This window comes from Massilia norwichensis, from assembly GCF_024753245.1.
Classification (GTDB): Bacteria; Pseudomonadota; Gammaproteobacteria; order Burkholderiales; family Burkholderiaceae_D; genus Telluria; species Telluria norwichensis.
Map to the genome: position 1 here is coordinate 1 of NZ_JANUGX010000026.1, position 57,671 is coordinate 57,671.

52 protein-coding genes and 1 tRNA gene (1 of these 53 running past the window's edge) are annotated in these 57,671 nt (G+C 61.4%); 27 read left to right on the top strand and 26 right to left on the bottom strand.

Going from position 1 to position 57,671, the window contains the following annotated elements:
• Positions 1 to 780: hypothetical protein (locus NX782_RS19320; RefSeq protein WP_258847114.1), on the bottom strand; the 780-nt coding region annotated here is incomplete at its 3' end.
• 21 nt (positions 781 to 801) lie between these two features.
• Positions 802 to 3,075, bottom strand: a complete 2,274-nt coding sequence (locus NX782_RS19325) for an nSTAND3 domain-containing NTPase (protein WP_258847115.1) — start codon at positions 3,073 to 3,075, stop codon at positions 802 to 804.
• Between the two features lie 731 nt (positions 3,076 to 3,806).
• Here NX782_RS19325 and NX782_RS19330 point away from each other — a divergent pair.
• From NX782_RS19330 to NX782_RS19340, 3 genes are read left to right on the top strand one after another with little or no spacing between them, the layout of a single operon-like run.
• Positions 3,807 to 5,039: an ABC-three component system protein gene (locus NX782_RS19330; protein WP_258847116.1), complete on the top strand. Its 1,233-nt coding sequence runs from the start codon at positions 3,807 to 3,809 to the stop codon at positions 5,037 to 5,039.
• Complete coding sequence (locus tag NX782_RS19335; protein ID WP_258847117.1) at positions 5,029 to 5,694, top strand: ABC-three component system middle component 1; 666 nt, start codon at positions 5,029 to 5,031, stop codon at positions 5,692 to 5,694. Before NX782_RS19330 ends, NX782_RS19335 begins: the two co-directional genes overlap by 11 nt.
• On the top strand, positions 5,669 to 7,996 hold the full coding sequence (locus NX782_RS19340) for an AAA family ATPase (RefSeq protein WP_258847118.1): 2,328 nt from the start codon (positions 5,669 to 5,671) through the stop codon (positions 7,994 to 7,996). Before NX782_RS19335 ends, NX782_RS19340 begins: the two co-directional genes overlap by 26 nt.
• A 271-nt stretch (positions 7,997 to 8,267) precedes the next feature.
• Here the strand turns inward: NX782_RS19340 and NX782_RS19345 are convergent, their stop codons facing one another.
• The 6 genes from NX782_RS19345 to NX782_RS19370 all read right to left on the bottom strand — a co-directional run bounded on the left by NX782_RS19345 (position 8,268) and on the right by NX782_RS19370 (position 16,631).
• On the bottom strand, positions 8,268 to 9,044 hold the full coding sequence (locus NX782_RS19345; RefSeq protein WP_258847119.1) for a hypothetical protein: 777 nt from the start codon (positions 9,042 to 9,044) through the stop codon (positions 8,268 to 8,270).
• Between the two features lie 326 nt (positions 9,045 to 9,370).
• On the bottom strand, positions 9,371 to 10,204 hold the full coding sequence (locus NX782_RS19350) for a hypothetical protein (protein ID WP_258847120.1): 834 nt from the start codon (positions 10,202 to 10,204) through the stop codon (positions 9,371 to 9,373).
• Between the two features lie 43 nt (positions 10,205 to 10,247).
• Positions 10,248 to 11,105 (bottom strand): DUF7281 domain-containing protein, encoded by an 858-nt coding sequence (locus tag NX782_RS19355; RefSeq protein ID WP_258847121.1) that lies wholly within the window; start codon positions 11,103 to 11,105, stop codon positions 10,248 to 10,250.
• Complete coding sequence (locus NX782_RS19360; protein ID WP_258847122.1) at positions 11,105 to 12,337, bottom strand: hypothetical protein; 1,233 nt, start codon at positions 12,335 to 12,337, stop codon at positions 11,105 to 11,107. The genes NX782_RS19355 and NX782_RS19360 overlap by 1 nt, the downstream gene beginning before the upstream one ends.
• Positions 12,338 to 12,343: 6 nt before the next feature.
• Positions 12,344 to 12,967, bottom strand: coding sequence for a condensin complex protein MksE (locus NX782_RS19365; RefSeq protein WP_258847123.1), 624 nt, complete (start codon positions 12,965 to 12,967; stop codon positions 12,344 to 12,346).
• Between the two features lie 10 nt (positions 12,968 to 12,977).
• Entirely contained in the window at positions 12,978 to 16,631 is a 3,654-nt protein-coding gene (locus tag NX782_RS19370) for an ATP-binding protein (RefSeq protein ID WP_258847124.1), read from the bottom strand.
• 135 nt (positions 16,632 to 16,766) lie between these two features.
• Between NX782_RS19370 and NX782_RS19375 the strand changes: the two genes are divergently transcribed.
• The 6 genes from NX782_RS19375 to NX782_RS19400 all read left to right on the top strand — a co-directional run bounded on the left by NX782_RS19375 (position 16,767) and on the right by NX782_RS19400 (position 21,775).
• Positions 16,767 to 17,594, top strand: coding sequence for a helix-turn-helix transcriptional regulator (locus NX782_RS19375; protein ID WP_258847125.1), 828 nt, complete (start codon positions 16,767 to 16,769; stop codon positions 17,592 to 17,594).
• 275 nt (positions 17,595 to 17,869) lie between these two features.
• Positions 17,870 to 18,487: a hypothetical protein gene (locus NX782_RS19380; RefSeq protein ID WP_258847126.1), complete on the top strand. Its 618-nt coding sequence runs from the start codon at positions 17,870 to 17,872 to the stop codon at positions 18,485 to 18,487.
• A gap of 107 nt (positions 18,488 to 18,594) precedes the next feature.
• Complete coding sequence (locus NX782_RS19385; RefSeq protein ID WP_258847127.1) at positions 18,595 to 19,065, top strand: hypothetical protein; 471 nt, start codon at positions 18,595 to 18,597, stop codon at positions 19,063 to 19,065.
• Positions 19,065 to 19,982 (top strand): DUF2145 domain-containing protein, encoded by a 918-nt coding sequence (locus tag NX782_RS19390; RefSeq protein ID WP_258847128.1) that lies wholly within the window; start codon positions 19,065 to 19,067, stop codon positions 19,980 to 19,982. Before NX782_RS19385 ends, NX782_RS19390 begins: the two co-directional genes overlap by 1 nt.
• 32 nt (positions 19,983 to 20,014) lie before the next feature.
• Complete coding sequence (locus NX782_RS19395; RefSeq protein ID WP_258847129.1) at positions 20,015 to 21,373, top strand: serine hydrolase domain-containing protein; 1,359 nt, start codon at positions 20,015 to 20,017, stop codon at positions 21,371 to 21,373.
• Positions 21,374 to 21,421: 48 nt separating this feature from the next.
• On the top strand, positions 21,422 to 21,775 hold the full coding sequence (locus NX782_RS19400; protein ID WP_258847130.1) for a hypothetical protein: 354 nt from the start codon (positions 21,422 to 21,424) through the stop codon (positions 21,773 to 21,775).
• Between the two features lie 13 nt (positions 21,776 to 21,788).
• On the opposite strand, the gene fdhD is transcribed toward NX782_RS19400, so the two are convergent.
• A complete protein-coding gene (gene fdhD / locus NX782_RS19405; RefSeq protein WP_258847131.1) occupies positions 21,789 to 22,646 on the bottom strand; it encodes a formate dehydrogenase accessory sulfurtransferase FdhD in 858 nt (285 codons plus the stop codon).
• 174 nt (positions 22,647 to 22,820) lie between these two features.
• On the opposite strand from fdhD, the gene fdnG reads away from it, so the two are divergent.
• The 7 genes from fdnG to NX782_RS19440 all read left to right on the top strand — a co-directional run bounded on the left by fdnG (position 22,821) and on the right by NX782_RS19440 (position 32,076).
• On the top strand, positions 22,821 to 25,892 hold the full coding sequence (gene fdnG, locus NX782_RS19410) for a formate dehydrogenase-N subunit alpha (RefSeq protein WP_258847132.1): 3,072 nt from the start codon (positions 22,821 to 22,823) through the stop codon (positions 25,890 to 25,892).
• Positions 25,893 to 25,908: 16 nt separating this feature from the next.
• Positions 25,909 to 26,841, top strand: coding sequence for a formate dehydrogenase subunit beta (fdxH, locus tag NX782_RS19415; protein ID WP_258847133.1), 933 nt, complete (start codon positions 25,909 to 25,911; stop codon positions 26,839 to 26,841).
• Complete coding sequence (locus tag NX782_RS19420; RefSeq protein ID WP_258847134.1) at positions 26,834 to 27,514, top strand: formate dehydrogenase subunit gamma; 681 nt, start codon at positions 26,834 to 26,836, stop codon at positions 27,512 to 27,514. Before fdxH ends, NX782_RS19420 begins: the two co-directional genes overlap by 8 nt.
• A 92-nt stretch (positions 27,515 to 27,606) precedes the next feature.
• A complete protein-coding gene (fdhE, locus tag NX782_RS19425) occupies positions 27,607 to 28,635 on the top strand; it encodes a formate dehydrogenase accessory protein FdhE (protein WP_258847135.1) in 1,029 nt (342 codons plus the stop codon).
• Positions 28,632 to 30,077 (top strand): L-seryl-tRNA(Sec) selenium transferase, encoded by a 1,446-nt coding sequence (gene selA / locus NX782_RS19430; RefSeq protein ID WP_258847136.1) that lies wholly within the window; start codon positions 28,632 to 28,634, stop codon positions 30,075 to 30,077. The genes fdhE and selA overlap by 4 nt, the downstream gene beginning before the upstream one ends.
• Positions 30,074 to 31,963: a selenocysteine-specific translation elongation factor gene (gene selB, locus NX782_RS19435; RefSeq protein WP_258847137.1), complete on the top strand. Its 1,890-nt coding sequence runs from the start codon at positions 30,074 to 30,076 to the stop codon at positions 31,961 to 31,963. Before selA ends, selB begins: the two co-directional genes overlap by 4 nt.
• Before the next feature lie 17 nt (positions 31,964 to 31,980).
• Positions 31,981 to 32,076 (top strand) — tRNA-Sec (locus NX782_RS19440).
• 6 nt (positions 32,077 to 32,082) lie between these two features.
• Here the strand turns inward: NX782_RS19440 and NX782_RS19445 are convergent.
• Both NX782_RS19445 and NX782_RS19450 read right to left on the bottom strand, forming a co-directional pair.
• Positions 32,083 to 32,511, bottom strand: a complete 429-nt coding sequence (locus tag NX782_RS19445) for a hypothetical protein (RefSeq protein ID WP_258847138.1) — start codon at positions 32,509 to 32,511, stop codon at positions 32,083 to 32,085.
• Positions 32,508 to 33,623 (bottom strand): catalase family protein, encoded by a 1,116-nt coding sequence (locus NX782_RS19450; RefSeq protein WP_258847139.1) that lies wholly within the window; start codon positions 33,621 to 33,623, stop codon positions 32,508 to 32,510. The genes NX782_RS19445 and NX782_RS19450 overlap by 4 nt, the downstream gene beginning before the upstream one ends.
• Before the next feature lie 205 nt (positions 33,624 to 33,828).
• Between NX782_RS19450 and NX782_RS19455 the strand changes: the two genes are divergently transcribed.
• From NX782_RS19455 to NX782_RS19465, 3 genes are read left to right on the top strand one after another with little or no spacing between them, the layout of a single operon-like run.
• Complete coding sequence (locus tag NX782_RS19455; protein ID WP_258847140.1) at positions 33,829 to 36,111, top strand: FdhF/YdeP family oxidoreductase; 2,283 nt, start codon at positions 33,829 to 33,831, stop codon at positions 36,109 to 36,111.
• 11 nt (positions 36,112 to 36,122) lie between these two features.
• Positions 36,123 to 36,263: a hypothetical protein gene (locus NX782_RS19460; protein ID WP_258847141.1), complete on the top strand. Its 141-nt coding sequence runs from the start codon at positions 36,123 to 36,125 to the stop codon at positions 36,261 to 36,263.
• Positions 36,260 to 36,496: a DUF6582 domain-containing protein gene (locus NX782_RS19465; RefSeq protein WP_258847142.1), complete on the top strand. Its 237-nt coding sequence runs from the start codon at positions 36,260 to 36,262 to the stop codon at positions 36,494 to 36,496. Before NX782_RS19460 ends, NX782_RS19465 begins: the two co-directional genes overlap by 4 nt.
• Positions 36,497 to 36,511: 15 nt before the next feature.
• Here the strand turns inward: NX782_RS19465 and NX782_RS19470 are convergent, their stop codons facing one another.
• Positions 36,512 to 37,135 (bottom strand): hypothetical protein, encoded by a 624-nt coding sequence (locus tag NX782_RS19470; RefSeq protein ID WP_258847143.1) that lies wholly within the window; start codon positions 37,133 to 37,135, stop codon positions 36,512 to 36,514.
• Positions 37,136 to 37,310: 175 nt separating this feature from the next.
• Between NX782_RS19470 and NX782_RS19475 the strand changes: the two genes are divergently transcribed.
• The 6 genes from NX782_RS19475 (at position 37,311) to NX782_RS19500 (ending at position 45,850) form a co-directional block, all read left to right on the top strand.
• A complete protein-coding gene (locus NX782_RS19475) occupies positions 37,311 to 39,281 on the top strand; it encodes a peptidase U32 family protein (RefSeq protein WP_258847144.1) in 1,971 nt (656 codons plus the stop codon).
• A gap of 424 nt (positions 39,282 to 39,705) precedes the next feature.
• Positions 39,706 to 41,037 carry a sigma-54 dependent transcriptional regulator gene (locus tag NX782_RS19480; RefSeq protein WP_258847145.1) on the top strand — a complete coding sequence of 444 codons (1,332 nt, stop codon included), beginning with the start codon at positions 39,706 to 39,708 and terminating at the stop codon, positions 41,035 to 41,037.
• A 284-nt stretch (positions 41,038 to 41,321) separates the two neighbouring features.
• The gene (locus NX782_RS19485; RefSeq protein WP_258847146.1) at positions 41,322 to 43,730 is read left to right on the top strand and encodes a hypothetical protein; all 2,409 of its coding nucleotides are present in this window, start codon (positions 41,322 to 41,324) and stop codon (positions 43,728 to 43,730) included.
• An 82-nt stretch (positions 43,731 to 43,812) separates the two neighbouring features.
• Positions 43,813 to 44,244 (top strand): hypothetical protein, encoded by a 432-nt coding sequence (locus NX782_RS19490; RefSeq protein ID WP_258847147.1) that lies wholly within the window; start codon positions 43,813 to 43,815, stop codon positions 44,242 to 44,244.
• Positions 44,241 to 44,456 carry a hypothetical protein gene (locus NX782_RS19495; protein ID WP_370661813.1) on the top strand — a complete coding sequence of 72 codons (216 nt, stop codon included), beginning with the start codon at positions 44,241 to 44,243 and terminating at the stop codon, positions 44,454 to 44,456. The genes NX782_RS19490 and NX782_RS19495 overlap by 4 nt, the downstream gene beginning before the upstream one ends.
• A 59-nt stretch (positions 44,457 to 44,515) precedes the next feature.
• Positions 44,516 to 45,850, top strand: a complete 1,335-nt coding sequence (locus tag NX782_RS19500; protein WP_308633040.1) for an acetate kinase — start codon at positions 44,516 to 44,518, stop codon at positions 45,848 to 45,850.
• Positions 45,851 to 45,919: 69 nt separating this feature from the next.
• Here NX782_RS19500 and lpxO read toward each other — a convergent pair whose 3' ends face one another.
• The 7 genes from lpxO to NX782_RS19535 form a co-directional block, all read right to left on the bottom strand.
• On the bottom strand, positions 45,920 to 46,816 hold the full coding sequence (gene lpxO, locus NX782_RS19505; protein ID WP_258847149.1) for a lipid A hydroxylase LpxO: 897 nt from the start codon (positions 46,814 to 46,816) through the stop codon (positions 45,920 to 45,922).
• Positions 46,817 to 46,941: 125 nt separating this feature from the next.
• Positions 46,942 to 47,169 carry a DUF6139 family protein gene (locus NX782_RS19510; protein ID WP_258847150.1) on the bottom strand — a complete coding sequence of 76 codons (228 nt, stop codon included), beginning with the start codon at positions 47,167 to 47,169 and terminating at the stop codon, positions 46,942 to 46,944.
• A gap of 114 nt (positions 47,170 to 47,283) precedes the next feature.
• Positions 47,284 to 47,484 (bottom strand): hypothetical protein, encoded by a 201-nt coding sequence (locus NX782_RS19515; protein WP_258847203.1) that lies wholly within the window; start codon positions 47,482 to 47,484, stop codon positions 47,284 to 47,286.
• A gap of 143 nt (positions 47,485 to 47,627) precedes the next feature.
• Positions 47,628 to 48,554: a helix-turn-helix transcriptional regulator gene (locus NX782_RS19520; RefSeq protein WP_258847151.1), complete on the bottom strand. Its 927-nt coding sequence runs from the start codon at positions 48,552 to 48,554 to the stop codon at positions 47,628 to 47,630.
• Positions 48,555 to 48,715: 161 nt separating this feature from the next.
• On the bottom strand, positions 48,716 to 49,621 hold the full coding sequence (locus tag NX782_RS19525) for a hypothetical protein (RefSeq protein WP_258847152.1): 906 nt from the start codon (positions 49,619 to 49,621) through the stop codon (positions 48,716 to 48,718).
• Between the two features lie 17 nt (positions 49,622 to 49,638).
• Positions 49,639 to 50,349: a zinc metalloprotease gene (locus NX782_RS19530; protein WP_258847153.1), complete on the bottom strand. Its 711-nt coding sequence runs from the start codon at positions 50,347 to 50,349 to the stop codon at positions 49,639 to 49,641.
• Between the two features lie 337 nt (positions 50,350 to 50,686).
• Positions 50,687 to 51,625 (bottom strand): class I SAM-dependent methyltransferase, encoded by a 939-nt coding sequence (locus NX782_RS19535; protein WP_258847154.1) that lies wholly within the window; start codon positions 51,623 to 51,625, stop codon positions 50,687 to 50,689.
• A 207-nt stretch (positions 51,626 to 51,832) separates the two neighbouring features.
• Between NX782_RS19535 and NX782_RS19540 the strand changes: the two genes are divergently transcribed.
• Entirely contained in the window at positions 51,833 to 53,152 is a 1,320-nt protein-coding gene (locus NX782_RS19540; protein WP_258847155.1) for a GGDEF domain-containing protein, read from the top strand.
• Positions 53,153 to 53,173: 21 nt separating this feature from the next.
• Here NX782_RS19540 and NX782_RS19545 read toward each other — a convergent pair whose 3' ends face one another.
• From NX782_RS19545 to NX782_RS19555, 3 genes are read right to left on the bottom strand one after another with little or no spacing between them, the layout of a single operon-like run.
• Entirely contained in the window at positions 53,174 to 53,827 is a 654-nt protein-coding gene (locus tag NX782_RS19545) for an ankyrin repeat domain-containing protein (protein WP_258847156.1), read from the bottom strand.
• 2 nt (positions 53,828 to 53,829) lie between these two features.
• Positions 53,830 to 54,612: a TatD family hydrolase gene (locus tag NX782_RS19550; RefSeq protein WP_258847157.1), complete on the bottom strand. Its 783-nt coding sequence runs from the start codon at positions 54,610 to 54,612 to the stop codon at positions 53,830 to 53,832.
• 14 nt (positions 54,613 to 54,626) lie between these two features.
• Positions 54,627 to 54,875, bottom strand: coding sequence for a hypothetical protein (locus NX782_RS19555; protein WP_258847158.1), 249 nt, complete (start codon positions 54,873 to 54,875; stop codon positions 54,627 to 54,629).
• A gap of 153 nt (positions 54,876 to 55,028) precedes the next feature.
• Here NX782_RS19555 and NX782_RS19560 point away from each other — a divergent pair, with 153 nt between their 5' ends.
• On the top strand, positions 55,029 to 55,235 hold the full coding sequence (locus tag NX782_RS19560; protein ID WP_258847159.1) for a hypothetical protein: 207 nt from the start codon (positions 55,029 to 55,031) through the stop codon (positions 55,233 to 55,235).
• On the opposite strand, the gene NX782_RS19565 is transcribed toward NX782_RS19560, so the two are convergent.
• The 4 genes in view from NX782_RS19565 to NX782_RS19580 are tightly spaced (at most 12 nt apart) and all read right to left on the bottom strand, a layout consistent with a single transcriptional unit that may run on beyond the window.
• Positions 55,232 to 55,738: a hypothetical protein gene (locus tag NX782_RS19565; protein WP_258847160.1), complete on the bottom strand. Its 507-nt coding sequence runs from the start codon at positions 55,736 to 55,738 to the stop codon at positions 55,232 to 55,234. The genes NX782_RS19560 and NX782_RS19565 overlap by 4 nt on opposite strands.
• Positions 55,739 to 55,741: 3 nt before the next feature.
• The gene (locus NX782_RS19570; RefSeq protein WP_258847161.1) at positions 55,742 to 56,263 is read right to left on the bottom strand and encodes a GNAT family N-acetyltransferase; all 522 of its coding nucleotides are present in this window, start codon (positions 56,261 to 56,263) and stop codon (positions 55,742 to 55,744) included.
• 12 nt (positions 56,264 to 56,275) lie between these two features.
• Positions 56,276 to 56,662 (bottom strand): PilZ domain-containing protein, encoded by a 387-nt coding sequence (locus NX782_RS19575; protein WP_258847162.1) that lies wholly within the window; start codon positions 56,660 to 56,662, stop codon positions 56,276 to 56,278.
• Positions 56,663 to 56,674: 12 nt separating this feature from the next.
• Positions 56,675 to 57,671, bottom strand: the 3' portion of a protein-coding gene (locus NX782_RS19580) for a DNA polymerase III subunit delta' (RefSeq protein ID WP_258847163.1). The gene runs 47 nt beyond the window's last position; only the last 997 of its 1,044 coding nucleotides appear in the window; the start codon falls outside the window, past its right edge — the gene reads right to left on this strand; the stop codon is at positions 56,675 to 56,677.

Consider the following 57,671-nt stretch of genomic DNA (forward strand, 5'->3'; position numbering starts at 1 on the left):
GCTAACTACCTCGGCCCATACGGCACGGAGGTAATTATTGTTCTCCTCCACGAGTTCCAAGTATGCCTGCCTCAGGCCATCAGTCTTCACCGATCGTAAATTCCGTTGTTTCCAGGTCGCTCGCAATCTTTCGACATGTTCACGCATTTCGCTGCTCGTTAGAGCCCAAGAAATGCGCAACCCATTGTGTACGGTTACCAGTAGCCATATGATGTCTGGAAAACCCTGCAGCATGTCCTCCAACGCCATGGTTTTCCCTTTGGATAAATCCCATTGGTTTAGCGTCGAGATGGTCGTCCATCCGTTCCTCCCACGTCGAAGAGGATCGCTTAGGATGGCGAGCAGCCAGTCGTACATGTTTTCATGGTCAGCAATAGATGGGCGTGGCCCAGGAAGATCCGCGGGCTTGGAGACGTTGGTTCCTTCCAAGAGCGGAATGAACTCATCGGAGTTGTATAACTGATTTAGTTGAATCCCATCCAAAACGTTATAGGCATAATAAAGGGGTAGAGCCATTGAGGAGCCGCCCGTTAGCCCAACGTAGGTCTCGTGCTGCCCCTTGTGCCAGCTAGGAAATCGGCCATATTCACAAATCTTGAACTCGATGCCGACCAAATGTGCGTCGTCGAGAAGTATTCCCACGTCGTAAGGACGCCCGTTTCCATCGACGGGGCTTTGCTCGTTCGCAGACGATACGTGCATCGTCATCTTCTTGTTGAGTTCGGAACACACGAACTTCATCGAGTGCGTGGCGAATGCCTGGAAAGTTGCTTCGTTCATTGTCTGGACTGCTCCAATATTTCAGCCGTCATCGTCGGCGATATCATCGAAGATGCTTCGATTACCACGCCTTTCTTCGACAGGTTCCACTGCCCCCAGAGCCCGAGGGCTCACGTTCGGCTCTGGCGGTTCTGTCTCGGCGACCCACTCGTCGGCAAGGCACGTTTCCCGCTCAATAACGTTTACGACGCTGTCGTCGTTGCTGAAGCGCCTTTTGAGCGTGCTCAGCGATTCGAGAAAGTCTTGCATGTGCTCGTCCGGAGGCACGTCCGGCCGATGCCTGCTTTGTGTGCTCATACGTACCTCCGCCAGCTTGGGTATCAGGTCCCTGCGAACGCTTTCGACAAGCGCGTCAAACTCCTCTTCCGTGAATACGCTTCGTATTCCGGGATCGTCCAGTGCGTGCATGTCGCGGCCTTCGATGGCATAGCTGCTGACTGCTTCGGTGAACTCCTTCCGATTTGTTTCTGGAAGGAGCCCGAAGCCGTGCAGGCGAACTGCAAGGTCGACTTCGGCAACTACGCTGAGGCTGAGTCCCGGTTTGGATACTCGCGCCAGGATCTCCGGGTCCTGTGCGATATACAATTCAAGAAACTCCTTGGAGCAGCGGCTGGCAAGGAACAGGTACAGTGCGCGCCGTGCGCCCCAAGACGACATCCACCCGACCTTGTACTCGTCGCTGGCTGAAAACTCCTTTAGGCGCGTGCACATCGCTGGGAAGAGCGTCCTCGGGACCACTACCGCCTTTTCGACACCGACGTTGCCGCAAGTGACTTGCGAAATCAGGTTCTGGGTAGAGCTGCCACTTAGGAAAATGCCGAGTAGGTCCGGACTGAAGGCCAGAGTGGCAGCATAAGCGTCGCCGATAGTCGGGTGCTTGAAGCGCCAGACATTCTGGTCATCAATCTGCAAGTGCGCGACCAAGCTGCCGTTGAGCGCGTTCAAAGCGGCAATGCAATCCCCGAGCGTGCTACCGAAACGTTCCAGCGCTTCGGGTTCCGCGCCCCCAAGTGTAACGGGGCTCTCGAGATTGTCCTTCCTCATATATATCAAACCCAGCGCGGCCTTGCTACTCGCGTCCAAGCCTTGAATTACTTCCAGTAGAAGTTGCTCGCGCTTTTCCACGAACTGCCCTAGGTGGTATTCACTGAGGTAGAGCTCCTTGGTAAATAGGGGATCAGAGATGCGGCGCGCCGTTTCCGGAATGAAGCGCGCATGCGCCGCCATGTATTCCAGATGGGGCTCAATGGCGGACCGGAACGAGGTCGGCTGTCTTCCGAGTTTTAAATGGTTGTAAAGGATCTGCTGTTTTTCGATCTCGGACAGGTCGTGGACATCGATCACGACTTGGCTTTCGCTTAAGAGGGGAAATGCGCTTTCCTTGAGATCCTGGCGGGCGCGATTGTAAATATAATCCCTTGACGTCATGACTATCTTCGCGCCTTTGCGCAGCATCGCCCGTACCTGGGCAAGCGAATGGTTCCAGCCGTGAACCAATGGAGATTCGTACTGGGTGACGCCGAACGCGTCGTCAATCCAGAAAAACTGCGATGGCTCATTTACGTTCCAGCGTTCCACAACTTTCCCCGGATCGGCGAGCTTGAGCACTGACGACTTCCACTTGTCGGCAGCCGCCATCGCCAACATTGAAGCAATGGTCGTTTTCCCCGCCGCAGGTTCCCCGATAAGTAGCACAAAGCCGTGTTCATCCAAGGCACTAACGGCCTTCCGGTACGATTCAGTGATTACGACCTTGGCAAGGTCCTCCCTCAAGGACTCCAGAACCGCGCGCGCCTGGGCGTAGGCGCGCTCATCGAGGATCTGGCTCAGGTCTCCCAAGCCGTACAGCCGCGGCACGAGCATCCTGAGCCGGGTGTTTTCTCTGATCTGATCCTCCATCCATGTCTGACCAAATATCAGGACGTGCTTGGCCCCCGCCCCGATCAGGGCAGATTTGATTGTTGCCTCCCGCTTCCCCGAAACGCCGGCGTTTGACATCAGCACGTAGACGTCGCAGAGTCCAGCTGCCACAAGCCTCCTCACTTTTGGCAGCTCGTCGGCAATGTCAGAACTGGAAAGGAGATGGCCGGCCTTACCCGAGAACTTACATTGGATCACGAAGTTCCCGCAGATATGCTGCCCGGGCGCGGGCGCCCAATGCCCTGCGAAGGCACCGTCACGCCCCGCGTCGTTCGAATCCAGAAAAGACTGTACAGTCTGGCCGAGGATTTCTCGAGCTATGGTGAGGCAAAGCTGTTGGAAGCTGTTCCATCCGATGCGGTGCAATTCGTACATGTCGAACCGGTATAAGAAAATAAATTCTGCAGCAGACGTCGTTCCCCGTCCATACGGGATATTTCCAACTCGGCATTAATGTTACCGTAAATTCTTTTCTGATCGAGCGGATCATGGAAAAAATGCCCGACGTAGCCCCGAGCTGAACGCGAAACAAGGCGGTCATCTTTGCGACAAGTCGGGCTCGCGTCACTCATCTAGTGGGAAGGCGACAACCTGCGGAGACCACGTAAAGACTCAATTTTGGGACGGAGTTTCCCGGTCGTGCAGGGCTCAGGGCTAGCTGCAGCCGCTCTCGCGTGACAATGCGTGAGAATGTTGCCCTTGGTTTTCGATAGTATGTAGGACTTGTCTTACGCGCGATAATTCGTTGCGCAATTCCGGCGACTGTAGCGTACGGTGTACCGCCCAGCGGTACTCTCGAGGGCGTAGTTGGTCACCAGTCGCCATGTGAATGAGGTGCGATATAGGCAACGAGGTGCCGGTTCGGACGATCCTTTGCTGCCGGGCCGGATGCCACCTCTCGCACGACGAAACCGCTCATCTCTTCTCGTCAGGTGCGCTGCAATGGAACGGATGACAAATTCAGCAGTAGGCAACCGCAATGGCCATCAGCGGAAGCTTGCTTGGTCGACGCCAATGTCTGATGAAGGCTGATTGCAGAATTTCGAGCTGCGCCCGTGTTCGCCGTTGCAATTTAACTGAAGTATACGATTCTTGACGGGAGCAAAGTGAGTAACGACGAGGATGAAAATTATCCAGCCACCGCCGTGTCAACGTGGAGCGGTTACGTGTACCAGGGCAAAATTGCGCTTTACCATTCTCTCAAGCTGATAAATCAAGGGGACAAGGATTTCGAGCTCCAATTAGACAGCACTGATGATTTCGCTATTTATAAGAACGGTGCTGTGCTTAGCGCCCATCAAGTGAAAGCCAAAATTAGCGGATATCGCAATGGGTACATTGAAGCTCTAGAAAAATCATCTGCTATCGAGTTTGACAGAACCAAGGGCATTTCGCGTTACTTTCATGTATCAGTTCAACTTAACGATACTGACGATTACACCGGAAAAAACGGAGAGCTCGTCCGGTTCTACGCCTACGGCAATAATAAATATTGCGGATTGGGCGAAATCGAAGTACTGACAAAAGAGGTCATCAGGAAGATCTGCGCTAGCCGTTCTATTACGATGACCGAGGATCTGTTGCATTATAACTATTGCCTACTTTCCGAAAAGATAAGTACCAAAGCAGTAGCAATACATCGCTTGGTGCAGGACGATCGAGAAAAAGCGAACAAAGCCGCTTACGAAAATCGAATTGCGGCTCAAAGCTTGCTAGACGACATTCTGACCAAGAACCCTTATAACAGTACTGCGTACTACGCTGTGGAGTTGAAGGCTAAGCTATACAGTCATCTTGAAGATAGGCTCGATCAAGCATTACCCGGTATGAGTGATGCAGCATACGCGAGAGCACGCAGACTCTTTGAACACATTCGCGTTGCAGATGCTAATGAAATGAAAACGCTCTGTCAGCTAATGAAGCCGTCGGAGCGTTTTTCAAGTATACAAAAAGCAGATATTAGAAGTTATTCTGGACTGATTGAGGCCATGAGTATTGATCCAATACTTAAACAATTCCCTCACTACGTTGACGCCAAAAAGCGCTTCTACCTGCCGACCGCTCTTGATCTGCCCTTTCTTGATGACCAAGAAGGCTGCACCTCGGACTTGCTCGGAGAAATGGAAAGCAATGGGGATCTACTTAGGCTTCTATTCGAATATAACCATCTCATTGCGTGTAGATCCACAACGTCTTTCGTTATCAGCACCAAATACACCCATTCCGACGACATGACCGATCAGGAAGTTAAAGACCGCACCGACAGCAATATCACTAAATCATTTTACTTAAGCATAGTTACCAAAGAAGACGCAGAGGCTCGACTGAATGATAAATAAGATTATTGATGAGGCGCTCGTCGCTCATGGCTTCATAAAGGAGCATGCGACCGATCTCACCGGCTTCTACATCCGTGAATCAGGTTCAGCGATTAGGTTTGCGATCCTGCATAAGTTGGACCAGCTATCCAGCGCGACTGAACTCAACGCTGCCATTAATCAGTTGGCACCTGACTCGTTCCTCAGTCACCCAACGTTCAAAAAGAACTGCGATCTGATCTGCATTCATCACCTGAATAAACTGGCCGAGTTCAAAGATCACGAAGAGCAGATATTCGCGATCGAGGAGGATCCTCACTTCTTCAAGAAATATATTCTGTACTATAGCGACACCGAAGAGAGCGCGATCCAAGATTATTCATTTGATAAGCTCAGGGCCACTATCTCGGACAAGAGCCAGTTCAGCAACTACAAGAGCGATCCACTCGCTGCCACGCAGTACAGCGTGGCAGCAAAAATCTTCATCAAACTTCCATTCCTTGAGCTCCCATTCACCCGCAGAGAACTGGTGTCCTTGCGGCTGCAGGCAGCCGAAGCAGTTGCTGAAGCGGAACTCGATGCAACATACAAAACCATTCAGAAACTCACAGCAAACAACGTAGACGAATTGATTAAGGAGCTGATCGACAATGAGCTGGAAAATAGCGCGAATTGAAGTTTCTAGCTTCAAAGCTTTCAAGCACATCGATTTGAATTTAGGTACTTCATCCCTGCTGACTCTCGACGGGCCGAACGGGTATGGAAAGACCAGTATCTTCGATGCCGTTGAGCTTCTACTTACAGGTCAGATCAAGAGGATCTTTAATCTCTTTACGACCTTAATGACAAGAAACAAAAGCAATTATGATGACAACCTGTTTTGGAACACTCGCTCCGGCAAAAAAGACTTGTCAATCAAGATTGAGTTCATTGACGGTGATCGAAGACTCGTTTTAGCCAGGCATGCACCTGTAAAATCGTTCGAAACCAAAGCGAACAACCGAGCCGATAAGTTCAAGCACTTCGCTCTCTATGAGCTACCCGCTTTCGACTCTACAGACTATACTCCCGCCAATTTACGCAAGGACGAATACCTCGATCAGGTCTTTGGCAAAAACTTCAGAGAGAATTTTGCGTTCCTTAACTACTTGGAGCAAGGACAAAATAAACTGCTCCACACCCGCGTGGACGAGCGTAAAGACGCGCTTGGGAACTTGTTCGACATTAACGACGTCGCCGCAGAGATTGAAAACTGCCGGTCGATCACAGGCAAACTCACCAAATACTTGAGTGACGAGAATCGCAGAGCTGAGGAGCAGCGACTTAATAGCGAGTGCATTGCCCTACGTGAAATGGTTCAGGCCGACTTGGGTAGCGTTGAATACAAAAAACTGTCGACCGTTAAGCCCGAGCCAGGTTGGGACAAGGAAGAACTATTCCTCACGTATGCCCAAGATGTTCATGCCCAGTTCCTGGAGTCGATCCGTAAACTGAACGACCTGCTTCCATTGAAAGCAGCGATTCGCATCAGAGCTGAAAATGAAGCCATCGAAGCTGACATCAAACTGCATGCACAGTCGCTGAACAGCCTGGCGCAACTGGGCACTGACTTAAACAAGCTGGATGAACTAGACGCAACCAAAAAAGAGATCGACCAGCTCACGAGAGCCACCACCATCATTAAAAAAGGGGCGTCGGTTATCACAGCAGAGCAGGCCCGAACGCTTCCAGGCTGGACGACTGGTCGGCTGGGTTGGTTTGAAGAGCAGATTACAACACGCAATGATTTACAGAGGAAAAATACCGCCAACGAGAGCTCTGCAGCCGAACTAGTTCGCTTGAAGCAACAACTGCTTGATGAGCACGCCAAGCTTTACCCGAACGACAGTCTTTGCCCGCTGTGCGGCAATGACTGGAAAGCTCATGCATCGATGCTTAAAGCCGTTGAGGAAAGAGCCCAGAAGATCGCGGACGTCTTAGGCAAGGATGGTAAAGCCCTCGTCGCATTAATCACCTCGATGACCACCGAACTTGCCACCATTGAGGCATATATTCAGGCGCGCGAGGCAATCCTGAAGCCTGGATATAACGACGCATTGCATAAAGCGCTGACGGGAGCAAAAAACCGTCTCCCCGCAATCGAGCAGATGGCTGAACGGCTCAGGGCTGAAGGTATCCGAATCACCTTCCCGTTCAACGAAGACGAAATGGTGGTAGCCACCCGCCTTGAAGAGCTACGCAATTTGATGCGCGCCAAGAAAACGGACGAGACCGTAATACCACCAGAAGACTGGCGCCAAATTATCGATGCGGTGTTCAAGGACTTGCAGGACTTCTATATTTTGGATCCTCAAGATCTAAAAAACAAAGAACTCTACATTAAGATTAAGGCTAACGAAGCCCAGAGCAGCAGGCTTCAGAAATGCATCAAAGAGCTTGAAAAGATTCAACGCGACAACGATGCCGCTAACAAAGCCAAAGAGAAAGTCAACAAGCTACGTTTAACTTTGGAGAAAGCGGAACAAAAGTACGCTGATCAAACCATCTCGGAAATTGAACTCATTTTTCACATCTACAGTGGTCGGCTCATTCAGAACTACCAACGCGGCCTCGGGCTATTCATCGAGAGCCGGGATGGAAAGCAACTGAGGTTCCTGACGGCAGAAAAGTCCGACCATGATGCGGTAATGTCCATGAGCACAGGCCAGGTGTCAGCCCTCAGCCTCGCCTTCTTCCTGTCGCTCAACAAGGTCTATGCCGATGTCCCGCTCATCCTCATCGACGACCCGTCTCAGTCCTTGGATGAGGTGAACGTCGCGTCTCTGACCGACCTGCTCCGCTGTGAGCTTAAGCATTGCCAGCTCATTGTATCGTCGCATGAAGAAGATATCTCGACATACATGCGATACCGCTTCAACCGGGCTGGATTGACGACGAGCTCGCTCAACATGCAACGCTTGGCTAAAGAAGCGGCGTAAGGCTGTGCGGTAGCCAGCCAGGGCTTAGGTGGCTACCGTTTTGCCCCACCTATTGCCCTTTTCCGTTAGTTCGACCGCAGAGGCGAGATAGTTTTTCGAGGGTCGGGTCGGCGGCAGGCGTCCAGGTGAACTGCGCGGAGCTCTCGTTGTACTGGCTGACGAACCCGCGAACTTATGCGTCAGCTGCTTGACTCTTGGTCGCCGGCGTTTGCGTTTACACTCGGCACCCTACGCTATACCGCCTCGAGAATTTACTATGAACAATACAGATCTAAGGGTTTCCATCAGCAACTGTTAATGTAATGCCAATCGCTTCCTCCACCGGTCGGATACGAGCGACGTTCGCGAGCCGCTGTGCGGCGTCTGCAACTTCGATACTGCCGAGTGTGTCTCGTCTTGGACCCAAGGCGGAAGGTGCTATTGATGGCTCATTACCAGATGTACAAATTACCATTCTGTAGAGCATCTCACCAGCGTCGCTGAAATGCGTTGTCCGGACCGTATTACCGTTTAATCTTCGAGTCGCCTCAGCGATTTCAATGCAATAGGCTCCCTGATCTGTATACACGAGCAAAAAACCGTCATTAGGCGATACTCGCTGTATCTGTGCAATCTGCCCCGGCAGATGCTGGTCAGAGGCCGACAGCTCACCTTTTGCGTTGAGCTTCCCAACCTTCGCTTGAATAAGCAATGTCTTGGATAGTATAGGAATATAGGCTCCTGACTGCGGCAAGACCTCTAGAAAAATTGCAATGTCGGCGCCAGTAGGGCCTTCCTGAGTTTTCGGGTTCATCGCCGCAACCGCAACTTTGAACTCGAACACATGGCCCGCAGCTAACACCGCCCTCGAACTGTTCTTTCCAGCGGTCCGCATGATCAAGACGGACATACCATTCGTTTCCGGCTCCAGACCTTTTGCAGCTTGCTCGTCGAGTTGCTCATTCAGCCCTTGGGTAACCAAGCGGCGCAATCCCATTGCGATACCAACTCGTGCCTCTTCGAACGCCCTCTCTGGCTCGTTCTCCTGTTCAAACTCCAACTCAGACATTTTTTTCTTCTGATGAATAAATTGACATCTATGCTACCAAAACAGGCGAAAAACAGCCATTAGGCAATCGCGAAGTATGGCAATGTCGGGCCAACTTGGTGATCGAACTGTCGTTCTTACCATGCAGAGCATTAGTCCCAGAACCTAAATCGCGATGCAGTGCGCCTACACCAGCAGCACCGCAGATGCCTGCGACGCACTTCGAGATCGATAATCAACTATTAGTCATCCGTCTATTCGTGAGCCGAACTTAAAGTCCTCCGACTCTCCCAGCATGCAGTAGCTATTGCTGATCACTACAATTCGCACATAAATTTGATTAATATTTACGCGTCTTTCCTTCGATAAAAATAATTTATGAATGAAGCAGCCATTTCATTGATCAGCAGCGCTTCGCTTTCTGTGATATCCGAAGAAGCTACGCTTCCATGGCCAATATTCGGTGTCCGATTTCTATATATGTAAAACTGATGCAGAGACTCAGTAATGTTGGAGTCAGCAAGCTTTTTGTTCTTAATTTCTTTGATTGCTTCGCCTAAGGTCGCAGCCGAAATCCCCTTTTTGTTAAGCCATTCTTTTAGATAGCCTTCAATCGCTTTCATCGAATTAGAAACTGACGTCTCAATATTGATATGCTTCGGATCGGCAAGTGCATCCCTAGCGCCAGCGATTAAGGCAGAGATAACCGGGTATTCTTTAGTTGCGACTTCTGTATCGGTCATTTCTGCGATTACCGCCTCGTACTTGACTTCGACTCTCAATATTCCATCCTGATCACTTTTTACGATTTCATATCCAACGTTGTGGTAATCGAAGAGTTTATTAATCTTCTTCCATGGAACGAATCGCTGATTTACCACCTCTTCAATGATGCTTAGCACTTCATGCCATTGAGCGCTTCGTATGAGATCGATCAGTAAATCACTACTATAGCCCTCATAAATATCATCCTCGCCATAAAGGGACACGTGATCCTTGTTGATCGAAACCGACAGATTGCGATAAAGCGCATATTCACGAAGAACGGAGGCCTCTGCTTCTTCAATTTTCTCGTACAACAATTTGAGAAGGTCATATCGGAAGGCAGATGGAATATACTTGTATCGAAGCTCGCATGGCTCGTAGTCGAGCTTATTTCGACGCGTAAAATTGAGTAGCATCTTAACGTAAAACTCCTAATATATTGAGTGTGCAGAAAATAAACTACGTGCCCATTGGCGACCTGTTGATGCACAGGCGCTCTTGTGGAAGCGCGTTGCGGCTTGTCTTTACTATGGCCCACAGCTTTCGGATATCTGGTTGTTTAGCCTGATCTAACGTTGCCTGCGCACCGGGCAACTGAGCCTCGTACCGTCCTTGTAGTTTAGATTTACCTAACAGGTCGCGCAGCACATCGTCTGGTGGTGCCAACACTCCTTCAAGATGGGGCAGGCGTGATGCGATGGCCAAGCCTTCCGGATCGTAATCGGGAGCAGACCACACCGCGCGGCCATATTCGATGAGAAAATTAAGCGACGCGCCGACCGAAGTGTGAACGCTCCCCCGCCACAATACCAGTGGATTTTCGCCGGCTGGCTGGAAATCGAGTTTGAGATCGTCAATGCGCTCAAAAACCTCCCAGTTCTCCACCACGATCACCGAATCGTGTCGTACGCCTTCGAGCGCGTCGTGCACATCACACTCCAGATTCGCCCTGGGAGGTAGATAGATCGCCTCCCCTTCCAATTGCAGTGGCCGGCCCCGAAGCGCCTTTAGCGCAATCCGATTTGCGCGTACGGATAAACCTGCCCATTTTTCGTCAGGCCCCAGCTCCAGCGCCGCAGCCCGATTTACATCAGCCCAAGCATCTGGCGAAGTCGCTGGATCGATGTTTTCGGCGCGAAGCCACTCGCAAATGCGTCGCTTGTGGGCGGCGCTAAACATGATTTGCTTACCTTGCACGATGCCGATTCCGATTTCTTCGACGAATGCGGTCAGCGTCTTGGAGGCTTGAAATTGCACTCGCTCAGCCGGGCTTTGTAGAACTCGCAACAAACTTTGGGCCAGTATTTTTTTGTTCATCAGCGCGCTCTGGACAACAACAGATCGGTCACATAAACGTTCCCGCATAATGGCTCGGCATCCATGATAACGGGCTCGAAGGTCACGTCGGCGCTGCGCCGGCGGCTCAAGGAACCTTCGTGTAACAAGCACAGCAACCAGATATCGTCCTCTAGATGCACAAGATCAGGGTTCTGCATTTTCCATGTGAGCGCAGACACAGGCTTCTCGTCAAGCTCGGCAAGCAGATTCGCCAGTGCATCCTGCCACGGTTTGGTACTCGGCAAGTCTTCGTCTGTTGTTTGTGCCTCATCGGAGAGCAGCGTCCCGATCCGGGGAGGCAATTCAGTAGCCGCCTTGACACTGGGGACCGTCATCGCGATATCGTAAAGCACTTCCTCGTGGACGGGATTTTGAATACATGGGTGCGTCACCAGAGAATAGCCGGGCGCCCGCCGTAACCAGGCCGGCGCGTCATCGAATATTTCGATGTCTCGGGGAGCGTAGGATGGCGTCTGCTTTAAATGGAGCTCGAAGGCCCGCATGCGTTTTGCAAGTAGCTCGATCTGCCGAGTGCGGTAAAGATAGTCCCGTAAAATCTCAGTGATGTCGAGTAATTGGGCGCGCCACTGCGGAAGATGATTGGCGATCTGGGAGCGATACACGTCATACATCCGGTCCCCCTCGGGTATGTTCTCCAACCTGTGAAGCAAGTCGCTGGACTGGATCACGCCCAGCGCGTGACTGATACGCCCAACACGCTCCAGATAAAATTCATTCTGTGCGCGCTTTTCTGCGTATGTCGGCACATCGGCGAAGCGGTTATCGGCCAGGATGCGCAGGAACCGCAGGGCGATTGTCACGCTATCGGACAAGGCGAATACCGCACGGTCAAATTCTTCGCTGTAACGATCCGCATCGTCCAGGCGCCCATCGAAGACGGCATTGGCAACAAGGTCGGCGATCTCCGGCAGTCGCCGGTCCAGATCTGCCACATCGGCGCCCACCATTGAATACAGCCTGTCAACGTGCAGCGCCTCCTCAAAATGCTTGGCCAGCGAGCTGGCCAGGCGATACGTACCTTCCCGGAGCGGGATCAGAATGCGGGCCTGATTCAGCTTAAGCAGGCCTCTCCCTCCTTCCGGATCGTCGGTGTGGTCCACTTCGCCGCGGTTGAACGCGGCGGCAATGAGCTGTCGGTGCTTGTACAGCTCGCTCAGATGGGCAATTACAAGGTCAGGATGGTCGGGCATCGTAGGCTATAACAAACGCGGTGTCGGGGCCTGCTCTTCTTCAATGTCGTCGCCGATATTCTCGGCCGTCATAAGGAATTGCACGATTTCGGTGAGATATTCGATCTTGCCTGTAACTTGGTAAATCTCGCGCTCGGCATTGACACGAATGAGAAAACCATCGTCCACCAGCAATTTCAAATGACGGTCCAAGGCGCCCTTGAGCTTGCCGTCGGTGGCACCACCTCGTCCCACACTGCCCAGTGCCTGGAACTCCGCACGCAAGCCAGGGTTGCCATCGATCGCAGCCATGAGCGCATGTGCTTCGATCTTGTCCCCCCTGGAGTAGAAGATTTCCATCCCGCTAGCACGCATCACCTTGACAAAAAAGTCGACCAGAAAACGGATCTTCAGCTTGATGCGTGTGAATTCTTCTTTGATGGCATGCTTTTCATTAGGGCCAATTCGCTCATAGGCAGCGTACCAAGCGCCGCTTTGCTCGGTCATGACCAGGGAGCGGCCGATGCGCGTCAGGTAGGCGTTAGCGTCCTTCTGATTAGACTCGGTGGCAAGAAACCGATATGCGTCCGGATAGCGCACTTCACAGATAAACTCGCCGCTTAACAGTAGCGGCATGACTTGTTCAAACATGCTTCGCTCCTCATTGTGGGCTATCGTGACCGCCGCTAAGTGCGACAGCGGTCGGGTCATAAATGCATCGGTCTGATTTGATGGAGCGCCGGTTGCAAAACAGCGCGAGCACATCAGGATCAGGATCCGGACAGGCCGAGACAAGCGTAATATTGTTTCGATTGAGGATGTCCATCAACAACTCGACATTGCCCAGATCGAGGTCCTTGATTTCATCCAAGGCCCAGACCACGTTGACCGGCGCACTGCCGCGAACGCGGTTGATGAAGGCCACGAAGATGAGGACGATCACGATATAGGACAGACCGTTCGAAGAAATGCTCTCTAAGTCCTCCGCCTTCCTGAACGGACGGCGGTTGCCATTTTCGACGACCTCGCCCTGGATGCGAACCAGGTTGGTCAGTTCGGCCTGAATGCCCTCCTTCAAGTGCCAGTGGTCGAGGAGTTCGCGTAGTGCTGTGGCGAACGCCGGCGGTGGCAAGTCGACCAACTCGCCAGCCTGCCAGTCATTGCGCGCATCAATGACCTTTTCGATGGTGCTCCAGTATTCCAGTTCGCGAATCGACGATACGATCTCCACACTCAGTTGGCCAATACTTTCAAAGCCCTGATTGGCATTTAAGCTGTCCTGCAGCTCCCTGTTAAATTGCAATACCTTGCGATGAAAGGTGTCCATGCGATTACGAAAATCGCCGACCGCTTCTGCAATGGTACGGGCCTCCACCCGCAGCAGATTCTGGTAAATCAAATGCTCGCTCGAGTACCACGCCTTGAAGGCGGGAACCCATTCTCGGGCTTGCGTTGCGCGGTCCGGACCGATACTCTGCCGATGCGTCTCATAGTATTGATCCGGCGGCGACATTCGATGCGCCGTGAATGCTTTTTTGATGCCGTCGATATCCCGCATTAGGCGTTCCTCGCTCTTCTTTAACTCCCCCATCTGTAGCCCATACTGCCCAATGAGCGCCACCGACTGCCAGGCCGGATCGAACGCAGGTACGGCATGCACCGAAACAGCGTAGGGTTCCAGCAGTTCCAGATACCTCTGCACTTTATGTTGCTCTCCAGCGATTTCCTCGAGCTTTTTTGCTAACTGCTGGAGCGCACTGCGGCGCGTCGATTTATCGTCGTTCCATACCTTCATGCAGCTCTCTTTTGCCTGCTCTTCCTTCGCCTTATCCTTTCTTGCGGTTGCGAGCGCGTCTTGAAAAGAGTCGCGCTGACTCCATTCAGACGTCTGCCAGATGCGCCACTGCATAACGTGGTTACGTTCGTCAGCGATCACGTTAAGCTGAGACCGCGTTGTGTTGATCTGCACATCAAGCTGTGCCAGAGCAGTAGTGTCTACCCCACTCGCTCTGAGCTTGGCGATCCGATCATCTTCGATCTGGCCACGGCTAATCTGGTAGCGTTTTTCGACGCCATCGGCCACGCTGCCGATATCGGCGAGCGTCTGGTCCAGCGCGCGCTGGACATCTTGCTTGCGTGCGGCGCGCTGTGTCACCAGCTGCGCGATGGCGGCCTCAGTCAACGCACGGTGTTCTGCGAGTCGCTTCTTCGCGTCCCTGCACATGCGGTCGGCGTCGGCATGAGCTTGTTGTGCTTGCGCCTTTGCCGCATCGCGGCTGTGTTGCACATTAGTGCGGGCTCCCTTGAGTAATTTTTCCGCGGAGGCCAGGGCTGCTTTCGCGCTGGCCGCCTCCACCGAACGCATATCTGCGACGCGTTGCGCTTCAAGCCGCTGGGAGCCAAGCAAAGTCAGATTTGTCTCATGCTGGATGATCCGATCCTTGGCCGCGCGCATGTCGTCACGCGTCGCCTCGATCTTCTGCTGCAGGGTCTGTTCGTCGGCCATCAGTGGCGCTTCGACCCCATCCAGATTGATCCGCAAGCCATAGATGCTGTCCGTCAGCTCGCCCATGACTGGTGCCAGGTCGGTGCGGGTCAGCAAATCTTCGCGCAGCACTTTAGCGATGTCCTGTGTCCAACCCGGGTGCTGGGCGCGCAACGCATATAAGACGCTGTCCTGGTCCGGTGTGGCGTGCATCAAGAGTGTATTGAGGCGACGCTCCCCCTGAGCGACATCCGTTTTGAGCACCTGCAGCTGCATTTCTGCCTGGTCAAATGCATGTCGGGCCTTCTCATGGGCTTTGCTCGCCAGCGTATCTTGCGAAGAGTATTCGTCGTATTTCTCGCGCGCCTGGCCGACCTTGACCTCTTGCTGCTCCGCGATTTCGACCAGTTTGGGATCAGGTTGAGGATGTTGCAACTGTGCTTGCGCCAGTCCCAGCGCCACATTTGCCGCTTCCAGCGCCGCTTGCAGTTGATTCTCTTCAGGCACAGCCTGATGGCGCGTCAGTATTTCCTGTTCGTCGAACTCGCGCGCCACCGCGTCCATGCGCAGTTGATGGTCCTCCCGTGCGCTGGTGCGCTGTCGTTCGAACGCATTGACACGCTGGCTGTGTTCGAGCTCGAGACTCTTGACGAGTTTGTCGTACTCTTCCTCAATATTGGATTGCTTATTCAGCAGCAGGCCTTTGCGCTCTTCCAGGCGGGCCCTTGCCTGGAGAAGCTCAGCTTCCTGATCTACGAGGGCAGCCTTCTGCTCGATGCCCTCCTGCTGATACTTTTCCTTCTGTTGGGCGAGGTGGTTCAACTTGCGCTGTGCGTCTTCGATCGAACGTCCAACCTGATCAATACGCTCCAGGATGGCACTGCGCAGTTGAGAAAAGCGCTGGTCAGATGCATCCCGTTCTTCCTGTGCCGTGTTGAGCGCCCGCTGCTGGTTCGTTTCCTGACCCCTGAGGTTATCGTCGAGTGCCTGGAACTGGCCATGCAGGTTGCGCAGTTCCTGTTCTGCTGCTAATGCTGCCAGATAGGCTGCCTCCACTTCTTCCATGCGGGTCGCCTGTGTCATCACGGCAGAATAGCTGTGATAGGCGTCCGGCCAGCCTTCCACTTTCTTGCGCTCCGCGCCGAGCGAGATCTGGCCGGCCGCGTCCGTCACGGTGGCAACGATCATCCGTTGCAAATCAGCGAAATTCGTTTTCCGCGTAAACATACCGAATACGATACGTTCGATGTGCGGAAGCGGCTGACCAGGTGGGCAAAAAGCGTAGGAGTGGAGGTCGCGACGATGCTGTTTTGGGTCACTGCCGTGCGTACGCTTGCCCTGGATGACGGCACGGTATTGGTCGAGATGCATTTTCCGGCTGCAAGTGACGCCCTTCAGCTTGAAGCGTTCGAGCAAATTTGTGTTCGCTACCAACGATTTCCCGTCATCGTGCACGAACCAATCGCGCTGAAATGCCGCATTGACAAAGCGGTACTCCACGGCATCGCCAGTCACGTCCGAGCAGAGGATGGCGCAACACGTCACGCCGTCACGGTCATATTCGTAGATGATGTACGACGTCGACCTGGGCAGATAGTACCTGGCAAAGTTTTGCTGATTGCTGACGGGACGGACAATCCGGTCTGGACGCTCGCCAAAGAACGCAGGGATCAGCTTCAACAGTGACGTCTTCCCCCTGCCATTGCGCCCAGTGATCGCAGTACCGCCCTGCAGAGGAAGCTCAGTGATGCGGCCGGTGGTATAGGAGTCCACCATGACTAGCTTGTTCAACGCAAAGCGACCGACCAGAGGCGAGCTGTCAACGATCATTAATGAAGCTCCTTATTGGTAGAAAGGAAACGAATAGAGGTAAAGACTATTTACCGATAAAATTATTTAACGTATCCAAACTTAACTGTTCGTGATAGCATTTGTCAATGCTGTACAAAATCACAGGACTCTTACGTGACCACCTCCCCTATCGCTTCCTCATCGCCTGCCGAGCCGGCGTCGCTGCCGACCAGTATTCGCCAGCGGCTGATGCATATTGAGCGTTGCCTCTTCTGGAAGGGAGAGGTGCAACGTGCCGACCTGATCGACACCTTTGAAATCACCACGGTTCAAGCTGCCAAGGACTTTCGTCTGTACATGGATAGCTTTCCGGGGAACATGGCGTACAACCAGTCACGCCGCAGATATATCCCGCAGGGCCGTTTCACTCCGGCGTTGATTCGCCCCGACACCCTCGATGAGTTTGCTGATATGCCGTCAGCGCAGGTGCCCGTCGCGCGGTGGCCGCTGCCGCTGCGTCGCGCAAGTCCAGAAGTATTGCTCGTCATGGTCGAGGGCGTCCGAGACCGGCGCATGATTGAGGTGCAGTACCAATCGATGACGGGACAGGCACCCGAATGGCGCTGGCTTTCGCCGCATGCGTTCGCCTCTGATGCGGAACGCTGGCACGTGCGGGCGTTTTGCCATAAGCGGCAAGAGTTTCGGGACTTTGTGCTGGGACGGATATTGAGTACACGCGATGTTGATGCAACCGACATCGATCCTGCGGGCGATACTGAATGGAACACGTTCGTAGATGTCCTCGTCACACCCAACCCAAGGCTCGAAGCAGAGCAACGGCAGGCTATCGGCGCAGAGTACCAATTACCGGAAGATTTGGAGCTCACCCTCAAGTTGAGGAAATCAATGCTCTTCTACGTCAATGCAAAGTTTGAACCCGCCACCACAGAAGATCCAGCGGCCCATCAGTTGTTTGTAGCGGCACTAAAAGAGTCGGAATAAGCCGTGTTCATTTGCGTAAGTCTGCTCGCGTAAGCGAACTCCCAGACTCTTTTTTCAGCCAAGCACGGCCTGAAACCTTCCGTCCTCGGAAAAGTGGCAGACGATGCTTGCCGTGAACCCGGAGCGCCTTCATCTTAGCTACACAGAAGCGAATTTCGGCTATGTCTCGAAAATTAGTTCCAACGTGCGAACGGCATTTGGTTGTGCAGCTTTGAACACTCGTCGCCTGGACGCAACAGCTCAGCTGGGAGTCGTTAAATTACAGTCGATAAGTGTTGCGTTCGACGGCACTGCAAGCGCAACACTTCAGGCAATTTCAAAACGCAACGGGAATTAAGAGATTATTCCAGTTCCGAGAAGGTGATGACGCGCAACAGTCAGCCGAAACTACCAAGAATGCGAACTTTGCTTCCATCCTTGAATCCGCCCGGCCCGCCCCAACTCATGCCGTATCCGACAAGAGTTCCGATCATGAAGCACGCACTGGTCCTGGAAAAAGATTCGGCAAGCTGCAACGCAAGCACGGCGCACTCGGCACGCTGGGCTTTTCCGTCACGCCGGTGTTTCGCGCCAAAAAAGCCTTGCTCGCCGCGCAGCTGATGCCTTTTGACCTGATCGTCATTCATACCACGGCCATCCCCGAAGACCGGCGCTCGCTCGCCGGTGAACTCAAGCGCTGTTCGCCCTTGTCCTTCATCGTCCTCTTGACCGAGCCCGGTGCCGACGCATGCTCGCGCGGCCATCCCGATTGCGACAGCGTCGACGCCATCCTGCAACGTCCCCTGACACCACAGGCATTGCACAGCGCCATGGCTCGCCATCAGGACGATGATCGTCCGTACGGGCCGGCCCTCCAGCACGACCGCGAACGGCGCCACAGGCCTGCCGTCTAGACCCCGATCGGCCGCCACTTCCGCAGCATATGCTGTGCAGCTGCCCACGCTGCATGTAACATAGCCGCCATCAGCTCAACCAAACAGCGTTACGACGAAAGACCACCATGAATGCATCCCTCCTTTGCCGCCTTGCCTGCGCCGCCGCCATCGGCGCCTTCGCCGCCGGCCTGACGCCCGCCCACGCCGACAGCGTCGCATCCTCCGCCTCCAGCGCCGGTTCCGCCTCGTCGGCCAGCATCTCCGACTCGATCGGCGCCTCCAGCAACAGCTCGAATCGCGACAAGCGCGTCGCCGCCGGCGACTACCGGGTGATCGACGTCGCCCAGGCCCCGGCCAAGCTGGAGACCACGCGCCTGACCCTGCGCCCGGTGGCCGGCACGCCGGCCCAGGAGTTCACGCTGGACGTGCCGAACCGCGCCCTGGCCGCGCGCCAGGTCGATGCCGGCGCCGTGGTCCACGTCAACGAACGCGTGTACGGCTACGAATTCGCCTATGCCGATACCAAACAGCCCTTCTTCCTGGCGCTGCAGGACGACTGGTACCGCGAACTCGGTTCGCGCCAGGTCACGATCTGATGCTGCCACGCCGCGCGACCGCCGTGCTTCGCGTGACGCTCGCCGCGATCGCACTCGGCGCCAGCGCGTCCGCGTCGGCCGGCATGCCGGTGTTCTGCGAACGCGGCAAGGAAGTCAGCGCGGCCGAGCAGGACCGCGTGCTGCGCTTTGCCGGCACCGTCAAGCGCGAACTGGAAGCCTCGGGCGGCAGCGTCGCCCTGATCGCGCGCGCAGGCCTGGACCTGAGCCGCTTCGACCTGCTGTATTCGCATGCCGGCGTGGCCTTGAAGGAGGCCGACAGCGCCTGGACCGTGCGCCAGCTATATTACGCCTGCGACGAATCGCGTCCGCGCATCTTCGACCAGGGCGTGGCCGGCTTTGCGCTGGGCGCCGATGCGCCGGGGCGCGGCCACGTCTCGCTGGTCTTCCTCGACCGGGACGAAGCTGCGCAACTGGAGCAGGCCGCGCGCGACAAACCGCTCGCGCTGGCCCTGCTGGCGGGCCGCTACAGCGCCAACGCCTACGCCTTCGGCACCCGCTACCAGAACTGCAACCAGTGGGTTGCGGAGCTGCTGGCCAGCGCCTGGGGCGGCATCGACCGGCGTGAAAAGCCGCGCGAACAAGCCCAGGACTGGCTGCGCGAACAGGGCTACAGCGCGGGCCCGGTCAAGCTGAAGTCGCGCTGGCTGATGTTTGCCGGCCAGTTCGTGCCGCTGGTGCACCTCGACGATCATCCGGTCGACGATCTGTACGCACTGAGCCTGCGCGTCAGCGTGCCCGCGTCCATCGAGGACTTCGCGCACCGCCGCTCGCCCAAGGCACGGCGGGTCGAGCTGTGCCACGACACCCGGCACATCGTCGTGCATCGGGGTTGGGAGCCGATCGGCGCCGAATGCGCACCGATGCCCGGCGATGAAGTCATTCCCCTGGACTCATGATTAACGTGATGCGTCACGATAAAATAGCCAGCATGCTTGCCGCAGCCGCCATGACGATCGCCACCGCGCACACGGCGGCAGCCCCGCTGCCGAAAGAGCGGGCAGCCGCCCTCACCCGCCAGCTGCAAACCATCGCCGACGACCCGGCCATGCCTTTGCCCGGCCTCTCCGTGGTCGCGATCCGCGGCGGCGAAATCGTCTACCGCCAGCACCTGGGCAGCAAGCGCCTGGCCAGCGACGGCAAACCGGCGCGGCCGATCGACGACGACACGCTGTTCCGCGTCGCCTCGGTCTCGAAATTCGTGACGGCGCTCGGTGCGATGAAGCTGGTCGAGCAAGGCAAGCTGTCGCTGGATGCCGACATCGGCACTTATCTAGGCTACCGCCTGCGGAACCCGTCTTTCCCGAACCGGGCGATCACGCTGCGCATGCTGCTGACGCACACGTCTTCGCTGCGCGACGAAGGCGGCTTCAAGTTCGCGCCCGAGGTCGACCTGAAGGAAGTCCTGCTGCCCGGCGGGCCTTATTACGGCAAGGGGGCGATGTGGGACACCAGACACGCGCCGGGCGCATGGTTCGAATACGTGAATTTCAACTGGGGCTTGATCGCGACCGTGATGGAAGCGGCCAGCGGCGAGCGCTTCGACCGCCTGATGCGGCGCCTGGTCTTCGATCCGATGGACCTGAAGGCTGGCTTCTACCTGGCCGACTTCGCGCCGGCCAGGATCGACGACGTCGCCACCCTCTACCGCAAGCGCGAGAAGGACGGCGACGAAACCTGGGACCCGAACGGCCCCTGGGTCGCCCAGGCCGACGATTTCGACCATGCGGCGCCGTCCGCGCCGGCAGGCCTCGCCGCCTACAGGGCAGGCAGCAACGGCACCGTGTTCGCCCCCCAGGGCAGCCTGCGCATCTCGACCGGCGACCTGGCCCGGATCATGCTCATGCTGATGCACGGCGGCCGCGATGGCCATCGACAGATCCTGGCTCCGCAGACGGTCGCGACAATGTTCAGCCGCCAGTGGACACTGCAGCCGGACGGAACGAACGGCAGCCCCAACGGCGATGGCGGCAGCTACCGCGGCCTCTACCAGGCCTGGGGCCTGGGCAACCAGCACTTCACGGACACCAGCATGGTCCGCGACGGCCATGCCAGCGGCGAACGTCTGGTGCAGGGCGGCGGCTTCAAGGGGGTCGGCCACCTGGGCTGGTCCTGGGGCCTGAACGCGCTGTTCGTGTTCGATCCGGTGAAGCAGGACGGCATGATCTACGTGAGCACCGGCGTCGGCGTCGATCCGGACCAACAGCCCGGCAAGTTCTCGTCCGAGGCGCGCTTCCAGGAGCGCATCACCGATGCCCTGTACCGCGGCGCGATTGCACCCTTGCCTTAACGTAACGCATCACGAATAATGGGGCGTTCCCGTCAAGCACGCACGCCCATGAAACAGCCGGAAGACCAACGCACCATCGAACTCGCCCTGGAAGCGGCCGCCGCCAAAAAGAAGCGCGGCCGTCCACCCAAGGCCGACAAGCTGAGCGACGCCGAACGCGCCCGCCGCTACCGCGCGCGCCAGAAGATGATGCCGAAGGACGACTGGAACTACGAGCATCTGACCGCCCTCACCCGTACCGAGATCCTGCGCCTGCTGGATGGCGCGGACGCCAAGCCATCGTCCGAACGCGAACTGGTGGGCAACTGGGCGTACGGCATGTTCCTGCTGTGGGACCGCACCACGGCGCAGTGCCAGCTGGCGGACGATCGCAGCGCCCTGCTGGCCCTGGTCGCGCCCTAAAACTTCAGGCTGGTCAGGCGTGCTGGCCGCCGTCCAGCAGCAGATGCTGCGGATGCGTATAGCAAACGAAATCGGCGCCGCGCGCGAACGCCAGCACCGTCATGCCGGATGCGTCCGCCAGCTCGACCGCGGCCAGCGTCGGTGCCGACATCCCGACCAGGGCGGAGACGCCGGCAGCGGCCGCCTTCTGCACCATCTCGACGCTGACGCGGCTGGTCAGCAACAGGAAACCGTCATCGGCGGCGGCCTTGCTGCGCGCCATCGCACCGATCACCTTGTCCAGCGCATTGTGGCGGCCGACGTCCTCGCGCACGAGACGCAGGCTGCCGTCCGGCGCACACCAGGCCGCCGCATGGCTGGCGCCGGTCAGGCGGCTCAAGGCTTGCGCCCCGCCCATTGCGCTTAAAGCGGTGCGCACGCCGGCGGCGCTGAAGTTGCGCGCCGGGGCCAGCGCCGGCGCCGGGCGCAGCACCTGGTCCAGGCTGTCGATGCCGCACAGGCCGCAGCCGGTACGGCCGGCCAGCGTGCGCCGGCGCTCCTTCAGCGCGGCGAAGGCGGCGCTGGCAATCTCGAGGTGCACGGCGACGCCCTTGGGGCCGGTCTCGATGTCGATGCCGTAGCAATCCGCCGCACGCGCGAGGATGCCTTCGCTCAGCGAAAAGCCGAGCGCGAACTCCTCGAGGTCGGCCGGGGTCGCCATCATGACCGCATGCGAAATGCCGTTGTAGACCAGCGCTACCGGCGTTTCGGCGACGACCATGTCCTCGAGACGGGTCAGCACACCCTGGCGCTGGCGCAGGATCTGGCGCGGTCCCGCCGTCGGCAGATCCGTGCCATTCGGCAACACCTCGGTAAGTGTCGATAGATTCATCAAATACCTGAAAATGGGCGTCTGTAATGACGCCTGGTTATTGTGGATACCACTTATTTTCAGCAAAAAACACTGCCTTGGTTAGATTCTGAGAGATTTTATCATTTCTCAAACTGCGGCTGAGTGCTACACTTGCGGCGCAATCATTTCCTGTCAGAAAGAAGGACCTTCTCAATGAATCAAATGTCAAGGCGCCAGTTCCTTAAGGTATCTGGCGCAACCATTGCCGGCTCGAGCCTGGCGGTGCTTGGCTTTGCTCCCGGAACGGCACTCGCCGAAGTCCGTCAGTACAAGCTGGCCCGCACGACCGAGACCCGGAATACCTGCCCTTACTGCTCAGTGGGCTGCGGCCTGCTGATGTACGGCCTGGGCGACAACGCCAAGAACGTGGCGGCGTCGATCATCCACATCGAAGGCGACCCGGACCACCCGGTCAATCGCGGCACCCTGTGCCCGAAAGGTGCCTCGCTGGTCGACTTCATCCACAGCCCGAGCCGCCTGCTGGAGCCGGAATACCGCGCACCAGGCGCCACCGAGTGGACCAAAATCAGCTGGGACAAGGCGCTCGACCGCATTGCCACGCTGATGAAGCAAGACCGCGACGCCAACTTCATCGAGAAGAACGCCGACGGCCAGACCGTCAACCGCTGGCTGACCACCGGCATGCTGGCCGCATCGGCCGCGAGCAACGAAGCGGGTTACCTGACCCACAAGGTTGTTCGTCCGATGGGCATGCTCGTATTCGATAACCAAGCACGTGTCTGACACGGCCCGACGGTGGCAGGTCTTGCCCCGACGTTTGGCCGTGGCGCGATGACGAATCATTGGGTCGACATCCGTAATGCGGACGTGATCCTGGTCATGGGCGGCAATGCCGCCGAAGCACACCCCTGTGGTTTCAAATGGGTGACCGAAGCGAAGGCCCATAACAAGGCCAAGCTGGTTGTGGTCGACCCGCGTTTTACCCGTACCGCGTCCGTCGCCGACTATTACGTTGCGACGCGTACCGGCACGGACATCGTATTCCTTGGCGCGATCGTCAATTACCTCCTGACGAACGACAAGATTCATCACGAGTACGTCAGGAATTACACCGACTTCTCCTTCATCGTGCGCGAAGACTTTGCCTTCAATGACGGCATCTTCTCGGGCTACGACGAAAAAGCCGGCAAGTACACCGACAAGTCGAGCTGGAACTACGAAATCGGCGAGGATGGCTTTGCCAAGGTCGATCCGACCCTGCAGCACCCGCGTTGCGTGTACCAGCTGATGAAGGCGTTCTACTCGCGCTACACGCCGGAAAAAGTGCAGCAGATCTGCGGCGTCTCGCCCGAGCAGTTCCACAAGGTTGCCGAGACCCTGGCCTCGACCGCCGTGGCAGGCCGTGCCGCGACCATCCTGTATGCGCTGGGCTGGACCCACCACTCGACCGGCGCCCAGACCATTCGCCTCGGCGCCATGGTCCAGCTGCTGCTGGGCAACATTGGCATCGCCGGCGGCGGCATGAACGCACTGCGCGGCCACTCGAACATCCAGGGCCTGACCGACCTCGGCCTGATGTCGAACCTGCTGCCGGGCTACATGACGCTGCCGTTCGAGAAGGAGCAAGGCTTCGACGACTACATCGCCGCACGTGCGTCGAAACCGCTGCGTCCGAACCAGCTGAGCTACTGGAGCAACTACAAGAAGTTCCACGTCTCCTTCATGAAGACCTGGTGGGGCGACTTCGCCACCGCCGACAACAACTGGGCCTACGACTACCTGCCGAAGCTGGACAAGCCTTACGATCTGCTGCAGGCCATCGAACTGATGGACAAGGGCCAGATGAACGGCTACATCTGCCAGGGCTTCAACGTGATCGCCTCGGCGCCGAACAAGGCCAAGGTGACCCGTGCGCTGGCCAAGCTCAAGTTCCTGGTGGTGATGGATCCGCTGGAAACCGAGACCGCCGAGTTCTGGAAGTCGCATGGCGAATTCCACGTGGTCGATTCGAGCAAGATCCAGACCGAAGTGTTCCGCCTGCCGACCACCTGCTTCGCCGAAGAGCGCGGTTCGCTGGTCAGCTCCTCGCGCGTGCTGCAGTGGCACTGGCAAGGCGTCGAGGCGCCGGGCAAGGCACTGCCGGACATGGACATCATGGCGGGTATCTTCCTGCGCATGAAGGCCATGTACCAGAAGGACGGCGGCAAGTTCCCGGATCCGATCCTGAACCTGACCTGGCCGTACAACAAGCCCTTCGCACCGACCCCGGAAGAAGTGGCGATGGAGTTCAACGGCAAGGCACTGGCCGACATCACCGATCCGAAGGATCCGACCAAGATCCTGGCCAAGAAAGGCGACCAGCTCAACAGCTTCGCCCTGCTGCGCGACGACGGCACCACCACCTCGGGCAACTGGATCTGGGCTGGCTGCTGGGGCACTTCCGGCAACCAGATGGGCCGCCGCGACAACAGCGACCCGACCGGTATCGGCAACACCCTGAACTGGGCCTGGGCATGGCCGGCCAACCGCCGCGTGCTGTACAACCGTGCATCCTGCGACGTCAACGGCAAGCCTTTCGATCCGACCCGCAAGCTGGTCAGCTGGAACGGCACCACCTGGAGCGGCGCCGACGTGCCCGACTTCAAGATCGACGAGAATCCGGCCGGCGGCATGAACCCCTTCATCATGAATGCCGAAGGTGTGGCGCGTTTCTTCGCCCGCGGCATGATGAACGAAGGACCGTTCCCGGAGCACTACGAGCCGTTCGAAAACCCGGTGGGCAAGAACCTGATGCACCCGGACAACCCGAAGGCGACCAGCAACCCGGGCGCCCGCGTGTTCCCTGGCGACCGTGCAGACTTCGGCACGGCCAACGAGTTCCCGGTGGTGGCGACGACGTATCGCCTGACCGAGCACTTCCACTTCTGGACCAAGCATGCGCGCCTGAATGCGATCATCCAGCCCGAGCAGTTCGTCGAGATCGGCGAGGCGCTGGCGAAGCAGATCGGCGTGGCCAGCGGCGAAACCGTCAAGGTGAGCTCGAAGCGCGGCCACATCATCTCGAAAGTGATCGTGACCAAGCGTATCCGTGCGCTGAAGATCGACGGCAAGGAAACCCATACCGTCGGCATTCCGCTGCACTTCGGCTTCAAGGGCCTGACCAAGCCAGGCTATCTGACCAACACCCTGACCCCTTCGGTGGGCGACGGTAATTCGCAAACACCGGAATTCAAGTCCTTCCTGGTCAAGGTCGAGAAAGCATAGAGGCCGGGAGAATCTTATGGCATTACAATCTTTGGATATCAAGCGGGTTTCCGCGACCACCGTCCAGCAGCCAACCGCCCGCCACCCGGTGGGTGGCGAGGTGGCCAAGCTGATCGACGTCTCGAAGTGCATCGGCTGCAAGGCTTGCCAGACTGCCTGTATGGAGTGGAACGAGCTGCGTGACGAAGTCGGCGTCAATTCCGGCGTGTACGACAACCCGATCGACCTCACGCCGCAATCGTGGACCGTGATGCGCTTTGCCGAGCACGAAACCAACGACGGCAACCTCGAGTGGCTGATCCGCAAGGACGGCTGCATGCACTGCGAGGATCCGGGCTGCCTGAAGGCCTGCCCGTCGCCGGGCGCGATCGTGCAGTACAACAATGGCATCGTCGACTTCCACCAGGAAAACTGCATCGGCTGCGGCTATTGCGTGTCCGGTTGCCCCTTCGATGTGCCGCGCATCTCGAAGAAGGACAACCGCGCCTACAAGTGCACGCTGTGCTCCGACCGCGTGGCGGTGGGCCAGGAACCGGCCTGCGTCAAGACCTGCCCGACCGGCGCCATCATGTTCGGCACCAAGGAGGCGATGAAGGAGCAGGCCGCCGGCCGTATCGAAGACCTGAAGGAACGCGGCTTCGAGAACGCCGGCCTGTACGACCCGGCCGGCGTTGGCGGCACCCATGTGATGTACGTGCTGCACCACGCCGATCGTCCGGCCCTGTACAGCGGCCTGGCGAATGCGCCGGCCATCAGCCCGATGGTGGGGCTGTGGAAAGGCGTCACCAAGCCGCTGGCCCTGATGGGCCTGGCCGCGGCCGCGGTCGCCGGCTGGTTCCACTACAGCCGCGTGGGCCCGAACGAGGTCAGCAAGGAAGAAGAAGCCGAGGCCCTGGCCGAAGCCAAACGCCTGAAGGGGGAGACGAAGGGGGAGAATCACGATGCATGATCGACATGGCAACCCGGCCGGCGTGCCGCGCGACAAGGATGGGCATCCGCTGATCCAGCGTTACACGGCAAACGAACGGAGCAACCACTGGTTCACCGCGATCCTGTTCATCCTGCTGGCCCTGTCCGGCCTGGCCATGTTCCATCCGGCCATGGCCTGGCTGTACGGCCTGTTCGGCGGCGGCCAGTGGACGCGCATCCTGCACCCCTTCTTCGGGGTGCTGATGTTCGTCTCCTTCATGCTGCTGGCGCTGCGCATGCGCGCCCACAACCACTTCGAAGAAGGCGACACGCAATGGCTGCGCCAGATCGGCGACGTGCTGGCCAACCGCGAAGAGAAGCTGCCCAAGATCGGCAAATACAACGCCGGCCAGAAGCTGCTGTTCTTCACGCTGGTGCTGTGCATGATCGTGCTGATGCTGTCCGGCATCGTCATCTGGCGCCAGTGGTTCTCGCACTTCTTCCCGATCGGCCTGATCCGCTTCTCGGCCCTGATGCACGCGTTGTTTGCGTTCATCATCATCATGTCGATCATCGTGCATATCTATGCCGGCATGTGGATCAAGGGCTCGATCGGCGCGATGGTACGCGGCACGGTCACCTACGGCTGGGCGCGCAAGCACCATCCGAAGTGGTTCCAGAAAGTCATGAAGGAAGGCGAGCGCAGCCACTGACGGGCGCCTGCCCGGCACGCTTCGCCGCATTCATTTAAAATAGGCCGCGGTCGCCATGGCGACCCGGCCTTTGTTTTTAGTCGAGATAAATCGTGGTTCAACGTCTGCTCCAACCCGGCGAGATCGAAGCCCTCGATCACAACGCCATCCCCCGCCTGCACCTGCCCCGCCCGGCCTCCCTGTTCGAGGCCCGTGCGCGGCGTCTGCGCCAGCTCGCCGCCGGCGAGGTGCCCGGCATTCCGGTCGAGGAAGCGCTGCGCGGCTACCTGGGCCTGATGGCCGTCGTGGCCGACGCCCAGCACGCGCTGGTCGCCAGGCTCGGCCCCACCGGCGTGGTGCTGCCCGACCAGGCCGCGCTGCGCGCCGCCCACGATCACAACATGCCGCCGCTGCCCGTCAGCGGCGCGCGTCCGGCCAACTGGCAGGCCGTGTTCGGCGCCCTGCTGGACGTCCTCGCCGAAGCCGAAAACGCACCGCCGCAACTGGCGCCCGCCCTGGCGGCGCTGCGCGCGACCCCGAGCGCCGAACTGGAAGGCATCGCCGACGCCGTCCTCGGCAGCTACCCCGACGGCGCCGATCCGCTGCGCGCCCCCTTCGTCGCCGCCGCCCTGCAGGTGGCCTGGAGCATGATGGCCGCCCAGCTCGACGAGGCCTGGGCCCAACCGCTGATGACCGGCACCCTGTGCCCGGTGTGCGGCTCGCATCCGGTGGCCAGCGTGGTGCGCATCGGCGGCCAGTCGCAGGGCTACCGCTACCTGCATTGCAGCGTCTGCGAATCCGAGTGGCACATGGTGCGCGTCAAGTGCTCCTGCTGCGAGGCGAACGGCAAAGTCAGCTACCAGGGCCTGGTCGCGCACGACGCCGATCCGATCGCGGAAAACAAGCAGGCCGCCAAGGCCGGCAAGCCGCTCGACAAGGCCAACGACCCGACCAAGGTCGCGCGCGCCGAGACCTGCGACGACTGCTGGACTTATCGCAAGATCTTCAACCAGGAGCACGACTTCCACGTCGAGCCGCTGGCCGACGATCTCGCCAGCATGCTGCTCGACGTGCTGGTGACCGAAGCCGGCTATTCCCGCGCCAGCGGCAACCCCTTGCTGTGGCTGCGGGAAAACCAATGAGCGCGGCGGTGCCGGCACCGGGCCGCGCGCGCCTGCCCGCGGTCCACCTGCTGCTCGACGACGCCACCTGCGCGCCCTTGCTGGCGCAATATGGCCGCGAGCAGACCGTGGACGCCGTGCGCGCCGAGCTGGAGCTGCTGCGCGCCGCGCTGTTCGGCGGCGCGGCAGCCAGCCCGGCCGGCACCGCTGTACAAGACGCGCCCGATACCTCGGCCGCCGCCATCCTGGCCCGCACCGCCGAGCGCCTGCGACGCGCCAACGCGCCGACCCTGCGCGCGGTCTACAACCTGACCGGTACCGTGCTGCACACCAACCTCGGGCGCGCGCTGCTGCCGGACGAGGCGGTGCAGGCCGTGGTCGAAGCACTGCGCTGGCCGATGAACCTGGAGTGGGACATCGAGACCGGCACCCGCGGCGACCGCGACAGCCTGGTCGAAGCCCAGTTGCGCGAGCTGACCGGAGCCGAAGCCGTCACCATCGTCAACAACAATGCGGCCGCCGTGCTCCTGATGCTGAACTCGCTGGCCCAGGGCCGCGAGGTGATCGTCTCGCGCGGCGAGCTGGTCGAGATCGGCGGCGCCTTCCGCATTCCGGACATCATGACCCGCGCCGGCGCCACGCTGCGCGAAGTCGGCACCACCAACCGCACCCATCCGAGGGACTATGCGGAGAACGCCGGACCGGCCACCGCGATGATGTTGAAGGTCCACTGCAGCAACTACGCGATCACCGGCTTTACGCGCGAGGTGACCCTGCCCGAACTGGCGCCGCTGGCGCGCGAACGCGGCATCCCGCTGGCCGTCGACCTCGGCAGCGGTACCCTGGTCGACCTCGAACGCTACGGCCTGCCGCACGAAACCACGGTGCGCGAGACCCTCGCCCAGGGCGCCGACCTGGTCACTTTCAGCGGCGACAAGCTGCTCGGTGGCCCGCAATGCGGGATCATCGCCGGCCGCCGCGACCTGGTCGAGGCGATCAAGAGAAACCCACTGAAGCGCGCGCTGCGCGTGTCGAAGCTGACCCTGGCGGCGCTGGCCCCGGTGCTGAACCTGTACCGCGCGCCCGACCTGCTGCCGCAGCGCCTGACCACGCTGCGCCTGCTGACGCGTCCCGCCGCCGACATGCGCGCGCTGGCCGAATCGCTGCTGGATCCCATGCGCGCGGCGCTCGGCGACGACTACACCGTCGACACCGCGCCGATGGCCAGCCAGATCGGCAGCGGCGCGTTGCCGGTCGACCGTCTGCCCAGCCACGGACTGGCGATCCGCGCCCGCGCCGGCCTGCGCGGCAACCCGCTGGGCGTACTGGAACGGCGCCTGCGCGCGCTGCCGCGCCCGGTGGTCGGACGCATCGCCGACGACACCCTCTGGCTGGACCTGCGCTGCCTGGAAGCCGGCCAGCGCGAGGCCTTTGCCGCCCAACTGACGCAACTGCAAGCATGATCGTCGGCACCGCAGGACACATCGACCACGGCAAAACCACCCTCACGCGCGCCCTCACCGGGGTCGACACCGACCGCCTGAAGGAAGAGAAGGCGCGCGGGATCTCGATCGAGCTGGGTTATGCCTACCTGCCGCTGGAAAACGGCGGCATGCTCGGCATGATCGACGTGCCCGGGCACGAGAAATTCATCCGCACCATGGCGGCCGGCGTGACCGGCATCGACCTTGCGCTGCTGGTGGTCGCCGCCGATGACGGCGTCATGCCGCAGACCCGCGAGCACCTGGCCATTCTGGAACTGCTGGGCGTCGAGCGCGGCGTGGTGGCGCTGACCAAGTGCGACCGCGCGGACGCGGCCCGGATCGAACGCGTCGAGCGCGAGATCGGCGCGCTGCTGGGCGGTACCGCGCTGGCCGGGGCGCCGCTGTTCCGCACCAGCGCCACCCAGGCCGGCGATGCCGGAGTGGCGGCCTTGCTGGACTGGCTGAAAAACGTCGAGCGCGGCCTGCCGCGGCGCGACGAGGCGCGCCTGTTCCGCCTGGGCGTGGACCGCGTGTTCACGCTGGCCGGCCAGGGCACGGTGGTGACCGGCACGGCGCTGGCCGGCAGCGTGGCGGTTGGCGATACCCTGGTGCTGGCGCCGTCCGGCCGGCAGGTGCGGGTGCGTGCGATCCACGCCCAGAACCGCCCCGCCGAACGCGGCCAGGCCGGCCAGCGCCTGGCGCTGAACCTGGCCGGCGCCGCGCGCGAAGACATCGAACGCGGCGACTGGCTGGTCGATCCGCGCATGGCGGCCAGCTCCGAGCGTTTCGACGCCAGCGTGTCGCTGCTGGCGGATGCCGGCGCGCCGCTGAAAGCCTGGTCGCCAGTGCACGTGCATATCGGTGCGGCGCACCGCCTGGCGCACCTGGTGCCGCTCGACGGCGAACAGCTGCAGCCGGGCCAGCGCGGGCGGGTGCAACTGGTCTTCGAACAGGCGCTGCACACGGTGCCGGGCGACCGCTTCGTGATCCGCAACGCCCAGGCGACCCAGACGCTGGGCGGCGGCCTGGTGCTCGATCCTTTCGGGGCGCCGCGCAAGCGCAGGAGCGCCGCCCGTCTGGCCTGGCTGGATGCGCTCGAAGCCTTTACACGGCATGGCGAGCCCGCGGCTCTGCTGCGTGCCAGTCCCACCGGCCTGGCCGGCGCCGAACTGGTGCGCCTGACCCAGCTGCCCTTGACGGACCTGGCGCTGCCGCAAGACACGCTGCGCCTGCCGTTGGCCGGCGGCGACGCGCTGCTGCTCGATCAAGCCATGCTGACGCCGCTGCAGGACAAGGTGCTGGCCGCACTGACCGACTTCCATGCGCGCCAGCCGGACGACGCCGGCCCGGAACTGTGGCGCCTGAAGCGCATGGCCGCGCCAGAGCTCGACGACGCGCTGTGGAGCGGTCTGGTGGCACGCATGCTGGATGCGGGCGCCCTGGCGCGTAACGGCCGCAGCCTGCACCTCCCGGGCCACAGCGTGGCATTGGGCGAGACCGAACAGGCCCTCGCCGCGCGCCTGCTGCCGGCGCTGCAGGCCGGGCGCTACGATCCGCCCTGGGTACGCGACCTGGCGCGCGAGTTCGCGCTGGCCGAAGAAACCGTGCGTCAGTTGCTGCGCAGGCTGGCGCGCTCGGGCCAGCTCAGCCAGGTGGTGCCGGATCTGTTCTATCATCCGGCACCGCTGGCCGAACTGGCACGCATCGTCGCCGATTTGCCGGAACCCGACGCCGCCAGCTTCCGCGATGCGACCGGGCTCGGCCGGAAACGGGCGATCCAGATTCTGGAGTTTTTCGACCGCGTCGGCTATACTCGACGGGTTCGCAACAGCCATCTGCTGAGGCCGAACGCGAGTTGGCAATAGCCTGGTCGCCACGACATGGAAGGCATTCTCATCCGGTGATGGGGCCGGGCTTCAAACCCGGTGGGGGGCGTTAGCCGCTCCCCTGTAAGTTCGACTCTTTCTGCCTTCCGCCAATCCCCTTACTTCGAACCGCCAGTGCCACGCACGTCGAAAGCCGCGCGCTGGTCCGGCGTCAGCGCGCGCTCGGACGGCTCGGTCTGCAGCGTCGCCTCGGCGCCGCCCTTGCTGGCGCCGTCGAGCTGCACCGAGGCCGTCGGACCCTGCGACTTGTCGCTGGACGCCGGCTGATCGGCGGCGGCCGCCTTGCTGGCTTGCTGCGCCGGCTTGCCGGGCTTGCCCACATTCGCGGCGCGGTCCTTCAGGCCCTGGTTCGGATGCCTGGCATCCTGCTGGTGGGCGGTGGCGGTGAGGCCGGGCGTGGCGTCGGTGCCGGCCTTGCTGTCGGCCTGCTTGCCCGGCGGGTTCGAATAATTGGTCACGGAATGGCTCTGGGCGTTTGCCAGGCCGACGGTGCCGGCCAGCGCCAGCAGGATCAGGGTTTTCTTCATCCTTGTTTCTCCATAATGAAATTGATGTCACGCGGCTCGGCGATCTCGACGCCATTGCGTTCGGCGCGGAAGCGCTTCGACATCGCATACACCTCCTTGCGCACCCGCATGACGGAGCCGAGCGGACGGTGCGCCGCCAGTGCGTGCCAGGGGTTGAATTGCATGCCCTCGTCGATGCGTTTGGCCCGTTCCTCGCTCCAGGCCGGCTGCGGCTCGACCTTCAGGCGCGCGACCGCGACATAGGGGCTCAGTTCCTGCGGCCATTCGACCGAGGCATCTTCGATCGGCATCTTGTCCAGGTCCGTGCACAGCTGGATGCGCAGCTCCCACTCGCCGCTGGAACCCGCGAAATAGTCGACCACGGCATCGCGCAGGCCGTCGGGTTTAGCTTTCAGGTCGACCGGCGCATCTTTTAAGGCGGTCAGCGACTCCGATACCGGTGCCACCGACACCTTGGCCATGTAATCGCCGTACAGGATCGGCACCTGGCTGAAATAGGTTTCGCCCAGCGGGTTGGTTTCCGGATGGCCGCCCAGCGACTTCAGCGTCACGCTCTCGCCGCCCACCGCCTCGACCGCCTTTTCAGCACCGCGCGCCACCGCCGAGAACAGGCGCTTCAGGTTCGGCGCCTTGTCGGTGGTCGCGGCCAGCAGCTTGGCGCTGCCGGCAAATTTCTGCGCATTCGGCGCCGAGAACACCGGCCCGTTGACCAGCACGAAGTCCTGGGTGCTGTCGTTCTCGCTGCCGTCGACGCGCGCGCCCGGCACGCCGATCACCTTGAGCGCCATGCCGCGCGGGGTCGAGACATCGTCGCTGAGGATGTCGCCGGGTGTGGTCGACAGGCGCAGCACCACCGGATAGCTGCCGGCCTCGGCGAACAAGCCCTGCGCGTAGGCCGGCGGGAGGCCGTCGATCACCGTCAGTTCGCCGACCAGCAAGCCATGCGTCTTGGCGTGCACGCTGCGGATCGCATGGCCCGAATCCTCGTAAGTCTTGAGAGAGATGCCGTGCATCGTGTCCTTCAGCTCGAAAGCCGTCTCGGCTTCCTTTTCTTCCGGCACTTCGACGGCGGGCGAATACGGGATCGGACGGATATCGGCGGGAGCGTTCATGGCGTGGCCTGGGTGATTGATCGAATAACCATTCTGACAGGCGCAGCCGGCGCCTTCCGTGCTGCACCGCACCTTAACGATGATTGACGGCATCTTGCACCGCCATGTGCGCTTCCGAACAGACGAGGGGCTTGCCGTGGCTCACGCTGGCGTCATCGCGCCCAGCAGGACATTCGGGCGATACCTTTCAGGACGGCGTACAGCTATGGACAAAGAAAGCGGTCATGAACCCAAGACCCCGGCCGGCGGCTGGGGATCGCTGAAGGAAGTCAGCCACATCCTGCTCGAGGAAAAAGTGCCGCCGCAGCGCGCGGCGCTGCTGCTCAAGCAGAACAAACCGGACGGCTACGCCTGCGTCAGCTGCGCCTGGGCCAAGCCGGCACACCCGCATCCGGCGGAATTTTGCGAAAGCGGCGCCAAGGCCACCGCCTGGGAGGTCACCAGCAAGCGCATCGACGCCGATTTCTTCGCCAGCCACACGGTACGCGAACTCGAAGCCTGGCACGACCACGATCTGGAAGCGGCCGGCCGCATCACGGTGCCGCTGCGCTACGACGCCGCCTCGGACCGCTATCTCGAAATCTCGTGGAGTCAGGCCTTCAGCGAGATCGGCGCGCAGCTGCGCCAGCTCGATCCGAAAAGCGTGGTGTTCTACAGCTCCGGTCGCGCCTCTCTGGAAACTTCCTATATGTACCAGCTGTTCGCGCGCATGTACGGCAACAACAACCTGCCGGACAGCTCGAACATGTGCCACGAAAGCACCTCGGTGGCGCTGCCCAAGAGCATCGGCGTGCCGATCGGCACCGTGGTGCTCGACGATTTCGAAAAGACCGACTGCATCCTGTTCTTCGGCCAGAACGTGGGCGTGAACAGCCCGCGCATGCTGCACCAGCTGCAGGAAGCCCGCAAGCGCGGCGTGCCCATCATCACCTTCAACCCGCTGCGCGAGCGCGGCCTGGTCAGCTTCACCAACCCGCAATCGCCGGTCGAGATGCTGACGGGGTCGGAGACACCGATCAGCACCCAGTACCACCAGCTGAAAGCCGGCGGCGACACGGCCGCACTGATGGGCCTGTGCAAGGCGGTGCTGGAAGAAGACGACGCGGCGGAGAAGCGCGGCGATCCGCCGGCGCTGGACCGGGCCTTCCTTGCGGAACATACCCATGGCTTCGGCGCGCTGGCGGAAAAGCTGCGTGCCACTACCTGGAGCGAGATCGAACAGGAGGCGGGGCTGGACCGCGCCGACATCCGCGATGCGGCACGCGTCTACATGGCCTCGCAGGCGGTGATCGGCATCTACGGCATGGGCCTGACCCAGCACCGCAACGGCGTGCAGAACATCCAGATGCTGGTCAACCTGCTGCTCATGCGCGGCAACATCGGCAAACCAGGCGCCGGCATCTGCCCGGTGCGCGGGCACTCGAACGTGCAGGGCCAGCGCACGGTCGGTATCACCGAAAAGCCGGAGCTGGCGCCGCTCGACAAGCTGAAGGCACAGTACGGCTTCGAGCCGCCGCGCGAGAAGGGCCTGAACACGGTCGAGGCCTGCGAAGGGATCCGCGACGGCAAGATCAAGGCCCTGGTCAGCCTGGGCGGCAACCTGGTGCGCGCCGTACCCGAGCACGGGCTGATGGAAGCGCCCTGGCGCAATCTGCCCCTGAGCGTGCAGATCTCGACCAAGCTGAACCGTAGCCACCTGGTGCATGGCCAGGCGGCTTACATCCTGCCCTGCCTGGGCCGGATCGAGATCGACCGCCAGGGTGGCGTCGAGCAGGCGGTGTCGATCGAGGATTCGACCGGGTGCATGCACGGCTCGCGCGGCTACGCCGAGCCGGCAGCCGGCACGCTGCTGTCGGAACCGGCCATCGTCGCCGGCCTGGCCAAGGCCACGCTGGCGCCGAACCCGAAGGTCGACTGGGATGCCTGGGTGGCGGACTACAGCAGGATCCGCGACGCCATCGCCGAGACTTACCCGGAGATCTTCCACGATTTTAACCAGCGCATGTGGACCCCGGGCGGCTTCCGCAAGCCGGTCGCGGCCGCCAAGCGCGAATGGAAGACGCCGACCGGCAAGGCCAACTTCACGGTGCCGGACAGCCTGAAGGTGGATCCGGACCTGCCCGACCGCGAAGGCACGCTGCGCCTGTTCACGGTGCGCAGCGACGGCCAGTTCAACACCACGATCTACAGCCTCGACGACCGCTTCCGCGGCGTGACCGGCGACCGCATGGTGGTCTTCATGTCGAAGGCCGACATGGACGCGCGCGGCCTCCAGGACGGCGCCAAGGTCAGTGCGCTCACCGCCACCGACGACGGCGTCGAGCGGCGCGTGGATGGCTTGACGGTGATGCAGTATCCGGTGCCGCGCGGTTGCATCGCCGGTTACTACCCCGAATGCAATCCCTTGATTCCGCTCTGGCATTACGCGAAGGACAGCCATGTGCCGGCGGCCAAGTCGATTGCAGTGCGGATCGAGGCGGCGCAATGATAGGAGATGCCATGAAAGATGTGAGGGTCAATGTGAGCGTGAACGTTGGCGTCGATGCCGCGAGTGTGGTCCTGCTGCTGGCTTCCGCTGCGGCGGCGCTGTTCATGTACAAGGAACACAAGCAGGAAAAGCTGAAATCCACGGCATCATGAGCAAACTCGACCAGGAAGACCGGGACGAACTCCCGGGCCGGCAATACGCCTTTCCGAAACAGCGCAAGGAACCGCTGGAAGACGCGAGCCACGTGCGCAATGCGATTGCACGTTTCAAGCAGGTGAAGGACGTGAGCGACGCCGAGCGCGACGAAGCCTGGCAGCGCATCCGCGCCGCGGCGAAGAAATTCGATGTGGAGCTGAACGAGAGCGACTGGCGCGAGATTGGCTGAGCCTCGCGCCGGCGCTCAGCGCTTCTGTTCGCGGCAGGCGTTCGCGTAGGCCTCCGTATAAGGCTTGTCGAAGCAGTTTTCCAGGCCCTCGACCACGTCGATGTTGAGCGGCCAGCGCATCTTGCGCTTGGTGCCGTCGTCAAACTCGAGTTCCATATAGCCATCGACGACAGGCGGTATGCCGGCGCCCGTCGGCGCCGGGGTGGCCGCCAGACGTGCCCTGGCCTGGGCAAACGCAGCCCGGTCCCGGCGCAAGAAGGCAATCGTCGCCTCGACATACGGGTTCCAGCCGGCCTTGTCCTCGCCCGCGGGCTTGTACGCCCTCTGCATCAGCGCTGCCGCCTCGGGATATTGCCCGGCCTCGGCGCGCAACTGTGCCTCGTGCCAAAACAGCAGTCCCGACTTGTTGCCGTGCGCTTCGCTGTAGGCGTGCACCAGGTCGGCCGCCACCAGGGTGCAGCCCGGGATCGCCGATAGTGCCCGCCATCCTCCCGCCATGTCCTGGTCGAACTGGTCTTCATTCAGGGCCAGCAGGCGTACGCGGTCGTGGGCGCAGGCTGGCGGGGGCGCTGCCTGTGCACAGGCTGTGCCGCAAGCGGCGAGAAGCATCCAGGAGAGCGCGAAATTAATGTGACGCATCACAAATTCCAATCAGTTGTTATCGAAGCAAAACCTTGCAAGCCGAATGCGCACAGCATACGGCGAGTTTCATGCGGAGAAATACGCGCTTTCTCACCGGAGAGCGATGACGCTGACATAAACCCTTGATCCGACTATAATTTCCGCCTTTCGCACCATCTGCACAAAGGCCGTCATGTCACTGCTCGCCCACCAGCTCGAACTGCTGTCCCCCGCCAAAACCGCCGAGATCGGCCGCGAAGCCATCCTGCACGGCGCCGACGCGGTGTACATTGGCGGCCCGGCCTTCGGCGCCCGCCATAACGCCAGCAATCCGCTGGAGGACATCGCCGCCCTGGTCGAATTCGCGCACCGCTACCGCTCGCGCATCTTCGTAACCATGAACACGATCATGCACGACGCCGAGCTGGAAACCGCGCGCCGCCAGATCTGGGACCTGTACAACGCCGGCGTCGACGCGCTGATCATCCAGGACATGGGCCTGCTCGAGATGGACCTGCCGCCGATCCAGATGCACGCCTCGACCCAGTGCGACATCCGCACGGTCGAGAAGGCGAAGTTCCTGTCCCAGGTTGGCTTCTCGCAGCTGGTGCTGGCGCGCGAGCTGACAATCGAAAAGATCAAGGCGATCCGCGCCGAGGTCGACACGCCCCTGGAGTACTTTATTCACGGCGCCCTGTGCGTGGCCTTCTCGGGCCAGTGCTACATCTCGCACGCCGACAACGGCCGCAGCGCCAACCGCGGCGACTGCTCGCAGGCCTGCCGCCTGCCGTACACCTTGTCCGATGGCCAGGGCCGCGTCGTCGCCTTCGAAAAGCACCTGCTGTCGATGAAGGACAACGACCAGAGCCGCAACCTGGAAGCGCTGGTCGATGCCGGCATCCGCTCGTTCAAGATCGAGGGTCGCTACAAGGACATGGGCTATGTGAAGAACATCACCGCCCACTACCGCCTGCTGCTGGACGAGATCCTGGAACGCCGTCCGGAACTGGCTGCCGCCTCCAGCGGCCGCACGAATATCCTGTTCACGCCGGATGTCGACAAGAACTTCCACCGCGGTCACACCGATTATTTCGCCACCGGCCGCAAGGACAACATCGGCGCCTTCGACACGCCCAAGTACGTGGGCGTCGAGCTGGGCACCGTGACGCGCATCGGCGGCGACAACTTCGACCTGCTGACTAACGCGCCGATGGCCAACGGCGACGGCCTGAACTACATGCACAAGCGCGAGACGGTCGGCATCCAGGCCAATACCGTGCAAAAGCTCGGCGAGGATGCCGAAGGTCAGCGCTGGCGCGTGTTCCCGAACGAGAAGGTAGCGAGCCTGGCCGGCCTGAAAGTCGGCACGCCGATCAGCCGCAACCGCGACCACCAGTGGGAATCGGCGCTGACCAAGAAGTCGTCCGAGCGCCGGGTGGCGGTGGATCTGGCGCTGTCGGAAGTCGAAGGCGGCCTGCGCCTGACTGTCACCGACGAAGACGGGATCACCAGCCACGCCGATGCCGCCCTGGTCCTGCAGCCGGCCCAGCAGGCGGAAGCAGCCGAAGCCGGCCTGCGCACCAGCCTGGGCAAGCTCGGCAACACCATGTTCGAGGCGCGCAGCATCGCACTGGCGCTGTCGCAGCCCTGGTTCGTGCCTTCCAGCGCCATCAACGCGCTGCGCCGCGATGCCATCGCCGCCCACGAAGCTGCGCGCCTGGCCGGCTGGGAGCGTCCGGAGCGCGCCCAGGCCGCCGAGCCGCCGGCCGTGTACCCGGAAGCGCAGCTGAGCTACCTGGCCAACGTCTATAACGAAAAGGCACGCGCCTTCTACCACAAGCACGGCGTGCAGCTGATCGCCGCGGCCTACGAGGCGCACGAAGAGCCCGGCGAAGTCTCGCTGATGATCACCAAGCACTGCCTGCGCTTCTCCTTCAACCTCTGCCCGAAGCAGGCCAAGGGTGTGCAGGGCGTACAGGGCCAGGTTCGCGCCGAACCGATGACGCTGGTGAGCGGCGACGAGCGCTATACGCTGAAGTTCGACTGCAAGCCCTGCGAGATGCACATCATCGGCGCGATGAAACCGCATATCCTGAACTCGCCGCCGCCCTCGGCCATTCCGTACAGCCCGCTGGTGTTCCACAAGACCCGTCCGCGCGCCTGAGCCCGAACGTTCAAGCATCCACGCCAGCGTCGTCCACAAGGCGCTGGCACTTCCAGTCACCTGCAGTACCTGCTGAACCCAGTCGTTCAGTATCTTATTCCTCACACATTCTCACGCTGCCGGCACCTCGCCGGCACGCCGGGCGTGTCCGCGCCCAGCGTTTTATCGCCCTTTACAGATGAGCTGCCGGTCGGGTTCATCCATGCTTTCTCCCTCTGTGCACGTGGGATCGTATCGTCCGACACGGTTCAGGATCGCGCGGCATAATATTGCATAAACGCCAATTGACGAATGTTTATTTCCTATCGGCTATTGAGCTACTGGCATTTTTACAGTTAGTTACAATCCGCGAGAAAGCTTTGCCGGTCTTCATGCATGTCAGCCGCGGCGAGAGGACCGGCCGACCGTTTTACATGGAGGATGGATGGCCCATAAACGCCTGCTGTGCATCACCCCCGGGCATATGGATACGGACGCGCTATTGCGCGACACCATGCCGGAGTGGGAGATCTGCAGCGTGACCAGCCTCGCCGAAGCCGGGCGAGAACTACGCAACAACCAATATCTTGTCGGCCTGCTCGTGCACGACCGCGAACAGCAGCGCCCGAGCGATGTCGACGCCTTCCTGCGCCGTCACAGCAATATGCAATGGGTGGGGGTGTTCAACCATCGCGACCTTGAATCGACTTCCTGCCGCGACCTCGTGGTGGAGCACTTGTGCGACTACCACACGGCACCGGCCGACCCGGTCCGTCTGTCGCACACCCTTGGGCATGCGCACGGCTGGGCGATGCTCAAGCGCCGTCGCCAGCAACTGATCGACCATGGGCACAAGGATTCGCCGCTGATCGGCCATTGCGATGCGATCGTGCGCCTGCGCGCGCAGATCGACCGCGTCGCCAAGGTCGCCGCGCCGGTGCTGATCTGGGGCGAGAGCGGTAGCGGCAAGGAATTGACGGCACAGGCCATCCACGCCGAGTCCGAGCGCGCCAGCGGTCCCTTCGTGCCGATCAACTGCGGCGCGATCTCCCCTACCCTGATCCATTCCGAGCTGTTCGGCTACGAGCGCGGCGCGTTCACCGGCGCCACGCGCGGCAAGGCCGGCCTGATCGAATCGGCCGACGGCGGCACCCTGTTCCTCGACGAGATCGGCGACCTGCCGAAGGATCTGCAGGCCAACCTGCTGCGCTTCCTGCAGGAGAAGACCATCTGCCGGGTGGGCAGCACGCGCCAGATCCGGGTCGACGTGCGGGTGATCGCCGCTTCCCACGTGCAGTTGCAACAGGCCGTGAACAAGGGTGACTTCCGCGAAGACCTGTACTACCGCCTGGCCGTGCTGCCGGTGACGGTGCCGCCGCTGCGCGAACGGCGCGAAGACATCGTGGCGCTGGCCGAGCATTTCTTCCACGTGTATGCGGCAGAGAAGTCGCCGCGGCTGAAGGGCTTTTCGGACCGCGCGGTCGCCGCCATTCTCGACCACGACTGGCCGGGCAATGTGCGCGAATTGATCAACCGGGTGCGGCGCGCGATGGTGATGTCGGACGGCCGCCTGATCACGCCGGACGACCTGGGCCTGACCCGCGGCATACCTGCGCCGACGGCTGCCCTGGACGATACGCGCGCCCGGTCCGAGCGCACCGCACTGCGCGACTGCCTTGAGCGCAGCGGCCAGAACGTGAGCCGCGCGGCACGCGATCTGGGTGTATCGCGCACCACGATGTACCGCCTTCTGAGCAAGCACGGGATGCGTCCGTAACGCTTTAACAGCTGTAACAAGGTGTGACACTGTGTCCACCCGCCACGGTGCGTTGCCCGACACAAGTGGACACAACTGTACCGGAGTTGAAACACTTTATTAATAAATTCGGCAAATCATGCCGGATAAACTCTGACGGCGCCGTAGGACCAGACGGACAAAGTCAACAAAAACAAGTACTTAGCGGACTCATCTATGAAGCTGGCATTGGTTGTGCAATAGACAAAAGTGTCGGCGCTACAGCCGACCTATCACCAACCAATCAGACCCAGAGGGGAAATCGAATGAACAAGACTTTGCTCGTAACCGCCATCTCGCTCGCTTTCTCGCTGAGCGCACAGGCCGCCGATGACATCACGGCACGTGGCGGCAGCACCGTGACGTCGAACCGCAACATGACGACCACGAACACCGACAGTAGCGACCGCAGCAACAGCAGCATGAACTCGTCGAACAACGACAACAGCAGCCGCAACACGACTACGAGCACGTCGACCAACACCGACAGCAGCGACCGCAGCAACAACAGCATGAACTCGTCGAACAACGACAACAGCAGCCGTAACACGTCGACGAACACCTCGACCAACACGTCGACCAACACCGACAGCAGCGATCGCAGCAACAGCAGCACCAACTCGTCGAACAACGACAACAGCACCACCCGTACCAACACGAACACGAACACCAACACCAGCACGAACACCAACACGAACACCGACAGCAGCAACCGCAGCACCAACAACAGCGGCAACACTGCAACCACCAACACGTCGACCAACACCGACAGCAGCGACCGCAGCAACAACAGCACCAACTCGTCGAACAACGACAACAGCACCACCCGTAACACCACCCGCACCAACACCACCAACAACACCACCAACCGCGACTCCGGCAACGACAACAGCCAGCGCACCACCAGCACCACCAACACCACCCGCGACTCGAACAACACCGACAGCTCGGATCGTTCGAACAACTCGGACAACAGCGACAACAGCATCGGCAAGAACGGCACTTCGCGTTCCGCCGGCGTGGGTTCGGCAGCCTCCAACACCGGCAACGCCACCTCGAACATGTCGAATGCCTATAACACCTCGACCGCCAATGCCACCTCGAACCTGAGCGGCACCGTGTCGGGCAACACCGTCTCGGGCATCGGCAACGTCGCCTCCAACACCGGCAACGCCAACGGCGCCGGCGGTAACGGTGGCGCCGGCGCACAAGGCACCTCGGGCGGCGTCGCTGCCACCGGCGGCGCAGGCGCAGCGGCAGGCGCCGCCAACGGCGCACGCGGTGCGGCCGGCGGCATGGCCTCCAACGGTTCGGCCACCGCAGGCGGCGCTTCGTCGGGTTCCTCGACCAGCGGTGCCGGCGGCATGGGCGGCAGCAGCGCTGCTTCGACCACCGGCGCTGGCGGCTCGGGCGGCACCGGCGGCTTCGGCGGCGCTGGCGGTTCGGGTGCGAACGGCGGCGGCTCGTCGGCGACCGGCGGCTTCGGCGGCGCCAGCGGTGCCGGCGGCTCGGCTTCGGGCGGCAACGGCGGCTATGCCGGCGGCAACATGGGCGGTAACGGCGGCTACGCCGGCGGCGCCACCGCAGGTGCAGGCGGCGACGGCGGCCGTACCGGCATGGCAACCGGCGGTGCAGGCGGTGCAGGCGGCCGCGGCGCGGCAGGTGGCGCCGGTGCGGCAGGCGGCATGGGCGGCAACGGCGGCCTGGCTGGCGCCGGCGGCTCGGCTGGCAACGCAGGTGCCTCGACCGGCGACAACGGCGCTTCCAACGGTGCCGTGCGCGCCGGCGGCGGCTACGCTTCGAGCGGTGCAGGCGGCACCCCGGCCAGCGGCTCGGGCTCGGGCGCAGGCACTGACGGCACCATGGGTGCAGGCGGCGCCAGCGGCACCGCAACCGGCGGCTCGCACTCGGCAACTGGCGGCACCGTGACTTCGGGCGCCAACAGCTCGACCGCAGGCACCACCACCGGTGGCGCAGCAGGCACCGGCGGAGCAGGCGCAGCGGGCGGCGCAGGCGGCTCGGGTGCTGCAGGCGGTGCAGGTGCGGCAGGCGGCGCAGGCTCGTCGGCCACCAACACCGCAGGCGCTGGCGCAGCCGGCGGCGAAGCGACCGCAGGCACCGGCGGCGCCGGTTCGGGCCACGCCAGCACCGGCGGTGCCGGCGCGGGCAACACTGCCGGCGCCTCGGGTGCCGCAGGTGCGGGCGCATCGGGCACCTCGACTGCCGGCAACGGCGGCGCAGGCGCGGCTGGCGGCTCGGGTGCAGCCGGCGGCAACGGCGCAGCCAGCGGCTCGGCTTCGAACACTGCAGGCCTGGGCGGCGCAAGCGGCTCGGCAGGCTCGGGTGAAGCGACCGGCGGTGCAGCCACCAATGGCGGCTCGACCGGCGGCGCAGGCGGTGCAGGCGGTGCGGGTGGCTCGACCACCGGCGGCCGTGGCGGCGACCTGGCTGCGATCACCACCGGCTACGGCGCCAACGGTGCCGGCGGTGCGGGTGCAGGCGGCAACGGCGGCTCGAACAGCGTCAACGCAGGCACCTTCAACATGTCGAACAACATGAGCGGCGCCGGCCAGAACGCGGCAGGCATCATGGTGATCAGCCAGAACACCGGCATCTCTTCCCTGGTCCAGCAAAGCGTCAACGTCCAGAGCAACATGAACGTCGGCGGCCAGTAATCCTGGCATAAGTGAAACGGAAGCCGCGCCTTCGGGCGCGGTTTTCGCGGACCTGAAGTAGAAGAGCAAACGGGGGTAAAGAATGCAGCAATCATTCAACCAGGGAGTCGCCAGGCGCTTGTGCAGCATCGCTGTGCTCGCGCTGCTGTCGGCGCCGGCCTTTGCCGGACCGGCCGAAGTTCAGGCCGGCCAGGAAGGGGCAGCCCAGGCACCAGCCAGGCAGGATGCGAAGCTGGACGCCGCGGCACCCGCCAATGCCGGCCTCAGCCTCGATTTCGGCCCGGCGGCCGACCTCGACAAGCTCGAGCAGTCGCGCGGCGGCGCCGAGACCAAGAACGACATGAAGCTGGACGGTGTCGTGACCGGTAACAGCGCCACCAACGTCAGTACCGGTGCCAACATGATCGACAACGGTGCTTTCTCGAACATGTCCGGGATCCCGGTGGTCATCCAGAACAGCGGAGCGAACGTGCTGATCCAGAGTGCCACCATCATCAACGTGCAATTCAAATGAAGCTTAGCGCCCCGCTGATGCTGAATGCGCTGCTGTGCGCATCGATGGGCGCCACCTGCGCGAAGGCAGCCGACCTGCCGATCGTGGGTGGCGCCCGTTTTAACGTTCCCGTCCACAGCCTCAAGGAACTGAAATTCGTTTCCACGACCCGTCAGCAGTATGACTTCAGCTGCGGCTCGGCCGCGCTGGCCACCCTGCTGACTCACCACTAGCGATTGGCGTGAGCCTTGTCCTGGCGGCCTTTCCCGCCGGCGCGCAGTCGCCCGATCTAATGGAACAGCTGAAGATCATGCGACAACAGCTGGAAGAACAACGCGCACGTGTCGACGCCCTCGAGCGTCAGCTGCGCGCCAACGGGGTCGCTGGCCCCTCGCAACTCGACAACATGCGCGGCACCGGCAACCCGCAGCAACCCGCCACGGCGACCGTACCGCTGGCCTCGCCGATCGCCGTGCCGGTGAGCGGCCAGGCCTCGGCAAGCGCGCCGGCGCCCGCCTCCGGCGCGTCGCTGGATCTGATGCGCGGCCTCGGCGGTGCCCCGATCGCCGATGCCGGTCAGCAGATGAACAATGGCAGCGCCCCGCCGCCGTCGCCGCAACCGATCAATAGCGGCAACACGGTCGGCCGTCCGCCCAGCGCGGAGAGCCGCGCGCCGCAGGTGGCGCCGATCTTCGAAAGCCCGGGCGTGCTGACGCCGCGCGGCAAACTGGTGTTCGAGCCCTCGCTGCAGTACGGCTATTCGTCGAGCAACCGCGTCGCCCTGATCGGCTACACGGTGATTCCAGCCCTGCTGATCGGCCTGCTGGACGTGCGCGAAGTCAAGCGCAACACCACCACCGGTGCCGCCACCTTCCGCTACGGCTTCGACAACCGCCTGGAACTGGAAGCCAAGATCCCCTATGTCTACCGCAGCGACGCCACTGTCAGCCGCGAGCTGTTCACCGGCACCGCCACCGAACGCGCCTTCAACACCAGCGGCAGCGGCGTCGGCGACGTCGAACTCGGCTGGCGCTACCAGCTGAACGACGGCGGCATCGACAAGCCCTATTACATTGCCGGCCTGCGCTTCAAGTCTCGCACCGGCCGCGACCCGTTCCAGGTCGTGACCGACTGCCAGACCCGCTGCGTGGGCGAGAACGTCACCGGCACCGGCCTGCCGCTGGACCTGCCGACCGGCTCCGGCTTCTACTCGATGCAGCCGAGCGTGACCTGGCTGTTGCCGTCCGACCCGGCGATCTTCTTCGGCAGCTTCAGCTACACCCACAACTTCAAGCGCGGCAATATCTACCGCACGGTGCTGAACGGCGAGAAGGAATACCTGGGCGAAGTGAAGCCGGGCGACGTGTTCGGCTTTAACTTCGGTATGGGCCTGGCGCTGAACGAGAAGGCCTCGTTCAGCATCGGCTACGACCACAACTCGGTGGGCCGCACCAAGCAAGGCGGCCAGGTGGTGCCGGGTTCGGTGCGCATGCAGCTGGGCACCCTGCTGCTGGGCTACTCCTACCGCCTGAGCGACAAGCGCACGCTGAACGTGTCCGTCGGCGCCGGCCTGACCCGCGATACGCCGGACGTCACGCTGATGGTCCGGATGCCGTTCTCGTTCTGACGCAAGCGCCAATGAAAACGGCGCGCCGCCCTCGCGGGCTGGCGCGCCGTTTTTATGTGACGCGTTCTTTTAAATGTAGTAGACCAGCGCAGCCAGGGCGATCACCAGACCGACCTTGGTGGCCTTGTAGGCGGTCTTGTTCCAGGCTTTATAGCGGCGGCGGTACTGGCCCATCACGAAAGAGATGCGGAACAGCTTGCTCACCAGGCCGGTCTGGTCGCCGCTTTCGTTCGGCGAAGCGGCGGCCGTCATCATGGTGCGGCCCAGCCAGCGGTTGATGCCGCCCATGCCGAAGCGCAGCGGACGCTCGACGTCGCAGAACAGGATCACGCGATCCCGGCCGCTGGTGTTCTCGGCCCAGTGGATGAAGGTCTCGTCGAAGATCACACCCTGCCCGTCGCGCCAGCTGTAGCGCTGGCCGTCGACTTCGATGAAGCAGCGGTCGTCGTTCGGCGTGGCCAGGCCCAGGTGGTAGCGCATCGAGCCGGCGAAGGGGTCGCGGTGCGGGTTCAGCCTGGCGCCATGCGGCAGCTCGGCGAACATCGCCGCCTTGACCGAGGGGATGCCCTGCAGCAGCGCATAGGTCTTCGGGCACAGGCGCTCGGCCGACGGGTGGCTGGCATCGTACCACTTCAGGTAGAAGCGCTTCCAGCCGGTCTTGAAGAAGGAGTTGAAGCCGGCGTCGTTGTTCTGCTCGGAGGCCTTGATTTTCTGCAGCGCGACCAGGTTCAGCGCTTCCTCGCGGATCACCTCCCAGTTCTCTTCCAGGACCTTGAGTTCGGGGAACTCGCGGACCGGGATGTAAGGCGTACTCGGCACCCGGGAGAACAGATGCATGAAGATATTGATCGGCGCCATGAACGACGAGTGGTCGAACAGCTGGCGGCCGAACGGGAGACGGACCTTACCGCGGAAATGGATATGCAGGACCGAAAGGATGAGAAAACCTACGACTGCCCACTTCATTACGCCTCCACATGCACCTGACTAAACGGAGCGCAAGGATACCATAGGCGAGGCACGGGCGTTCGCCGACCCTCCACCTATTCGGCGGAGCAGCCGGCGTCGAGCTGCGAATTGTCGCTATTATGTCAGTGCATCGTCGACGTGACGGCATAACCCTTCTCGGCCAGCTGGCCGCTCAGGTTCTGGATGTCGTAATCGTCGATCTGCTGGGCGTCGTCGTCCACCTCGACAGCGCGGGCTTCGACTTCCCAGTCGGTATTCGTGGCTTCCTCGGGAATGTTCTTGGTTTCGGGCACCGCCAGGTACGAGAACTTTCCGTCCTGTTCGGCTCTGCGGTAAATATCCAGACGCATAGTCGTATCCTTTCTAAGCATGGCTGAGGGATTCAAGCCATCAGTATGCCCACGATAGGCGAAGGACGGAGCACAGTCTGTTAACCGACGCACACTGGCTTAAGGACAGGAAACTCAACGTCCCGGCGAGGCGCCCAGCACCCGCGCCGGCAGCATGACGATGGCGCGCAGCAGCGCAAACACGGCCTCCACGCCAATGCCGAGCAGCCGGAACGGCAGCAGGATCAGCCAGACCACCGGATACAGGATCAGCGCCAGCAGGGCCAGCGGCCAGCACAGGAACAGCAAGACCAACCAGGCGAGGAATCCGAGCATCATGCGCTCCTTCAGGTAAGAGGATCTTCGATGCCGTGACTGTAATGACAAGCGTCCGGCCAGGCAAGCGGGATGCGATGGAATGCCGCCGGTGCGGATAAACGGAGAAAATCCGATGGTGAATGGCACGGACTGTGCCGGCTTCAAGCGTCTGCCAACACCTGCGCCAGTTCCGTCTTGTTGCGCAGTCCGAGCTTCACATACACCGCATGCAGTTGATTGCGCACCGTCGAGGGCGACACACTGAATTCGATGGCAATTTCCTTGTACGTCGCACCCGCGACGGCCATGGTGGCGACCCGCCATTCGGCTGCGCTAAGGGTGGGTGCAGCACGTCTTTGCAGGCGCACGAACATGAAATTGCCTGACAACGTCGCTGTCGCGCTCAGGCTGCCGGCACTGAAGCGACCGCGTGCCTTCAAGGCATCCATCAGTGCTTCCGGCACATGCGGCGGGCGCCAGTTCGGCCAGGCGGCGTCCAGTAGCTGATAGGCGGCGGGACTGGCGCTGAGCAGGACGCCATCGGTCGCCGCAACCGCGCAGGCCGGACCGGGGTCGCCCGTGTGCAGTCGGCGATTGATGCTGTTCGCGAGCAGCAGATGCGGCAAGACTTCATCGCCGCGCCGCGCCAGCCTGGCCGGATCGACGCTGCGCTTCAGCGCCCCCGCCCACAGCGTGACGGCATCCGTCAGCGTCCCGAACGGCACGCCCGGCGTCAGCGTGAAAACGTTCCACGAATCGTAGCGCCGGATATACCGCTCGAAGGATGGATCATGCGCATAGTCCCGCGAGCAGGTGTGGACGGTTCGACCACCGTTCGACAGGCTGTTGAGAATGGCCGGATCGCCGTCGGGCAGGTTTTCGCGGTCCCGCACGCGCTCCAGCGGGACGTCGTGACGGTGCAGGCTCAGGATGCGTGCCCGGCCTGCGGCCTCGAACGTGCCGTGGCCGAACATCCCGGAATGGACCGGCAGTACTTTGCGGACGACGCCAAACGCGACTTCGGCAAATTCGACCGGCGCCAGGTCCTGCGCGGCGGTATACAGCGCGAATAACGAGCGCTCGCTCATGCCGGCCGGCCTCGCCGCAAGGCGCTTTTCTGCATTGGGCCGTGAGTATCAATGCAATATGGATCAGGAAGCATCGCTGTCGAAAAGTTGTAATTAAACAATTATAACTCCACGTTCATGTTCTATTGACATGCTTCCTGCATCTTTCGATTAACGGGCTATCAAGCTTTCGATTTGCGCAGCTGGTCGGTGTCCAAAAAGAACAGCGTTTCGAACTTGCCGTCCTTCTTGACCCCGAATTCGAGCGCTTCGACATCCACGTCGAGACCCGCTTCGACGCCGTCCCGGTCGAGCAAAGGTGATCGGTCGCTGTTGAAACCCTTGATCCGGCCATAGACACGCATGATCGGCGTCTGCCCTTCGCGCATCGATTCGATTTCCTTCGCTTTCTCGAGGGGCACCCTGACGGTGAATTGCATATAGCCGTGGTTATCCCCTGTCAGCCCGAGCGTATCGAATACTGTCCGGTAACTCAGCGCGTAGCGGTATTTCTTGTCGGTGACATAGTTCACCACCCAGGACGAGCTGCGTTTCTGGATGACGATGTAATACTCGCCATTCGTCACGTCGGGCCCGCTGATCGCTACATCACTGCCGAGCACGCTGAAAAGAGCACGGTCGTTTTTCTGGTCCGCTGCAATGCTCGCCTTCAAGCGCTCGGCGGCGGCCTGCTTCGTGAATTCATTGCTCGCCTGCGATACCTCGGGATGCCCGATGCCTGCCAGGGTCACCCAATCGGGCTTCTCGCTGGATGTGGCATGGCGCATCCAGTTTGTCACGTATTGTTGGAAAGCCGCCTCGGGCAATTTGCGGTATTCCGCCTTGTTGGCTTCGGTGACCTCCTGCCGGATACAAGCGGCGTATTTCGGCGGCACCGCAAAGAGAGATGTCAGGGCGATGTTGCTGACGGTGCCAAACCGTTCGGTCTGCTTAAAATGCTGGGTCGGTTCCGCCGTCGCAGCAGCCGGCTCGGCTGCTGCGACCGGTTCGGCATCCTTCTTGCCGCAGGCCGATAACGTGAGTGCGGCGGCCACGGCGAGCGCCATGTAAGTCTGCTTGGATGTCATGTTTTTCCTGGGGCGTTTCAGTTGGGGGCGTGTTTCACGACGAGATTCGCGGCCGTGGTCGATTGGGGATTTGCATAGAGCGTGGTCAGCACGTCCCAGAACAAGGCTGGCACGTCAATGCCCACGCCAAAGCCGGGGAAATGGTTGGCAAGGCCGAGCGCATGGCCGAATTCATGCGTCACGATGGCTTGCGTAACGTCGCAATGACCATTTCCGAGATTGATGAATACCGGGCTCGATGTAATGCCGTTATCCACCCCCGGCATGATCATGCTGCCCTGGTTAGGCGCCGTCGAAACATTGGCGCAATAAGCCAGATAGTCCGTCGATCCAGGCGGCACAAAGGACGTGCCGTAACTGACGTGGATGTAATTGCCGCTGGCCGGAACGCTATTGCTGATATCGAGTACCAGCAAGCCGCTCAGCTTGGCATTGAGCTGGGACACGCTGGTGGCGACCTTGTTCGCATAATCCTGTTCGGTCGCGCTGGCGGCAGATGGCGGCGGAATATGGACTGTCACATGGCGCGCCGGCGCGCCTGCCCAGCGCCATGTACCAGGCAGCCGCCCGTTCGCGCCCGGAACGAAATCGATATTGCTCGACTGGATACTCGCGACTATTTGGGCATCGGTCACCGCTTGATTGGTACCGGCGTTTCCGGCGTCTGATTGGCCACCGCCGCAAGCGGATAAAAGCACCGCCATACCCAATACGCCAATCGATTGCATGAGTGTAGACATATTATTTGAAATGTTTTATGAAAAGAAATTCGCCTCGTATCGCGCAGAAATTATGCGACGAGTGCGGATGCAATTCCATGGAACGGATGTGCTAAAGACGCGGTGTGCAGCACTGCAGCGTCAATGCGTACGCGAATGCGCCATTCACGCGCTCGCGTGAAATGGGGTTAGTGACTAGGAGCGTGTGACAAGCGCCGGCGGTTCGCGGCAGTCACGCGAAGACGGGGACCGCGGGCGCGGCCGTCTTTGCATCGGGAGAGGATAAGGAGGAGGCGCCGGCCCGGAACCGCCGTGCGCCCAACATATTTCAGGTGCGGATCGTCGCTCAGGCGAATGCTGCAGCCTGTTCGCACACGCCCTCTTGCGCCACCTGCTCTTCGAAGCGCGCCACGACCTCGGCACGGATCGACGCTTCCAGCGATGGAATCGAGCCGCCGCAGCGGTAAGCAAAGCTGACCTGGACCACGTCGCCGGCCCTGACGTCCAGCGGACGCGCCAGCGGCAGCATCATGTAATGGTTCAGCCAGTCGATCGTCGCGCCGACTTCCTCGACGATGGACAGCACGTTCTTGGTGATGAAGCGCAGCGCGTTCAGGCGGCCGGCCTTTTCGATCAGGAAGCGGCCTTCCCAGGCGACGTTCATGTCGGTCGGCTGGCTGAAGTCCATGATGCTGTACACGCCCGGCTGGGCCAGCTCGAGGGTGCCTGGATAGATGACGTTGGTCGGCTGGAACTGCACGATCGGGGCGTGGAAGCCTTCGAAATCGTATTCCTGCTGCAGCGGCTGGGCCGCCATGATGACGGCTTCCGGCAGGAACACCGGCAGCGGGCCGCCGAAGCGCGCCAGGTAGCGGCGCTTGAAGGATTCCATCATCTCGACCTGCTTTTCGCGCAGCATGCCGACATGGATCATCTCGCAGATCACGACGTCGACCGGCTCCGGCGGCAGGTATTCGAAGGCGTCGGCGTGGACCACCTCGACCTTGTGGCCGTTCTGGTTCATGGCCAGGAACTTGCGCGCTTCACGCACCATGTCCGGGTTGAACTCGACGCAGTAGACCTTGTCCGCGGCCTGGGCTGCGAAGAAGGACAGCACGCCGGTGCCGCCGCCCAGTTCCAGCACTTTCATGCCCGGCTTGACCGCGTGGAAAATGGCCGACTTGAAGCTGTGCATGCGATTCTGGTCCATCAGCATGTTGTGGTGATAATGGACCGGGATGAACTGCCCCAGATAGCAGCTCTCGATTTCGCGTTCGTTCAGCATATTGTTCCTCGTTGTCAGCCCCGCGGTGCTTGCCGGCGCCATGTTTGGTGATGGAGGAATTATCTGCAAGAAACACTTTGCTTGATGCGCCGAGGTGACGCCTCTTTCCGGTCCAATTTACCGAATTGGTGCCTGAGAAAAATAATTCCAATCGGCAATTTACATATTTACATAGCGCCGAGGAATTGCGTACCATGGAGCCATCCCTTGAAAAGCGTCGGCCCAACGATCATGCATCCCACCATTGCCTCACTTTCGTCAAACATCGCCGACCTTCTTCTCGACGTCATCTTCCTGATCAACGCTGCCGGGATCGTGGTGGACGTCAGTACCGGTTGCCGGCAACTGCTCGGCTACGAGCCCGAACAGCTCAAGGGCCGGTACCTCTTCGACTTCGTTGCCGAGGAGGATCGCACGCGCACGCGCGAAGAGGCCGCCCGGGTGCAGGCCGGCATCGAGCGGATCGGCTTCGAAAACCGTTACCGGCGCCAGGACGGCAGCCTGGTGGATATCATGTGGTCGGCGCGCCGCATCGATGCGCTGGACCTGCGTATCGGCGTGGCGCGCGATATCACCACCCGCAAGCAGGCGGAACGGCGGCAGGCCACCCTGTATGCCATATCGGAAGCGGCGCACCAGGCGCCCGACCTGCCCAGCTTGTGCGGCCGCATTCACGCAGTGCTCGATGAACTGGTCGGGGTCGCCGGCATGGCGGTCGTCATCGAGGATGCCCTCGGCGGCAGCCATGCCATCTACCGGTCGGCAGCGGAAGGACTGTGGCCCACCGGCAGCCGTGCGGTACGCTGGGCCGATACGCTGCTACCCGACGGCTGCATGGCGATCGAGTTGCGCGGCCAGGCCGGCATCGTCGGCGGCCTGCTGTTGCGGACGCGCAGCGGCAGGCCCTACCCGACGCTCGACCGCGAGCTACTGCAGTTCACGGCAGGACAAATCGGGATGGCGCTCGAACGCAAACGGCTGCAGGACGAACTCCTGCGCCATGCCTGCCATGACGAGCTCACCGGGCTGCCCAACCGCTATCTGTTTTTCGACCGCATCAATACCGCCTTGTCGCGAGCCCAGCGCAGCGGCGCGCGGATGGGCTTGCTCTACGTCGACGTCGACGATTTCAAGCAGGTCAACGACCGTCATGGACATGCTGCGGGTGACCTGGTGCTGCGTGAAGTGGCGGCGCGCCTGGCCCGTTGCGCGCGCCGTACCGACACGGTGGCGCGCCTTGGCGGCGATGAATTCGTGCTGATTCTGGAAGACCTGGGCACGCCCCACGACGCCGAGCGCATCACGCACCAGCTGTTGGCGGAAATGGCTGCGCCGCTGCTGCTGGATGGCGCCGAACTGCACATCCGTACCAGTATAGGCAGCGCATTGTTCCCCGAACACGGTACGCAGATCGAAGCGCTGCTCAAGCATGCCGACATGAATATGTACCACCGAAAGCGCGAGCGAAAATCGGCGCATGCAGAGGAAACCGCCGAGCGCGCGAACACCGTCGCGGCGGCGGGCTGAATCCGCGCTGCCGCGCGGTCCTCAGCGCTTCGCCCTGGCCTTGTCCGCGATCTGGGCGGCAGTCAAACCTTCGCTGTTGGCCAGTTTCGGGTTCGCACCCTGCTCGGTGAGGAAAGCGACCATGTCGGGGTGGCCTTCGCGCGCCGCCATCATCAAGGGCGTGTAACTGCCGCTGGCCGGCGGCGACAGCGCGTCGATTTTCGCGCCGCGCTTGATCAGGAGGCGCGCGATGTCTTCGTCGCCGCTGGCGGCCGCATAGTGCAGCGGAGTCCAGCCGGGTCGGTTGACCGCGGCGCCGCGCGCCACCAGCGCCTCGGCGGCGGCACGGTTGCGTTTGAAAGCAGCCATCATCAAAGCCGTGTTGCCGTTGATGGCCGGGGCGTCGATCTGGATGCGGGGATGGTCGAGCAATACCCGCAGCACCCGCATCGAACCCTCGCGCGCCGCCAGCACCAGGGCGGGCTCGCCGCCGACCGGATTCTGCTGATTCGGGTTCACGCCCGCCGCCAGCAGCGATTTGACGGTGGCGGCATCGTCCATCTGCACGGCGCGGAAAAAATCGGAAATTTGCTGCGGCGTGGCAGCCAAGACTGCCGCGCCGGGGAAGGCCGACAGCAGCATTGCCGCAAGTATCGATCGGCCGGTCAGGCGAAGAAAACCGCGACGCTGCATCATGCTTACCCCCTCGGTACTTTGAACAGCTGGTGGAAGTTATCGGTGGTTCGCTCCGCCACTTCGCGCAGCGACACGTCCTTCAGCGTGGCGATGTATTCGGCCACATGGGCGACGTAACCCGGTTCGTTCATTTTCCCACGGTAGGGCACCGGCGCGAGGTAGGGCGAATCGGTTTCGATCAAGATGCGCTCCAGCGGCAGGGCTTTGGCCACCGCCTGCAAGTCTTTCGCGCTCTTGAAGGTCACGATGCCGGAAAAAGAGATGTAAAAACCCATCTCGATCGCGGCCTGCGCCACCTCCAGCGTCTCGGTAAAGCAGTGCATGACGCCGGCGACGCCGCCCTTGTCCACCGCCGCGCCCTCTTCCTGCAGGATGCGGATCGTGTCGGCGCTGGCCGAACGGGTGTGGATGATCAGCGGCTTGCGGGTCTCGCGCGAGGCCCGGATGTGGGTGCGGAAGCGCTCGCGCTGCCATTCGAGGTCGCCCTCGAGGCGGTAATAGTCGAGCCCGGTCTCGCCGATGGCGACGATCTTCGGATGATCGGCCAGGCGCACCAGTTCTTCGACGCTCGGTTCGGGCGTGTCCTCGTAGTCGGGGTGCACGCCGACCGAGGCGTAGATATGCGGATATTGCTCGGCCAGGGCGAGCACGCTGGGGAATTCCGGCAGGTTGACGGACACGCACAGCGCCTTGTCGACCTTGTTCTCGGCCATCTTGGCGAGAATCTCGGGCATGCGGGCGGCCAGCTCCGGGAAATTGATATGGCAGTGTGAATCGATGTACATCCGCTTATTGTACGTTACTGTCCAAGGCAGATGATTTTGGTCGCGTATTCCTTCGCGTTCGGCTTCTTGCTGGTCGCCCACCGGATGGCTTCCTCGGCCTCGGCCAGGCTCATGACCGTCGCTTTTTCCTTGTTGCGGATGAAGGAGACGCCTTCGAATTTGCCTTCCTTGCTGCGCATGACTTTGGCAAATACCGGGGCGGCCGTGCCGCCGTCGGCGAGTTTGTTTTGTTGGACGAGGTAACGCTGATCCTTGGATTCCATGTTGGTGCTTTATGCTGGTTCAAAGCCGTATTTTACGGCAGGCGCAGGTACAGGCCCAGCCGGGCCAATGCTGGCGCTGCGCGAACGGGACGCCGCTCGATGCGCCGCTATGACAAACTCGGTCGCAAACACCTTTCAGCCAGGAGAATTTTTATGAGCAACGAACAGCAGAACAAAGACCAGGAGCAGGCAAAAGCCGGCCTCCAGCAGGCCGAAGCGTCCTCGCAGTCCCAGCAGCAGGCGCAGCCGGACGCGCATCCGGACTTCGACGCGCTGGCCAGCAAGAAGCCTGAAGAACTGACGCCGGAAGAGCTCCGCCTGATGGCGGACACCATGCCCGGCGAAGGGCCGGGCGACTAAGCTCTTGCCGCCGGGTCGCTACCGACCCGCTGCGCAAGATGCTTGCGCAGCATCCGCAGTGCGCCTTTGGGGCCCCGGATGGCGATGCGCTGCTCACCCAGTACGCGCATCGTGATTTCGTTCTCGCGCCAGCGCATCCAGGCCGGATGGTTCAGGCGGTATCGCCAGGCCAGCCTCGGCAGCTCTTCGATCCGCACGCGGTAACCGAGGAAGGCGGCGATCTCCTCGACATCGCCCAGGAGCTGGCGCGCCTGACCACGGCTGCGGATTTCGAACGCGCCAGGCAGCGCGAGGTACATGGACGGCAGCATGCCGGCCAGGCCGGGCAGCAGGATCCAGGCAGACGCATGGCCGCCGGTAAGGTGAAGCAGCAACAGCATGCCAAAGCCGAAGACGATGAACAGGACCGCCACCGACAATGCCTGACCGGAAGACTGGATCGGAAATAGCAAGCGCAAGGGCGAATGGACCGGGGCAACGGGCGTCAGTTCGGCCATCGCCATGGCTCAGTCGACCACGCGCTTGCCGAGGATGATCAGATCCCGCTCGACCCCATCCAGGTTCGCCACGCGCGGGAAATTCGCCCAGGTCTCGAAGCCGTACTTGCGGAACAGGGCCAGGCTGGGCACGTTGTGGCCGAAGATGAAGCCCAGCAGCGTGTGCACCTTGATATTCGGCGCGAAGGCCATCGCCTGCTCCAGGCAATAGCGGCCGATGCCCTTGCCGCGCCATGCTTCGGCGATATAGATCGAGACTTCGGCCGTGCCCGAGTACGCCGGGCGGCCGTAGAAATTCGAGTACGAGCACCAGCCGATGACGGCCGGGTTCTCCGAGGTATCGGCGGCGTCGTGGATCACCCACAGCGGCCGGCGTTCCGGGGTATGGTCGGCAAACCATTGTTCGCGCGACTGGACCGTGATCGGTTCGGTATCCGCGGTGACTTCGCGCGAGGCGATGGTGGCGTTGTAGATGTCGACGATGACGGGCAGGTCTTCGATACGGGCGATGCGATGGGTGTAGGACGGCATGAATGATCTGATTTAAAGCGTATGGGTGGCGCGCGAGGACCGCAACGCCGCACCCAGGATTTCTTCGATGCGCAGCTTGGCGCGCTGGCCGGTTTCGTCGGCCGGGAAATGGACGCCGATGCCCTGCGCCTTGTTGTTATTGGCGCCGGCCGGGGTGATCCAGGCGACCTTGCCGGCGATCGGGTATTTGTTCGGATCGTCCATCAGCGACAGGATCAGGTAGATCTCGTCGCCGATCTTGTACGGCTTGGTGGTCGGGACGAACATGCCGCCGTTCTTCAGGAAGGGCATGTAGGCCGCGTACAGCGCCGCCTTTTCCTTGATGGCCAGCGAGAGCACGGACGGCCGCGGCGCCTGGGGCGTCAGCGGGGCGTTCGGGTCGGTGGGCAAGCCGTTCATCGGAATCCTTTCTCAGGCAGCGCAGCAGGCAGTGTAATCAAGCAACATGTCTTCGACAAACAGTTTCGGCGACAGCGGGTGGTCCGCCACCGCGCGCCGCTCGTTGGTCGACTTGATCGCCTGCATCAGCTTGGCCGTGTGAACGCGTCCGGCCAGGTTCGCAAGCTGCTGGCGATACCGCGGATAATAGCGGATCGTGCCGGACAGCTTGTACGAAAAAACGTCATACAACCAGCGCTGCTGCCATGCGACAAGGGATGCGAGCGGCGCTTTGCTCAATTTGTCTGCCGCGCGCAACGCTGCGTCGACGCTGGGCTGGGCCAGGATTTGCAGCAGGGAATCGAGTTCCTCGCGGCTGCCCGTTTCCGCCTGCACCAGCGCGGCCAGCGGCGCCCCGCCCTGCTCGCGCAGCCAGCCATCCGCATCCTGCACGCCCTGGCTTTCCAGCCAGGCCAGCGCCTCGGCGTGGCCCGGCATCGGCAGCGCGAACTTGCGGCAGCGCGAGAGGATGGTCGGCAGCAGGCGGTCCAGGCCGTTCGATGCCAACAGGAACACGGTCCCCGGCGGCGGTTCTTCCAGCGTTTTCAGCAGCGCGTTCGAGGACGGCATATTGAGCGCCTCGGCCGGGTACAGCACGACCACCCGCAAACCCTGGCGGTGGGTCGAGATGTTCATGAAGTCGGACAGCGCGCGCACCTGCTCGATCTTGATGTCCTTCGAGGCGGTCTTGGTCGACTTGGCTTTCTTGTCGCCGTCGCCGGCTTCTTCCCCCTCGGCGGCGGGCGCTTCGTCTTCCATCGCCTCCGGGCGCACGCGGCGGTAATCCGGATGGTTGCCCTGGACGAACCAGCCGCAGGAAGCGCACACGCCGCAGGCATGGCCGTCGGGCTGGACGTTTTCGCACAGCAGGGCCTGGGCGAAGGCCTGGATGAAATCGGCCTTGCCGATGCCGGCCGGGCCGTAGAACAGAATTGCATGGGGCAGGCGCGCGCGCATTTGCTGCAGCTGC

Bases quoted from the DNA above. Each gene is read 5' to 3' on its own strand.
- NX782_RS19325 (WP_258847115.1), bottom strand. From the start codon at position 3,075: ATGTACGAATTGCACCGCATCGGATGGAACAGCTTCCAACAGCTTTGC.
- NX782_RS19335 (WP_258847117.1), top strand. From the start codon at position 5,029: ATGATAAATAAGATTATTGATGAGGCGCTCGTCGCTCATGGCTTCATA.
- NX782_RS19340 (WP_258847118.1), top strand. From the start codon at position 5,669: ATGAGCTGGAAAATAGCGCGAATTGAAGTTTCTAGCTTCAAAGCTTTC.
- NX782_RS19345 (WP_258847119.1), bottom strand. From the start codon at position 9,044: ATGTCTGAGTTGGAGTTTGAACAGGAGAACGAGCCAGAGAGGGCGTTC.
- NX782_RS19350 (WP_258847120.1), bottom strand. From the start codon at position 10,204: ATGCTACTCAATTTTACGCGTCGAAATAAGCTCGACTACGAGCCATGC.
- NX782_RS19355 (WP_258847121.1), bottom strand. From the start codon at position 11,105: ATGAACAAAAAAATACTGGCCCAAAGTTTGTTGCGAGTTCTACAAAGC.
- NX782_RS19360 (WP_258847122.1), bottom strand. From the start codon at position 12,337: ATGCCCGACCATCCTGACCTTGTAATTGCCCATCTGAGCGAGCTGTAC.
- NX782_RS19365 (WP_258847123.1), bottom strand. From the start codon at position 12,967: ATGTTTGAACAAGTCATGCCGCTACTGTTAAGCGGCGAGTTTATCTGT.
- NX782_RS19370 (WP_258847124.1), bottom strand. From the start codon at position 16,631: ATGATCGTTGACAGCTCGCCTCTGGTCGGTCGCTTTGCGTTGAACAAG.
- NX782_RS19385 (WP_258847127.1), top strand. From the start codon at position 18,595: ATGAATGCATCCCTCCTTTGCCGCCTTGCCTGCGCCGCCGCCATCGGC.
- NX782_RS19390 (WP_258847128.1), top strand. From the start codon at position 19,065: ATGCTGCCACGCCGCGCGACCGCCGTGCTTCGCGTGACGCTCGCCGCG.
- NX782_RS19395 (WP_258847129.1), top strand. From the start codon at position 20,015: ATGCTTGCCGCAGCCGCCATGACGATCGCCACCGCGCACACGGCGGCA.
- NX782_RS19400 (WP_258847130.1), top strand. From the start codon at position 21,422: ATGAAACAGCCGGAAGACCAACGCACCATCGAACTCGCCCTGGAAGCG.
- fdhD (WP_258847131.1), bottom strand. From the start codon at position 22,646: ATGAATCTATCGACACTTACCGAGGTGTTGCCGAATGGCACGGATCTG.
- fdxH (WP_258847133.1), top strand. From the start codon at position 25,909: ATGGCATTACAATCTTTGGATATCAAGCGGGTTTCCGCGACCACCGTC.
- NX782_RS19420 (WP_258847134.1), top strand. From the start codon at position 26,834: ATGCATGATCGACATGGCAACCCGGCCGGCGTGCCGCGCGACAAGGAT.
- selA (WP_258847136.1), top strand. From the start codon at position 28,632: ATGAGCGCGGCGGTGCCGGCACCGGGCCGCGCGCGCCTGCCCGCGGTC.
- selB (WP_258847137.1), top strand. From the start codon at position 30,074: ATGATCGTCGGCACCGCAGGACACATCGACCACGGCAAAACCACCCTC.
- NX782_RS19445 (WP_258847138.1), bottom strand. From the start codon at position 32,511: ATGAAGAAAACCCTGATCCTGCTGGCGCTGGCCGGCACCGTCGGCCTG.
- NX782_RS19450 (WP_258847139.1), bottom strand. From the start codon at position 33,623: ATGAACGCTCCCGCCGATATCCGTCCGATCCCGTATTCGCCCGCCGTC.
- NX782_RS19455 (WP_258847140.1), top strand. From the start codon at position 33,829: ATGGACAAAGAAAGCGGTCATGAACCCAAGACCCCGGCCGGCGGCTGG.
- NX782_RS19460 (WP_258847141.1), top strand. From the start codon at position 36,123: ATGAAAGATGTGAGGGTCAATGTGAGCGTGAACGTTGGCGTCGATGCC.
- NX782_RS19465 (WP_258847142.1), top strand. From the start codon at position 36,260: ATGAGCAAACTCGACCAGGAAGACCGGGACGAACTCCCGGGCCGGCAA.
- NX782_RS19470 (WP_258847143.1), bottom strand. From the start codon at position 37,135: ATGCGTCACATTAATTTCGCGCTCTCCTGGATGCTTCTCGCCGCTTGC.
- NX782_RS19475 (WP_258847144.1), top strand. From the start codon at position 37,311: ATGTCACTGCTCGCCCACCAGCTCGAACTGCTGTCCCCCGCCAAAACC.
- NX782_RS19480 (WP_258847145.1), top strand. From the start codon at position 39,706: ATGGCCCATAAACGCCTGCTGTGCATCACCCCCGGGCATATGGATACG.
- NX782_RS19485 (WP_258847146.1), top strand. From the start codon at position 41,322: ATGAACAAGACTTTGCTCGTAACCGCCATCTCGCTCGCTTTCTCGCTG.
- NX782_RS19490 (WP_258847147.1), top strand. From the start codon at position 43,813: ATGCAGCAATCATTCAACCAGGGAGTCGCCAGGCGCTTGTGCAGCATC.
- NX782_RS19495 (WP_370661813.1), top strand. From the start codon at position 44,241: ATGAAGCTTAGCGCCCCGCTGATGCTGAATGCGCTGCTGTGCGCATCG.
- NX782_RS19500 (WP_308633040.1), top strand. From the start codon at position 44,516: ATGGAACAGCTGAAGATCATGCGACAACAGCTGGAAGAACAACGCGCA.
- lpxO (WP_258847149.1), bottom strand. From the start codon at position 46,816: ATGAAGTGGGCAGTCGTAGGTTTTCTCATCCTTTCGGTCCTGCATATC.
- NX782_RS19510 (WP_258847150.1), bottom strand. From the start codon at position 47,169: ATGCGTCTGGATATTTACCGCAGAGCCGAACAGGACGGAAAGTTCTCG.
- NX782_RS19515 (WP_258847203.1), bottom strand. From the start codon at position 47,484: ATGCTCGGATTCCTCGCCTGGTTGGTCTTGCTGTTCCTGTGCTGGCCG.
- NX782_RS19520 (WP_258847151.1), bottom strand. From the start codon at position 48,554: ATGAGCGAGCGCTCGTTATTCGCGCTGTATACCGCCGCGCAGGACCTG.
- NX782_RS19525 (WP_258847152.1), bottom strand. From the start codon at position 49,621: ATGACATCCAAGCAGACTTACATGGCGCTCGCCGTGGCCGCCGCACTC.
- NX782_RS19530 (WP_258847153.1), bottom strand. From the start codon at position 50,349: ATGCAATCGATTGGCGTATTGGGTATGGCGGTGCTTTTATCCGCTTGC.
- NX782_RS19535 (WP_258847154.1), bottom strand. From the start codon at position 51,625: ATGCTGAACGAACGCGAAATCGAGAGCTGCTATCTGGGGCAGTTCATC.
- NX782_RS19545 (WP_258847156.1), bottom strand. From the start codon at position 53,827: ATGATGCAGCGTCGCGGTTTTCTTCGCCTGACCGGCCGATCGATACTT.
- NX782_RS19550 (WP_258847157.1), bottom strand. From the start codon at position 54,612: ATGTACATCGATTCACACTGCCATATCAATTTCCCGGAGCTGGCCGCC.
- NX782_RS19555 (WP_258847158.1), bottom strand. From the start codon at position 54,875: ATGGAATCCAAGGATCAGCGTTACCTCGTCCAACAAAACAAACTCGCC.
- NX782_RS19560 (WP_258847159.1), top strand. From the start codon at position 55,029: ATGAGCAACGAACAGCAGAACAAAGACCAGGAGCAGGCAAAAGCCGGC.
- NX782_RS19565 (WP_258847160.1), bottom strand. From the start codon at position 55,738: ATGGCGATGGCCGAACTGACGCCCGTTGCCCCGGTCCATTCGCCCTTG.
- NX782_RS19570 (WP_258847161.1), bottom strand. From the start codon at position 56,263: ATGCCGTCCTACACCCATCGCATCGCCCGTATCGAAGACCTGCCCGTC.
- NX782_RS19575 (WP_258847162.1), bottom strand. From the start codon at position 56,662: ATGAACGGCTTGCCCACCGACCCGAACGCCCCGCTGACGCCCCAGGCG.